Consider the following 55909-nt stretch of genomic DNA (forward strand, 5'->3'; position numbering starts at 1 on the left):
GGCCCCCGCCCCGTTGACGCCCAACCCCCCCCCCGGGGGGGGGGGGGCCCCGGCGGGCCCGCCCCCCCCCCCCGGGCCCCGGGGGGGGCCCCCCCGGGGCCCCCCCCCCCCGGCGCGAGGGGGGTGTGTCGGGGGCGTCGGTACCGGCGCGAGGGGGGGCGTCGGGGGCGTCGGTACGTGCGTGAGAGGGCGCATCGGGGTCATCGGTGCGGGCCGGGAGAACCTGGTCGGTCGGTCGGTACGGGCCGGGACACACGGAAGGCGGCCGGGGCTGGTGAGCCCCGGCCGCCTTCTCGCGTCCGTGCGTCCGTGTGTCAGGCGGACGCCGCCTGGACGGCCGCCTCGCCGGCCGGCGCCGTCTCCCGGGCGGCGTTCTTGCGGACCAGCAGCAGGGTGACCACCGCGCCGATCAGGGAGGCGCAGCCGCAGATCACCACGCCGACGGCCATGCCGTGGCCGAGGGCGGCCTGCGCGGCCGCCCGGGCGCTGTCGCTGCCGGCGTTGACGACGGCGAGCGGTCCGGCCGCCGCCTCCATGCCGGCGTCGGCGCCGCTGAGCTTGCCGACCAGCGCGGCGGACGCGGCGCTCATCGCGATGGTGCTGATGACCGCCGGGCCGAGGCCCTGGCCGAACTCGCGGACCAGGCTGGTCGCGCCGGACGCCATGCCGGTCATGTGCAGCGGTACGGCGTTCACGGCCGCGGAGGTCAGCGAGGACACCACGCAGATGAAGCCGACGCCGAGCAGCAGCACCGGGCCGATGAAGGCCGCGAGGGAGGTGGTGGTGACGGGCAGCGCCGCGATCCAGAACTGTCCGGCCGCCATGGGGAGCAGACCGCCGGTGAGCAGCCAGCGGGCGTCCACCCGGGTCAGCATCTTGCTGAGCACGGGGGCCAGCAGCAGCGGGATCAGCTGGAGGATCACGAAGGGCATGCCGGCCTTCAGCGCGCTGAGGTGCATCACGGCGCCCAGGCGGATCGAGACGCAGTACGCGGTGCCGATGAAGCCGAACATGCCGACCAGGGCGACGACCGCGGCCGCGGCGAACGACGGGATCCTGAGCAGGTCGAGGTTGAACATCGGGGAGGCGGACCGCTTCTCCGCGAGGAAGAAGGCGACCAGTGACACGGCGGCCAGTGCGAGGGAGCCGACGATGGCGGGGTTCGTCCAGCCGCGCTCGCCGCCCTCGATGATGCCCCACAGCAGGGCGGTGAGGCCGACCGCGATGGTGATCTGGCCGGGCCAGTCGAGGGAGCGGCCCTCGGGGGCCTTGGAGTCGGTGACGAGGATCCAGGAGGAGACGCCGACGGCGAGGCCGAGGACGATCGGGGGCACGAACGCCCAGTGGAAGTCGACGTAGGTGGCGAGCACACCGGAGGAGAGCGGGCCCACGGCGGAGGCGATGGAGATGCTCAGCGCCCAGGTGGACACGGCCTTGGCGCGGTCCTTCTCGCCGGGGGTGGCGGCCGCGATCACGGCGAGGGAGCTCGGGAAGAGCGCGGCGGCGCCGATGCCCGCCAGGGCCTGGCCGATCCACAGCATCTCGATGTTCTGGGCGGTGGCGTTGAGCAGCTCACCGGCGGCCAGCACGAAACCGCCGAAGACGAGCAGCCGCTTGCGCCCGAAGAGATCGCCCACCACACCGAAATTCAGTTCAAGAATCGCGGTGGGGAGAATGAAGGCGGAGGTCACCCAGGCCACCTGGGAACCGGACGCGCCGAAAGCGGCCTGGATTTCTCCGTTGATGGGCGTGGGTACCGTGATACACATCTGCGCCGCGGCGACCGCGAGGCAGCACGCTATGAGCGTTCCCAGGTCGAGTCTCTTCAAGGAAATCGATTCCGTCATCGTGCGGGCCCTCACTCTGCTTTCCGGTCGGCGTGCTGTGCGACGTTCTTCTCTATGAGTTCGATGAGATTTCCCTCGGGGTCGCTGACCCAGGCCATGCGCACACCGGGCTCGGGGGAGGGTCCGGGTGGCACGACCTCGCCCGCCCCGTGGGCCAGGAGGGCCGCGTGGACGGGGTCGAGTTCGGGGGTGGTGACCGCGAAGTGCCCGTACCCCTCGGTGAGGGCGGCGGTCAGCGGGTCCGGGGCCCGCAGGCCGGGGACGGATCCGGGGCGGGCGAGCAGCTCGATCCGCCAGCCGTGCGGGTGCTCCAGGACGACGCCTTCGAGTCCGGGGCCTTCGAGGTGGAACGCGAAGACGTTCTTCAGGCCGAAGGCGGTGGTGTACCAGGCGGTCTGGGCGGCGAGGTCGCGGACGGTGACGCCCACGTGGTCGAGTCGGGTGGTCACGGCGGGTCAGCCCGCCATCGCGCTGTCGCCGCCGTCGACCATGAGGTTGGCGCCGTTGACGAAGGCGGCCTCGTCCGAGCAGAGGAAGGCCGCGGCCCGCGCGATGTCCTCCGGCTGCCCGACCCGCCCGACCGGGATCCGCGCCTCCAGCTGGGCCTTCGGCCCGTCGGGGTCGTCCAGGAAGGGCGCGGTGGCGGAGGTGCGGGTCATGCCGGGGGCGATGGTGTTGACCCGGATGTGGTGCGGCGCTCCGGCCGCGCAGAGGTGCTTGCTCATCGCCAGCACCCCGCCCTTGGCGGCACCGTGCGGCACCATCGGCATGAACGGCGCGCCGCGGACGGCGGCCACGGAGGCGACGTTGAGGACGGCGCCGCCGCCGCGGGCGATCAGGTGCGGCCAGGCGGCCTGTGTGCAGAAGTACGGGATGTCCAGTTCGTTCTTGATCGTGAAGTACCAGTCCTCGGCGGGCATGGTCTCGAACGGCCCGTTCCGCAGCGCGGAGGCGTTGTTGTAGAGGATGTCGATCCCGCCGAAGGCAGCGACGCCCGCCTCGATCCACTCCCGGGCCCCTTCCGGGGTGGAGAGGTCGACGGGGGCGAGGGACCGCATGACGCCCCCGGCCTTTTCCACGAGTTCGACGGTTTCCGCCGCGTTGTCCTCGTCGATGTCACAGCCGAATACCTGGGCGCCCTCCGCTGCGAATACCTGGGCGGCGGCCCTTCCGATTCCGGCTCCCGTGCCGCTGATGAAGGCGATTTTCCCGGCCAGTCGACCCATGATTGCTGCTGTCCCTTGTTCCGTACCGCCGGAGTGCGGTGGTGGCAGCGTAGGTAGGGCCTTTGGCCAGAACAAGAAAGGCGTCGGGAGAGGGCCATCGGGCGTTCGTATGGCTGGTATGCGGCGCGGGGCTCCGGCTTGCGTTCCGGGCGGGGGCCGGGCCGGGCGGGTCAGGCGGGCGGACGGTCCTCGCCCGGCCGGCGCACCGTTTCGAGCAGGTCGTCGCGGCCGGCGACCGCCTCCAGGGAGAGGGTGCGGTAGCCGGCCCGGTCGAAGAGGACGGTGATGCGGTCCTGGTCCTCGCTCAGCACCGTTCCCTCGCCCCACTGCTCGTGCCGGACCTCGGTGCCGACCGGATAGGCGGCCGCCGCGGGGTGGGCGGGCCGTTCCTCGCGAGCGGCTTCGGCGGCGGCCGCGTCGTCACGGTCGGGGCCGTCGCAGATGTCGCAGGCGTCGCACGGCGGCCGGTGCTCCTCGCCGAAGTAGCCGAGCAGGAGGTGCCGTCGGCACCCGGTCGTCTCGGCGTACGCCCGGGCCATCTCGACCCGTGTGCGCTCGGTCCGGCGGTGCGCGTCGGCGCCCCGCGCGGCCCGCTCGACCGCCCGGCCGGGGGACACCCCCGGGGCGGGCCGCACCTCGCCCTCCTCCCCCGCGGCGACGGCACCGGCCTCCTCCAGCAGGTTCACGGCGGCGGTGACCCGGTTCCTGGACAGGCCGGTGTCCTGGCGCAGCTCGTCCAGGCCGGCGGGTTCCCCGCGGTGGTCGTGGACGGCGTCGGTGACGTCGGACAAGGTGTGGCGGCTCGGGGTGCGGCCGGCGAAGTAGGTGCGCATCCCCGTGTCCTGCGGCCGGTAGTGCAGGACGGCGAGGGCCGGCCGGCCGTCCCTGCCGCAGCGGCCGATCTCCTGGTAGTAGGCGTCCAGGGAGCCCGGCAGCGACGCGTGCAGCACGAACCGCACGTCCTCCTTGTCGATGCCCATGCCGAACGCCGACGTCGCCACCACCACGTCCGCCGCGCCCGAGAGGAAGGCGTCGTGGATCCGGGCGCGCTCGGCGGCGCGCACCCCGGCGTGGTAGGCCTCGGCGGCCAGGCCCAGCGCGGACAGCTCCCCGGCGTAGAACTCGCTGTCCTTGCGCGTCGCCGCGTAGACGATGCCCGGCTTGGGCTCCGCCGCGGCCCGCTCGACCACGGTGCGGCGCCGGTCGTCCTCGTCCTGGAACCGGCGGACCTCCAGCCTGATGTTCGGCCGGTCGAAGCCGGTCACCATCACCCGCGGCCGGCGCATGCCCAGCCGCTCGGCGATCTCCTTGCGCACCGGAGGGGCGGCGGTCGCGGTCAGGGCCAGGACCGGCGGTCCGCCCACGCGGCGCACCGCCTGGGCGAGGCGGAGGTAGTCGGGGCGGAAGTCGTGGCCCCAGGAGGACACGCACTGGGCCTCGTCCACCACGAACAGGGCGGGACGTGCCTCGGCCAGCCGCTCCACCACCTCTTCCTTGGCCAGCTGCTCCGGCGAGAGGTACAGCAGGCGGGCGTCGCCCCGGCGCACCGCCTCCCAGGCGGCCTCGGTCCCTGCCGCGCCGAGGTCGGAGTTGACCGCTACGGCACCGGGGGCGCGGTCGCCGTCCGGCAGGCCGGCGATCTGGTCCCGCTGGAGGGCCAGCAGCGGCGACACGACCACGACCGGCCCGGGCAGCAGCACGGCCGGGACCTGGTAGACGGCGGACTTGCCGGCCCCGGTCGGCATGACGACCAGGGCGTCCTCGCCCCGGAGCACCCATTCCATGGCGGTGAGCTGCTCGGGCAGGAGGGTGTCCCAGCCGAAGACGTCGGCGCCGATCGCGCGCAGGCGGCGGGCGGGGTCGTCGTCCCGTTCCGACCGCGGCCTCTTCCGTTCCATGGCCCGCTCCCCTCACTCCTCGGTGCGGAGGTCACTCCTCGGTGCGGATGTCACCCTCGGTGCGGATGGTGCCTCTCGATGCGGATAGCACTGCTCGGTGCGATGGCGCTTCTCGATGCGGATGGTGCTTCTCGATGCTCGATGCGGATGGCGCTTCTCGGTGCGGTGCGGATGCGCAGGGCCTCCGGGTGCCCCGCGGAGCCCCGCCTCAGCCGTCGCCCGCGCCGGCGGCTGCGGCGGGGTTCCGGCGCTCTGCACGGCCGGCGGTCCCGCGACGGCCGGGGCCCGCGGGCGGTCCGTCACGCCGGGTCGTCGGACGCCGTGGGCCGTCCGCCCTCGGCGCGGGCCTCGCCTGCGGTCCGTGCCGCGCTCGCGGTCCGCGGCCCGCCGTCGACCGGCGGCTCGCTGTCGACGGGCGGCTCGCGGTCGGCGCCGCGACGCAGCCGGGCGCCCTGGCGCAGCAGTTCCTCCTGCACCAGGTCGGCGGGTACCGCGCGCGGGACCCGGCCGAGCCGTACGGCGAGGGCCGCGCACACCCCCGCGGCCTGGCCGGTGGCCATCGCGATGGGCATCACGCGGTAGGAGGAGTGCGCCACGTGCGAGCCGGAGATGCAGCGCCCGGCCACGAGCATCCGCTCGGTGCCGGCGGGGAGCAGGCAGCGCAGGGGGATGTCGTAGAAGCGGCCCTGCGGTACGCGTCTGAGGACGGTGCCCCGGCCGCGCGGGTTGTGGATGTCGACGGGGTAGGCGCCGTGCGCGACGACGTCCGGGAAGGAGCGGGCGCCGAGGATGTCGTGGCCCGTCAGGTGGTAGTCGCCGAGGATGCGGCGCGTCTCGCGCACCCCGATCTGGGTGCCGCTCTGCGCGACGTACGACTCCTCGAAGCCGGGGACGCGGGTGCGCAGGAAGCGGTCGATCTGCTCCAGCTGGCGGCGGGCGGCGCACTCGGCGCGGGTGAGGTCCCACACGTCGATGCCGAGGGCGTTGGTGACCCGGGTGCTGTTGACGCTGAGCTCGCGGGGGTGCGGGGTGCCGAAGAACAGGACGTCCTCGCGCGCGAGACGCAGTTCGCCCGCCGCGGTGGCCTCCTCGACCAGGTCCCACAGTCCGTGGACGCCGCGCCACTGGTCGGGGTGCTCACGCACGTACTCGGCGAAGCGGGGGGCGGCGAAGTCGGCGACGCGGAACATCAGCGTCATCGGCTGCACCCGCCCGTCCTCGGGCCGGCCCACCTCGAACGGCGCTCCGGCGGCGGCCGCCACGTCGCCGTCGCCGGTGCCGTCGACGACGACGCCCGCGTCGATCACCACGGGGCCGGACTTCGTCTCGAAGACGACGCGCCAGCCGTCGTCCAGGGGCAGCGCGGCGGACGCGAAGGCGTGCAGCAGCAGGCGGACGCCCGCTCCGTCGAGCAGGTCGAGGAGGACGAGCTTGAAGATCTCCGGGTCGAAGGGAACGGTGTAGCCGGTGTCCAGCGACGGCTGGATGCAGCCGCCGCGCGCGCCGAGCCGGTCCAGCAGCCGCCACAGGAACCCGGCCACGACCGGTTCTCCCTCGCCGTGGTCGGAGGGCAGCAGCCGGTTGTCCAGGCCGTCGTCGTCGAACACGGCCTGCTTCTTCTCGTTGTGGAACGACATCAGCGGCATGACGAGGGCGGCGGTGGCGTTGCCGCCGAGGAAGCCGTACCGCTCCACCAGGACGACGTCGGCCCCGGCGTCGGCGGCCGCGTGCGCCGCGGCGGTGCCGGCCGGCCCGCCGCCGACGACCAGGACGTCCACCCGGCCCCCGTGGCGCGCGGGGCGCGGGGGCAGGGTGACGGTGCGGGGCTCTCGGGGCGGTTCCAGGAGGGGCATGGTTTCTTCCCGTCTTCCCGTCTTCCCGTCTTACCGTCTTCCCGTCGGCCGGCCGCCGGTGGCCGGTGGCCGGTGGCCGGCCGACGGGGCCAGTGGCCGGTCGCCGGGGTGTGCGGGCGGGGCGGTCAGGCGGGGGCGGCGCTCGCCGCCGCCCCCAGCGGTGCGCCCGCACCGGCTTCGAGGTGTTCGTGGCGGACCGCGGGCCCGCCGGCCTGGATGCCGTCGAGGACCGTGCCGCAGCGGACGCAGGTCTCCCGCGCCAGGTCCCGCAGCCGCCGGACGCGGTCGTCGAGGTCGGCGTGCCGCTGGGGGAACTCGTCCCAGAGCCGGTCCACCTCCGCCAGCAGCAGTCCCGCCTGTTCGCGGTCCACACCGACCAGGGCGGGGGCGCCCATACGGCGGGCGAAGTCGAAGACCTTCCCGGAGTACGGCAGCGGCAGCAGGGGCAGGCCGGACATCGCCGCGAAGATCAGGAAGTGCAGACGCATGCCGACCACCAGGTCCAGGTGGCTCATGAAGCCGAGGACCTGTCCGGGGCTGTAGGAGTTGTTCAGGATGCGCCCCTGGTGCGGTGCGGTCATCCGGGACAGCACGCCGTGGGCGTGGCGGACGTCCTGGCGCTCCATCGGGACGAAGACCACGTGGGCGTCGAGCCGCCGGACGAGGAAGTCGGCGACGTCGGCGAGGAGCGCGTGGTAGTCGCCCTCGTCGAGCTTCTCCGCCGCCCGGCCCGGCTCGCGCACGGACATCCCCACCAGTCTGACGCCGGCCGGGACGCCCTCCTGGCGCATCATCTGCTCGGTGAACGGCTCCGGCGGCAGCAGCAGCGCCGGATCGGCCGTGACGGTGAGGTCCCGGTCGACGCCGACCTCCTCCAGGACGAGTCTGGACTCCTCGTCGCGCACCACCAGCTCGTCCAGGGCGGGCAGCACCGCGCGCACCGCCGCCCGGTCGTCCGCGTCGCGCAGCGGGCCCGCGCCGATGGCGTAGGCGAACGTCGGCACGCCCCGGGCCTGGGCGGCGCCCACGAGCCTCAGGTACCGGCGCGCCTCACCGTCGTACAGGATGCCGCCGCCGCCGAGGACCAGCAGGTCCAGGCCCGCCAGGACGTCGAGCACGGGTTTCTGCGGGACGCCCTCCCAGCCGACGACCTCGTCGGCCTCGGGCTGGTGCAGCCGCGTGTGCTCGACGTCGCGGCTGAGCACCACCAGCCGGGCGTGCGGCCGGTGCGCGCGCAGGCAGCTCAGGACGCAGGTCAGGATGGCTTCGTCGCCGGTGTTGTATCCGCCGTAGGAGCCGAGCACGCCGATGCGCGGACCCGGCCGGCGGGGCGGTGCGGGCGGGGTGATGGTCATCCGGCCTCCTCGGGGCACGCGGGAGCGGGTCTGTCTTCGGGATGTCGGGGGAGGCGTCGGCGTTCCGTCGGCACCGAGTTGCCCTCCCGATCCGGGGGGAAACACGGCCGCCGACGTCGTGGGGATCCGGGGCGGCCGGGTCGATATGCCCAGTGTGCGGTCGTACGCGGCCGCACGCGCGGCGCCGGGCGGGCGGACCCCGGAACCGGCACGTCAGGCACCGGGCGCCGGCCGCGCCAGCCGCGTCACCGCGTCACCGCGTCACCGCATCACCGCATCACCGCATCACCGCGTCACCGCGTCACCGCGTCACCGCGTCACCGCGTCACCGGGGACGGTCCGCGCTCGTCCCGCCCGGCGGGACCGGGTCCTCCTCCAGGGCGATCCGGGCGGTGACGCGCTTGCCCACCGGCTCCCGCCGCGCGTCGAACTCCCTGGCGACGGCCAGCACGATCTCCAGCCCGTGCCGGCCCACCCGGCCCGGGTCGGCGGTCCGGGCCACCGGCAGCACCGGATCGGTGTCCCACACGTTCACCTCCACCACCCCCTCGCCGACCCGCACCTCCAGCAGCACCGGGCCGGGCGCGTACTTGCGCGCGTTGGTCACCAGCTCGCTGACCACCAGTCGCGTGAGGTCCACCGTGCGGGCCGTCACCGGCACGCCGTGGACCGCCCGCGCCCGGGTGAGGAAGTCCGCCGCGATGTCACGGCCCGCGGCGATGCACGCACCGCCGTCCTCCAGCGCGGCCGTGATGTGCAGGGAGTCGTCTCCCGGTGCTGTCGGGCCCTCACCGAGGGCTCCCGGTCCCGTCCGAACCACCTTCGCTGCCCCGTTCACAGGCGGCGTGTACCCACGCCCACCTCGTACAGGCCCGCTCCGCCCCGAACGGCGGCGTCCGGGCATCCCCCGTGGCATTCCGGGGCAGGCTCTCGGGAGGACGCTGGCCCGAAGTTCACTGAGCGTGAGAAGGAAGAGTGGCAGACATCGGCGAAGTGGCAGAACCGCAACGGCTGACGGTCTCCCGCGCCATCGTCGACGAGGTCGTGGTCGTCACGGTGACGGGCGAGGTCGACCACGACACCGCCGGCCCCCTCCGCCGGGCGCTGATCCCCGCCGACGGAGCCGTGGGGCCGCGGACCGTGGTGGACCTGGGCGGCGTGACGTTCCTGGACTCCAGCGGCATCAACGTCCTCATCGCCGCCCACCAGGCCCACGGTGCGCCGGGCTGGCTGCGCCTGGCGGACGTCCGGCAGCCCGTCCTGCGCACCCTCCAGCTCGTCGGCATCGACACCCTCATCGCCTGCTACCCCACACCGCGCCACGCCTTGAACGCCTGACCGGCCTCACGTCGCCGCCGGGCCGTTCACGGGCGGCCGGACCGGGCACGCGGTCCCCAGTGACATCCGGCCGCACGGGAGGGAGCCCGCCCGCGATGGGAACCGCCGTCCACGTTCCGCAGACCAGGGACATGATCGGGGAGGAGCTGTCCGGGGACGAGGCGCTGGCCGCGCTGCGCCACTACGGGGGCGTGCGCCTGCTGGTGGACTCCTTCACCCGGTTCCGCTACGCCGACGGCTTCACCAACGCGCGGGCGCTCGCCTTCCAGATCGTGCTCGGCCTGGTGCCCTTCACCCTGGCCCTGGTCGGGCTGGCGGCGTCCGTGCACACCGACGCGGTGGGCCGCGTCGTCGAGCGCACCCTCGCGGACATCGTGCCCGGGGCCGGCGCCGACCTGCTCGACGACGCGTTCGCCGGGACGCGGCGCAGCGCCCGGGGCGATGTGTGGGGCGCCCTGGCGCTCTGGCTCGGCCTGGGCTTCGCCGTGCTGAACCTGGCGTCGGCGATGGGCCAGATCGAGCGGGGCGCCAACCGCATCTACGGCATCGAGCGCGACCGTCCCTTCGCCCGCAAGTACGGCCGGGCCGTGCTGCTGTCGCTGGCGGCGGGGCTGCCCATGGTGCTGGGGTTCGTGGTGCTCGTGGCCGGGGAGGCGGTCGGCGACGCCGTCACCGCGACCGTGGGATCCGGTGGCGGCGGGCACGGCTGGTGGCAGACGCTGGAGGTCGTGGTGGGCGCGGCGCTGGCCTGGATCGCCTCCGCCGTGATCTTCCGGTGGTCGCCGCGCCGCAGGCAGCCGGGCTACACCTGGCTCGCCGTCGGCAGCGCGGTCCACCTGGTCCTGTGGGTCGCGGCCACCTGGCTGCTGTCGCTCTACGTCGGCCGCAGCGCCGCGTTCGGCGCGGTCTACGGGCCGCTGACCGCGTTCGTCGCGCTGCTGCTGTGGGCCAACGTCACCGGCGTCGCCCTGTTCCTCGGCATCGCGTTCGCCGCCCAGCTCGAAGCGGCCCGCGCCGGGATCGCCTCCGCCGCCGGCCCCGATCCGCAGGCCGGCACCCCGCAGGACGGTCCCGGGCGCCCATGACGTCCGGGCCGGCCGGCGTCAGGCGTCCGTGACCGTCGTGGTGACGGGGGTGCCGGTCTCCACCGTGCGGCTGACCGTGCAGAGCCTGTCGTGGGACGCCTTGACCGCCCGCGGGAGGATCGTGCGGGCCCGGTCACCGGGTGCGCCGTCCGGGAAGGCGACGGAGAAGGTGACCTCGAGGTCGGTCAGCCGGTTGCCGAGCCCGTCGGTGACCTTGTGTCCGGTCACGGTGACGGTGAAGCCGGTGGGCTCGCTGTGGCGGCTGGTGGAGACGTCGACGTCGACGGCCGAGCAGCCGCCGATCGCGGCCAGCAGCAGCTCGACCGGGGTGAACTCGCTCCCGCCGTCCGGGCCCGCGCCGGCGGCGAGAGTGATCACGCCGCCGCGGGCGTTGGTGGCGGTGAAGCGGCCGGTGGCGGTCCGCTCGACGGTGACGGAGCGCAGGGAGTCTTCGGTCATGCCGAGGACAGTAGTGTCACGGGGTCCGTCCGGCGGCGCAGGGCCCCCGCCGGGGTGGCCGCACCCGACTCCGGGGATCGGCCGCGGCCACCCGGCGCCGCGGCACGGGGCGCGTCCCCCGCTCCGGCGCGGCGTCCGACCGCCCCTCGTCCGGGACGGCGTACTGCGCCGTAGGGGTGGCCAGCCGGCTGCCGGTGCGGAGGGGGCCGGGGCGTCCGGGACGGCACACTGCGCCGTACGGGTGGCCGGCCGGCCGGCGGTACGGAGGGGCCGGGGTGCCCGGGGTGCCGCTCCCGCCGGCCGGTGCCAGTGCCGGCGCGGCGGGGCGGACCGGCGGCGGGGCGGCGTGCGGTGTCAGACGGCCGGGGGGCCGAGCCTGACCGGGAGTTCGAAGAGGTCGTTCTGGGTCACGACCGGCTTGTTGCGCAGCGCCGACGGCGGCACCGCCAGGTCGAGTCCGGGGAACCGGGCGTAGAGCGCCGGCAGCGCCACGCCGGCCTCCAGGCGGGACAGGGCCGCGCCGGGGCACACATGCGGGCCGTGGCCGAAGGCGATGTGGCGGGTGCGGGTCTCGCGGGTGATGTCGAAGTCACCGGCCGTCGGGCCGTGCGCCCGCTCGTCACGGCCCAGGGCGGCGTACGACACGATGAGCGCGTCGCCCGCCGGGATCACCCGGTCGCCGACCGGCACGTCCTCGGTGGCGAACCGGATCAGCACATGGGAGGTGGGCGTCGACCAGCGCAGGGTCTCCTCGACCACCGCCGACCAGTCGGCCTGGCCGGACAGCACCAGCGCCCTCTGGTCGGGGTGGGTGGAGAGGTTCACCACGGCGTTCACGATGAGGGAGATGGTGGTCTCGTGCCCGGCGGCCACCATGAGCTGGAGGGTGGAGACGATCTCCTCGTCGGTGAGGCGGTCGCCGTCCTCGGACGCCAGGACGAGCGCGCTGGTCAGGTCGTCGCCGGGCTCGGCGCGCTTCGCGGCGACCGTCTCCGCCATGATCCCGGACAGCTCGACCAGGGTCGCGACGACCTCCTCGCCCGGGGTCAGGGTGGAGAAGAACTTGTCGAACAGCACCTTCAGCCGCGGCAGCAGGCTCTCCTCGATGCCCATGAGGTCGGCGACGACGTACATGGGCAGGGGGTAGGCGAACTCCGCCTTGAGGTCGACGACGCCGTCGTCGTCGGCGGGCAGGCGCTCTAACAGGCTCTCGGTGAGCTCGGTGATGCGGGCGCGCATCTCCTCCACCCGGCGGGGGGTGAGGGCCTGGGCGACCAGGGTGCGCATCCTGCGGTGGTCGGCGCCGTCCGCGGTCAGCATGGACCGGCCGGGGTTGGCCAGGCCGATGAGGGGCCAGTCCGGCGGTATCTCACCGCGCTGCCAGGCGCCCCACACGTTGATGTCCTTGACCAGCCGCGGGTCCGTCAGCAGCGCCTTGGCCTCGGCGTGGTGGGTGACGGCCCACACGGGGACGCCGCCGGGCAGTTCGACCGCCGCCAGCGGTCCGGCCGCGCGGAGCTTGGCGCTCTCGCCGTCCAGGTCGCTGACGAAGGGGTCGAGGGGGATCCGCAGTTCTTCGGTGCCTAACGTCATGGTCAGTTGCCTCCCAGGGCAGGGGTGGGTGTGAACCGCACGGGCAGCTCCGTGAGCCCGCGCAGCCAGGGCGAGGGACGGCGGGTGAGGGATGCGGCCGGTACGGCCAGGTCGATGTCGGGCAGCCGGTCCAGCACGACCTCGATGCCCGTCCGGGCGATCACCTCGGCGATCTCCTGGGCCGGGAACGGGCAGCGGTGCTCGCCGTGGCCGAAGGAGAAGTGGGCGTTGTTGCCGCCGGTGAGCGCCGAGCCGTGGGGGCGTACCTGCGGGTCGGAGTTGGCGGCCTGGAGACCGAGCAGCACCAGGTCGCCGGCCCGGATGTGGTGGCCGCCGAGGTGGGTGTCGCGCGACGCCCAGCGGCCCGCGACGTTCTGGCTGGGCGCGTCCTCCCAGAGCACCTCGTTCATCGCCTCGGCGACGCTGCTGCGGCCGCCGAACAGGGAGGCGGCGAACCGGTCGTCGGTGAGCATCAGGCGCAGGGAGTTGCCGATCCAGTCGGCGGTGGGCTGATGGCCGGCCGCCAACATCACCATGAGGTCCTGCATGACCTCCTCCTCGGTGAAGCCGCCCGGGTCGGCCAGCATCCGGGAGACGACGTCGTCGGCGGGCATGGCCCGGCGGGCGGCGACCAGTTCCGCCATGGAGGTGGCCAGGTGGCTCTGGCCGGCGAGGGCGCGTTCCCGGCCGTCGATCATGTCGTTGAGGGCGGTGACCAGGCCCGGTCCCTCCTCGTCGGAGAAGCCGAACAGCCGCGCCAGCACCCGTACGGGCAGCAGCATGGCGTACTGGCCGATCAGGTCGGCCTCTCCCGCGGCGCAGACCGCGTCGATCAGCTCGTCGGCGAACCTCTCCGAGTGGCGCCGCAGGTCGGACGGGTCGCCCTCCTCCAGGGCGTTGCTGATCATCGCGGCGCGTTCGCGGTGCCGTTCGCCGACCGTGTAGAGGATCGACGGCTGCTTGCGGCCGATCATCGGCAGCAGGGGCCAGTCGCCGGGGATGACATCCCACTGGTTCCACAGCTCGGAGTCGCGGCTGAAGAGGACCGGGTCGCCCGTCACCTGGTGCAGCTCGCGGTAGCCGAGCACGAGCCAGGCCGGGACGCCCCCGTCCAGCAGGACCGGGGTGACGGCACCGTGGTCGCGGCGCATCTCCCGGTACAGCTGGGCGGGGTCGGTCTGGAAGCGGGGGCCGCCCAGTGGAACGGCGTCGGTGGTCACGCGAACTCCCGTGGTGACGCGGCGGCTCGGGCCGCCTGCCCGGTGTACCGGTTCTTGATGTGCTGGACGAGGGTGATGAGGACCTGCTTGCTCGACTCCCGGGAGCGGGCGTCGCAGTCGACCAGCGGCACGTCCGGATCCAGGTCGAGGGCCTCACGGACGTCCTCGTGGGCGTGGCCGGGACCGCCGAAGTCGTTGCAGGCCACGATGAAGGGCGTGCCGTGCTTCTCCAGCCGGTCGATCGCGTACCAGGAGTCGTCGATGCGGCGGGTGTCGACCAGGACGACCGCGCCGAGGGTGCCGGAGAACAGCCGGTCCCACAGGAACCAGAACCGCTCCTGGCCGGGGGCGCCGAACAGGTACAGCACGTTGCGCGCGTCGAGGGTGATCCGGCCGAAGTCGAAGGCCACCGTGGTCGCGGTCTTCCCGCGTACCCGGCTGATGTCGTCGACGGCCTCTCCGGCCTGCGTCATCGTCTCCTCCGTGTTGAGGGGACGGATCTCGCTGACCGAGCGGACCATGGTCGTCTTCCCGACGCCGAAACCGCCCACGACCACGATCTTCAGACCGTTGTCGGCGGTGGCGCCCAGGGGAGTGCGCGCGTCAGAGGTTGCGGAGGCCAACGAGCACCTGCTCCAGGATGTCGAGGTCGGGAAGGGCTGAGGTCTGCGGGTGGCGGGCGCTGACCCGGCCCGAGGCGAGGAGGTCGGACAGCAGGATCTTCGTGATGCTCACGGGGAGTCCCAGTTCGGCGGCGACCTCGACCACGGCGGTGGGGGCCTGCGCCATGGTGAGGATCGCCGCGTGCTCCGACTGCATGCCCGGGGTGGGGTCGCACTCGGCCACCACCAGCGTCACCAGGTCGAAGGGGCTGTCGGGCCCGGAGCGGCTGCGTCCCCCGGTGAGGGTGTACAGCCGGTCCGGGGCGTCGTCCCTGCCGGGGCGCTTCATGCGGACCGGGGCTGGGCCGTGAGGTGCTCGCCGAGTTGTTCCACCAGCTCGCTCATGTTGTGTCCGACCAGTCCGGGGTCGGCCTCCTCGCTGGTGACCACGGCCAGGTGGGCGCCCTGGCCGGCCTCCACGATGAACAGGGTCCCGCCGTAGAACTCGGTCATCGACGAGCGCACGCCTCCGCTGCCGTCGCCGAACTCGATCGAGGCCCCGTGCGACAGCGACTGGATGCCGGCGGCGATGGCGGCGAGCTGGTCGGCCTGGTCGACCGTCAGCTCCGGGGTGCGGCACAGTTTCAGGCCGTCGCGGGAGAGCACGAGGGCGTGCCGTGCGCCGGGGGTGCGCTCCAGGAGTCCTTCGATGAGCCAGGTGAGCTTCTCGTCGGCGGTGGTCGTGCCGGTCATGAGGTGGTGTCGCCTTCCGGGTGCGAGGGGGTGGGGGTGTCGGGGGCCGTCGTGGCGCGCGGGGACGGGGCGTCCGGGGAGTGCGCGGCCGGCGGGGAGGAGTGCGGGTCGTCGAGGTCCGGCGGCAGCGGGTGCCCGCCGGTCCGCTCCTCCGCGTCGGACGCGCGGACCGCCCGGCGGAAGCTGCCGAAGCGGGCGGCGCGGGTCCGGATGTCCTCGGGGCTGTCCTGGCGGCGTTCGGCGCTCTGGGCGGCGGCCCGCGCGGTCTCGGCGGCGGCCAGGGTGCGTCCGCGGCGGCGCTTGGGGAGCCCGGCGGTCTCCTGCGGGCCGGTGGCGTCCGTCTCCTCGGGGGCCTCGGGGGCCTCGGCGGCGACGGGCTCGGCGGGGGCGGTGGGGTCCGGCTGCGGGGTGTCGGCGGGGGCGGTGTGCCGGGGCGCTGCGGCGGCGGGCGGCCGTGCCTCGACGGGGGCCGCGGTGAGGATGTCCTGGGGGACCAGCATGAGAACGCCGGTGCCGCCCCGCGCGGACGGCCGGAACGACACCTTCAGCCCGTACTTGCGCGACAGGCGCCCGACGACGGCGAGGCCGAGGCGGGTGCCGTTGAGGCCCTTGAGATCGGTCACCTCGCCGGAGACGGCCTGCTCGGCGCGGCGCAGCTGCACGTCGCTCATGACGAGCCCGCTGTCCTCCACGGAGACGATGACGCCCGCCGGCACCTCCTCGACGTAGACGTGCACCTCGGCGTTGGGCGGCGAGAAGTTGGCGGCGTTGTCGAGGATCTCCGACAGGGCGTGCATGACGCCCTCGGCCGCGTGGCCGGCCACGGCGGCGTCGCTGGCGGAGTGCAGCCGGATGCGCTGGTAGCCGCTGATCCGGCCCATCGCGCCGCGCAGGATGGACTCCATCGAGATGGGGCGTGCCCACCGGCGTCCCGAGCGCGCGCCGGTGAGCACGGCTATGGAGTCGGCGAGACGGCCGGCCTGGGCCGTGCGGTGGTCCAGGTGGAGGAGGTCGGCGAGCACGTCCTCGTCGCTGTGCCGTTCCTCCATGGCCCGCAGGTCGGCGAGGGTTCCGGTGGCCAGCGCCTGCATGCGGCCGGCCGCGTTGGCGGTGGCGGAGAGCGCGAGGTCGCGTTCGGCGACGGCGCGGTCGAGCTGCGCGGTGAGCTTGCGGACCTCGGCGGCGAGCCGTGCGCGCTCGGCGTCGCCCTCCTGGGCGACGCGGGCCCGTTCACGGGTGAACTCCTCGGCGAGGCGGGCTCGCTCGTGGGCGGCGGCGTCGTTGTAGCGCTGGTGTTCCTGACGCCACTGCGCGGCCTGGAGGTCACGTGCCTGGGTGGCCCGCTCGGCGTCGGCGGTCGCCGTGCGCAGCGCGGTGCGGGCGGTCCGTGCCGCGCGCCGCGCCTGCACGGCGGCCGTGACGGCCACGCACAGCAGGACCGCGGCGGCGACGCCGCACGATCCGACCAGGCCCCGCGCGGCGGCGGGTGCGGTGGAGACCGCCCACCAGACGGCGAGGGCCGACAGGGCGGCGGTGAGCAGGGCAGGGGGAAGAAGGGTTCGGATGCTGGATCGGTCGCCGGAGGCGGGCGCGGTCATCACTCGGGTCCTTGGGCGGCCGCTTGGGGAGGCGGCCCTTTTGTGTCGTCCTGGCGAAAAATGTGAACAGACTTCTGTAGGCAGCGATCAACTGGGCGTCACTATACGAGAGACTGCGATCAACTCCACAGGAGTTGACCAGCCCGTTTTCGAACCGTGTTTTGGCGAGCGCACTTCGGGGCAGCCCGGGACGCACGGGACGGGCTGCACATCCGCACGTGACGGGACGTTCTGTGCGCGCACTGTGGGGTGGCCATGTCCCTTTCTCCTCAGGGGAGTTCGCCCTGCGGAGGGGGACTTCACGGGGTGAGCGGCTGGCTTTTCGCCGAGCGGCCGGGGCGCGCGAAGGGGACCGCGCCGGGCATGCGGCATCGGCGTCCGGTCCTCTGCCGAGGTCCGGACGCCGATGCGCGGTGGTGACGGGGTGGCCGGGGTCAGCCGGTGATCACCTCGTTCTCGGCGAGGCTGCTGGTCCGGGTGGTGACCGTGGAGCGCAGCGACTTCGCCGCGGTGGAGACCCCGGTGGCGTCGGCACCCGACTTCTTCGCCCACGCGGCGAGCGAGTCGAGGGCGTCCAGCGCGTAGCCCGAGGCGTAGAACTGCTGGTACAGCTCACGGTAGGCGGCGTGGTAGACGCTGTCGAAGGCGTCGGTCTCCAGGAAGCGCTCCTTCAGGATGTTGCCGCCCATGCCGCCACCTCCCCCGCCGCCGGGTCCCGCGCCGTCCTGGCCGTTCGGCGCGTCGCCCTGGCCGTTCCCCGCCGGCCATCCCCCGCCGTCGGGCATGCCCGACGGCATACCGGACGGCATGCCCGGGGGCGCGGTGCCGGTGGCGGGCGCGTTCCCGCCCGTACCTCCGGCCGTCTCCCCGCCGGTGTCGGCGGCCGTTCCTCCGGCCGCGGCGCCTCCCGGCATCATGCCGCCACCGCCGCCTCCCATGCTGGTGTTGTCGTCGGGTCCGGTGGTGGCCGTCCCGCTGAAGGTGAGGTTGAAGTCCCAGCCCAGCACCGAGAACTTCTTCGTGTCGAGGTCGTACCAGAGCACGTAGTTGCTGCCCGGTCCGGCCATGTCGTCGGAGTTCAGGATGAGGTTCTGCGTGGCCACGTACTCGGCGAAGGAGTCCACGTCGACGTACTGGTCGAGGTCCTCGGCGAACTCCTCGTCCGAGGCCTGGTTCACCCACTTCAGCAGGCGCATCACCGGCGAGAGGTCCTGGCTGCCCTTGAGGTTGAGCTGCTTGAAGGACGTCTCGTAGTCGGTGGGGTCGTCGCCCACGTAGTCGAAGCTGCCGCCCGCGCGCGCCTTGTAGGCGACGCCGGTGGCGGGGATCTCCGTGTCGACGTAGTCCTTGCTCGGGTTCTCGACCATGAGCCGCGTCGCGGTCGGCCGGTTGTTGACCGTCAGGGCGGTGAAGGCGAAACTCTCCGCCGTCTGCCCGGACTTCTCCATCAGGGACAGCGACAGGGCCTCGTTCAACGGCAGGGCGTCGTCGACGCCGGGCCGCAGGGACAGCTCCCGGTGGCCCTGGTAGGCGCGGCCCTCGACGTACTCGTCGATGCTGATGAGCCAGGGCAGTTCCTCGGGCCGGTCGGCGGACAGGTCGTACTGCGCCATGCCGCCCATTCCCGCCCGGCCCTGCTGCTGCCCCTGCCCGGTCTCCTGCCCGCCTTGCTGGGTGTCCTGCTGGTCCTCACCGGTGTTCTGCTCGTTCTCGCCGGTGCTCTGCTGGTCCTCACCGGTGGCCTGCTGGTCCTGGCCGGTGCCCTGCTGCTGACCGCCCGCCGCCGGCGCGCCGCCCTGCATGCCACCCTGCATACCGCCCTGCATGCCCCCGCCGGGGCCCTGCCCGCCGCCCTGAGTGGTCTGACGCAGGCTCTGGAGCGTGGAGTTGCCCTTGAGGCGGATGCCGACGTCGTTGAGGTACACGCCGTCGATGGTGAGGTCGGCCTCGATGTACTCCTTCTCGCCCTCGTCCTGGTACTTCGCCATCATGTCGTCGAAGTCGGTCTCGTCGTACGTGAGGCTGATGGTGTGGGTGCGCGAGTCGTCGAACAGGTCGACCGGCCCGGTGACGTTCTCCGTGATCTCGTCGGCGTCCGCGCGGGAGGCGCTGGTGACGAACGGGGAGACGCGGGCGTCCCCGAAGAAGACCAGCAGCACGACCATGCCCGCGGCCAGCAGCGCGCTCGGTTTCCAGTGGTGCCGCAGCCGCAGCGGGATGCGGTGCACCAGCCGCCTGCGGGGCGTCGCCATCAGAGGTCCGTCTGGTCGTAACCGGTGAGGACGGTCACCCGCTGGCCCATGGTCCGCTCCTGGAGGGCCGCGACCAGTTCACCGGGCTCGTGGCCCTTCTTGATGCGCACCGTGTAGAACGCCTCGGTCAGCGTCCCGCCGCGGATCGACTCCGTGCTCACCAGCTCGAACTCGTCGGTGTAGCGCAGCAGGACGTCCTGGATGGCGTGGGTGTGGTCCTCGCCGGCCGGGAGCTGGACCTTGACCACCTGGCGCTGGACGTTGAGGGCGAACCAGTTGAACTTGCTCATCGCCAGGATGATCAGGGCGATGACGACACCGCCGACGGCGGCGAGGGTGTAGAAGCGGGCGCCGCAGGCCATGCCGATGGCCATCACGAGGAAGATGAAGCCGACGTCCCGCGTCTCCTTGACGGCGTTGCGGAAGCGGACCACCGACAAGGCGCCGACCAGGGAGAACGCGCGGGCCAGGTTGGAGCCGACCACGAGCATGATCAGGGCGACGATCATGCCGACGATGACGAGGGTCTGGACGTAGGACTGGCTGTAGCTGACGTTCTTGTGCGTGGCGCGGTAGACGTACCCGATCATCGTGGAGAGCACGAAGGACAGGGCCATGGCCAGCACGATGTCGGTGACGCTGAACGTGCCGCTCAGGTCCTGGAGATTGAGGTTCACGGGTGCAGTACCTCCGTGGTGGGGGTCGTGGGGTGTACGGGGGACAGGGGGGAACGGGGGGACACGACGGGTGCGGTGAACACCGGGACCGACCGGGCGGCGGCCTCGGGGGGCGCCGGCGGCAGGTCCTCCTCCCGGACGTGGAAGACGGACCGGGGCGCGAGGCCGAACGCCTCGATGCTCTGGACGTACTTGGAGACCCGGATCAGGCTGAGGTTGCGCCGGGCCGCCAGGTCGGTGATCCAGTACGGGGCGCGCTCATTGACCTTGATCTCCATCACCGACATGTGGGGCGGGAGGATGAACCGGTTCTCGGGGCGCTCCGTGCCGAAGTGGAAGTCACGGTCACGGCCGCGGATGCGCCGGTCGAAGGTGACGCGCAGTCCGGTGTCCTGGTCGCGGCCGACGAGGGCCTCGCGCTGGTAGCCGGTGATCGCGGTGGGCTGGAGGTTGAGCCGGACGACGAGTTCGAGGACCTCGTGGACGAACGCCTTCTCCTTGGCGGAGTGCTCTATCTCCTCCCGCCCGTCGCACAGCCGGCGGGCGACGGCGTACGGCAGCGTGATCCGGCGCTTCTGGGTCACCCGGTTGACCCGCTGCTTGATCTCCACGCAGACCGGGGAGTCGTCGGTGACGCCGTCGAGGTCGCCGTAGTGCCTGATGCGCAGCTTGCGGCGGAACTTGAGGCCCTCGATCTTCTCCCAGTAGAAGCGCAGCTGAGGCGTGTCGTAGTAGAGGCTCCAGACGCCGTAGCCGCCGACGGGGCTGTGCAGGTCCCGGTCCATCCGCTCACCGAGTTCGTCACGGATCTGGGCCGCCTGTTCCACCGGGACGAGGTACTTGAGCTCGTAGCGGTTGAACGCGTGGAGTCTGCTGGCGACGCGCAGGGGCTCGTCGTGGGGGGTCGGGTCCGCGGATCCCGCGGTCGCCGTGGGCGCCGCCGTGTCGCCGTCGTCGGGGCGGTGACGGCGGCGGCCTGTCAGCCAGCCAGTCATGGGTGCCTTTCGGTTGGGGGTGTCGGCCTCCCCCCGTAAGGAACCGGTAATAGATGAGAGAGTCGTGATAGACCTCTCTGAACAGCCTTAGTACATGGGGTTAATTCCAAGTGAATACGGCTGCGGCGGCCCGTCGGGCGGGGCGCGTGCGGACGTCACGCGCGTAACGGACACGCACGCCGCGACGCGCCGTACGGGCAACTCGCCCCGGCCCCACGGCGACTCGTCTTCACGAATCGGCGACACACATGGTGCACACATCTTGACCTCGGTCGATCCACAGGCTTAGCGTTCCCGCACTTACCAGGGATTGAATCGATTCAATCACGGTGACGCTCACCTCTCACCCTTCACCTAGGGATGCACACATGCACGAACCCGACCCCCAGCGCCGCGGGCTGACGCGCCGCTCGGTCCTCACCGTGACCGCAGGACTCACCGCCGGAGCCGCGCTCACCTTCGGGGCCGTCTCCCCCGCGCAGGCGGTTCCCGCGACCGGCACGGCCGGTCAGGCCCCGGGCGCCGACTGGTTCGCCAGGCCCCCGGCCTCCGTGCGCCCCAAGTTCCGCTGGTGGTGGCCGGACGGCCTGGTCGACCCGGACGAGATCGCCCGCGAGATCGACCAGATCGCCGACGCCGGCTTCGGCGGCATGGAGATCGCCGCCGTGCACCACAGCATCAAGGACAAGTCGGTGCTGGACACCGAGCACCACGGCTGGGGCAGCCGGCCCTGGCGGGAGGGCGTGGAGACGGCGCTGCGGCGCGCCGCGCGACGCGGCGTCACCATCGACCTGACCCTCGGCCCCGCCTGGCCCGCCGCCGTCCCGGGCCTGGGCCCGGACGACGACGCCGCGGCGCAGGAACTCGCCTACGGCCGTGTCTCGCTGACCGCGGGGAGCACCTACCAGGGCCCCGTTCCCCCGCCCGTCCACGCCCCGGCCTCCGGCGTCACCCGGCAGTCGCTGATCGCGGTGCAGGCCGCCCGTGTCGACACCGCGAACTCCACCCGCAAGGAGACCGGCCTCGACCTGGCCAGCGTGCGCGACCTGACCGCCACGGTCACCGACGGCACGCTGACCTGGACGGCACCGGCCGACGGCGACTGGGTGCTGATCTCCTACTGGCAGCGCGGCTCCGCCCAGCAGCCCGAGTCGGGCCCGCACTCCTCGCCCGCCGCGTACGTCGTCGACCACTTCAGCGCCGCCGGCACCGCCGCGGTGACCGGCTTCTGGGACGACCGGATCCTGACGTCCACGCTCCGGCAGCTGCTGAAGGCCGCGGGCGGCGCGTTCTTCGAGGACTCGGTGGAGCTGGAGACGGACGGTCTCGTCTGGACCTCACGGCTCCCCGAGGCCTTCGAGAAGCACACCGGCCGCCCCCTCCTGCCGTACCTGCCCGCCCTGGTCCTCGACAACAGCAACCAGGTCTTCGCCTTCGAGGCCCAGCTCACCCGGCAGATCCGGCACGACTTCTGGGAGGCCGTCTCCGAGCTGTTCAACCGTCATCACCTGGGCGCCCTGCGCGACTGGGCGCACGCGCTGCACATGGAGCTGCGCTCGCAGCCGTACGGCCTCCAGACGGACGCGATCGCCTCGGCCACCCTGCTCGACATCGCCGAGGGCGAGTCGCTCGGCTTCAAGAACCTCGACGACTACCGCTGCCTGGCGGGCGGCCGGGACATGGCCGGGCACACGGTGCTGTCCTGCGAGGCGGGCGCCTACAACGGCTCCGCCTACAGCACCACCTGGGACCGCTTCCTGCGCACCATGGGCGGCGCCTACGCGGCCGGCGTCAACCAGACCGTGCTGCACGGCTTCTCCTACGCCACCGCGCCGAACGTGAGCTGGCCGGGCTTCGCCGCCTTCAGCCCGTACAACGGCGCTCCCGGCTACGGCGAGTCGTGGGGTCCCCGGCAGCCCACCTGGGAGCACGTCGAGGACGTGTCCGGCTACCTCTCCCGACTCCACCAGGTGCTCCAGGCCGGGAAGGCCCGCGCGGACGTCGCCGTGTTCCGTCAGACGGGCTACACCGCCACCGGCATCGGCGCGTCCTGGTTCACCTCGACCGGTGTACCGCTCGGCTGGACGCACCAGTTCCTCAGCGGGCCCGTCCTCGCCCTGCCCGGCGCGACCGTCGACGACGGCCGCCTCGCGCCCGACGGCCCCGCCTACAAGGCCCTGTTCGTGGAGGGCGACTTCTTCTACTCCTCCACCCCCACGCTCGCGCTCGCCGACGCGAAGGCCGTTCTGGCGCTGGCCCGGGACGGGCTTCCGGTGGTCCTGCTCGGCGCCTTCGACCAGCCGCTCACGCCGGGGGTTCCCGACGAGGGCGAGACGGCCCGCCTGACCGAGGTCCTCACCGGGCTGCTCGCCCTGCCCAACGTCGTGCGGATCACGGACAAGACCGCGGTCGGTGACGCACTGGCCCGGCTGGGCGTGACGCCGGACGTGCGGCACTCCGTCTCCTCGACGCTCCTGAACGCCCATCGTGTCACCGACGACGCCGACTTCTACTACTTCTGCAACGGCAAGCACGCGGAGACCGTGAAGCCCGCGGTGGCGGCGATCGACCACGAGGTCACCGTGCGGCGCACGTTCCGCGGCTCCGGGCGCGGCACCGCGGTGCCGTATCTGCTCGACCCCTGGTCGGGCACGGTCACCCGGGCCGGCCGCTACACGCGGGACGGGGACGAGTTCACGCTCCGTGTCGCCCTCCAGCCGGGCCAGAGCACGATCGTCGTGCTGGGACGTCCGGGTCTGTTCGGGGACCGGGACGGCAACCGCCCCTACGCGACGGCCACCGACGCCGGCGGCGTGCTGTTCACGGCCCGTGGCCTGTCCGTCCGGGCGACCGCGGCCGGGCGGTACACCACGTACCTGTCCACGGGCCGCACCGTGACCACGACGTTCGACACGGTGCCGGAGCCGGTCGTGCCGGCGAGCTGGCGGCTGGAGGTGGAGGACTGGGGCCCCGGTTCCTCCGCGACGCGGACCGAGCGCACGTCGCGGTCCCTGACCCTCGACACCCTGCTGCCGTGGTCGAAGGTCCCCGAACTGGCCGACTCCGCGGGCATCGGCCGCTACCGGACGACCGTCACCCTGCCCGCCGGCTGGGACGGCTCCCACGGTGCGACGCTGGAGCTCGGTCAGGTCAGTGACACCTTCCGGGTCACCGTCAACGGCACGCGGCTGCCGGCCGCGGACCGGCTGGATCCGGTGGTCGACCTCGGGTCGGCGCTGCGGGCCGGCGCCAACGAGATCGTGATCGAGGTCGCCACGCCGCTGATCAACCGGCTCCGGGTCGCCCAGCCCGCGGTCTTCGGCGGCGCCGCCCGCCAGGACTACGGCCTCGTCGGCCCGGTACGGCTCGTCCCGCACCGCCAGGCGGCCATCGCCTGACGGCAGGAGGGGGCCCGGTCCACGGACACCGCTCCGCGGCTCCGGGGACGCCGGGCCCCCACGACGCGGGAGCGGGCGCGGGCGCGCGTCCCGACGGATGGTGCCGTCGGGACACGGGGCCGACGTCCGCGCGGGGCCGACGTCCGCGCGGGGCCGACGTCCGCGCGGGGCCGACGTCGGGCAGTCCTGCGACGGGCGGGTCCTACGTCGGGCGGGTCCTACGTCGGGCGGTCCCGCGTCGGGCGGTCCCGCGTCGGGCGGCACCCCGCCGTCGGCTCGGGCCCCGTCCGGCGGCACCGCCGCCGACACCGGGGCCGCATCCGGCGCACCGGCGCACCGGCCACCGGCCACCGCCGGCCACCGGCGCGGATCGCACGGCCGCTCCCCGGCACACGGCAACCGGGGCCGCCGCCACCGACCGACCGCCCGCCGCCCGCCGACCACTACCCGCCGCCAGGTGGCGGACGGCGGACGGCGGGCGCACCGGCTGTCGTGGTCCGAGCCCTCTCGGCTCCGTGCCGGCAAGGGAGTCGACGGGTGCGACGCGCCGGCCGGCAACCCGCCCCCGCCGATAGGTGTACCGGGCCCGCCGGCCGGTGTACCGCCGTAGGCCGGGGCGGCGCGCCCGCTACGGGCGTCGGGCGCGCGCTCGTCGCCGCCCCGTGCCCGCGCTCACCCGGGCCCCTCCCCCGGGCGTCGCGCGACGAAGACGAACTCCCTGCCCGGGCGGTCGGGGGCGTCGCGGACGTCGTCGATCACATAGCCGTGCGCGAGGAGGTCCGCCTCGGCCTCCCGTCGCTCGCGGAAGCGCAACGTCGACCGCGACGTCAGCACCTCCCCGTCCTCGGCGAAGACGTAGGTCGTCCGGAAGGTCACCAGGGGCAGGCTGACGTCGGTCACCTCGTGCCAGCTCTCGACCACGCCGACGCCGGGGACGTCCACCGCGACGTACGAATCCTCACGGTTCCACTCCTCCCAGCCGCGCCGGGCCGGGTCCCGGGTCTCGAACACCAGGCGCCCGCCCGGCCGCAGGGACGCGTGCACCCGCCGCAAGGTCTCCCGCCAGCCGCCCGGAGCCACGATGGCCTGGGCCACGTTCGCCGTCATCGTCGCCAGGTCGGCCCGCAGCGGCGGGAGTGCGGTCGCGTCACCGTGGATCCAGCGCACGCGCTCCCCGCCCGGTCTGCTGCGGGCCACCTCCAGGGACGCCCCGGCGGGGTCGAGTCCGACGACCTCGATGCCGCGATCGGCCAGGAGGAGCGCGAACACGCCCGTCCCGCAGCCGATGTCCAGCACGCGGCGCGCAGCGAACTCCTCCGCCATGCGCAGGTACGCGTCGAGATCGCCGCGGTCGGGGTCGAGCGGGTCGTAGAGCGCGGCGAGCCGTGGATGTCCGAAGCATGCGTCGACCATGGGCCGACGGTAGGCGGCACCGGCTCCGCGGGTCCACCCGGTTTCGCCGTCGCACGGGGGCGTCAGGCCGTTCCGGCGGTGCGGGGCCTCCCCCATCCCGCTTAGTGTCGCCAGATTATGGGCGAGCATCCGCGTCACACCCCTTGTGAGGCGCGAAGTGTCGACAGTACCGTCTCAGTCGAACCTCGCCGACAGGCTCTCCTCATCGGTTCACCCGTCGACCGCACCGTCGCCGACCGCTGCGCCCGGTGCCGGTCGGCCATGCCCGAACGCACTGGAAGACAAGGGAGTTCACAGTGGTACGCACAAGCAGCACCGAGGCCGGCCGTGCGGCCGGGGGGTCCGTGATGGAGCAGGACGTCACCTACCGGGCCCGCAACCGCGCCCTCCTCGTGGCGGTCGCCGGACTCGCGATGACCCCGGCGCTGGTCACCCCGGCCTCGGCGCGGACCTCGGCGTCCTCCGCCAAGAGCGGCAACACCCTCACCGTCGGGTCCGGGGAGACCCTGGAACTCACCGGGACCACCACGGTGAGCAGGCTCACCATCGCGGAGGGCGGAGTCATCGCCGCCCCGGAGGGCTACCGCCTCACCCTCACCGTGAACGGCGTAGAGACCGGCGGCAAGCTGAGCGAACTCACCGACGGCTACGGCGGACTGGCCACCGCCATCGCCGCCGGCACCTACCGCGGGACCGTGATCCTGACCGTCGCCGTCGCCAACGACGTCACCTACAGCGACATGTCCTTCCCGATCCGCCAGGCCCTCTACGTCGACGCGAACGGTGTCGACGAGAGCAAGTCGGTCCCGTCCGACGTCCGGGGCGGCACCGTCACGGACACCGGCGCGCACGACATCACCCTGCTGTCCAACGGCGAGTCCTTCAACGGCGTGTACGTCACCGGAGGCGGCTCCTACACCCTGACCCGTCCGAAGATCGCCTTCGACGGCAACGGCCGCTGCGACTTCATCGGTTACGGCGCCTCCGTGGTCGGCACCGGCGAGGGCACCAACCTCGTCATCGACGGCGCCACCATCAAGAACGAGGGCCTGGTCCGCACCGCGGTCATCGCCGACGCCACCGCAAACGTCGTCGTCAAGAACTCCACCCTGCACTGCGCCGACGGCAGCCACGTGCCCGACGAGTACCCGGCCACCGGCACCGGCGACACCCGGTACATGATCACCGTGCCGTGGATGCTCGGCCTGTCGGGCAACGTCCGCACCACCAACCTGCTCGGCGCGAGCACCCGGGCGACCTACGTCAACTCCACCATCTCCTCGGAGAAGTGGGGCGCCCTCTCGGTCGACGGCGGCAGCAACTGCACGCTCACCGCGATCAACAGCCACATCGCCAACACCGGCGGCCAGGGCTACGGCTCCTACGCCATCGGCAGCGTCACCGAGCACTTCCTGGGCTGCACCTTCGACGTCGGCGACTACGCCCTCATCCACTGGGGCGCCTCGGCCCACTACGGCGACAGCACCAGGGAAGCCGTCGCGGAGCTCAACGAGTCGCTGGAGATCGGCCTCACCGCGAGCGAGCTGCGCAAGCTGCCGGTGCGCTCGACCGTCATCGACGCCGGCCGGTTCATGGTCCTGTGGTACGCGGCCGGATCGGTCGCCATCGACGGCGGCACCCAGGTGAACACCGGCAAGACCACCTTCATGTGCAAGGCGGTCGCGGGCAAGGTCACCGTCGACGGCTCCCAGGGCGCCGCCCTCAACCCGGGCAACGGCGTCATCTTCCAGCTGATGGACACCGACCGGCCCAGCAGCGTCTCGGTCACGGGCAAGCCCTGGAAGACCGAGATGCTCGGCACCTACACCGAGCCCACCGGCTCCGCCGTCAAGTCGTCGACCTGGGTCACCACCAGCGCCCAGACCACCGACGCCGCCGCCTCCTTCACCGACATCGACCTCACCGGCGACTTCTACAACGCCGTCCGCGGGGGCGGCAACGCCAATCTCCAGGGCCAGAACCTGGTGCTGGACTTCACCCGCTCCACCGTCGAGGGCGTCATCTCCGCCACCACCACCCAGCACCGGGTCTCCACCATCACCATCGCGGAGTACCGGGAGATCAGCGAGGTCACCAACACCCCGAGCCCGGTCGTCAACAACGGCGTCGTGGTGACCCTGGGCAGCGGCTCGCGGTGGACGGTCACGGGCACCTCGTACCTGAGCGCCCTGACCCTGGCCGCGGACGCCTCCGTCAAGGCCCCGCGCGGCAGGACGGTCACCCTCACCGTCGACGGGACGCCCACCGCCCTCGAAGCGGGCCGCTCCTACACGGGGGCGCTCACGCTGACCGTCGCGTGATCCTCACGTGAACCGGCCCCCGGGATGTCACCTCATCCCGGGGGCCGGAGCGTTCGCGCGCTCAGGGCTTTCGAGCGCGTCGGCGGATCACCGCCGACGGATCACCGCCGACGGGTCACTGCCGACGGGTCACTGCCGACGGTCACCGCCGTCGGGCGCCGTGCCGCCGGAGGAACGCGATCAGCAGGCGGTTCCACGCGGCGGGCTGCTCCCAGTGCGGGTTGTGCCCCGCCTCCGCCACGACATGGGTCCGCTCCGCCCTGAGGTGCTGGGCGTTGAGCCGCATGATCGAGGGCGGGCTGTAGAGGTCTCCGTCGCCGGTGACGAGCTGCACCGGAAGCGTCAGTGTCTCCAGTGCCGCCCAGGTGACGGTGTGCGCCAGGGACTGCGGGAAGGCGTCCGCGGTGCGCGCCCGGGCGTTGACGGCCAGCCAGGCCGCCACCCCGTCCGGATCGCCGCCCCGGTAGGAGGGACCCAGTTCCTTCACGGCCACGGGCAGGTCGCCGAACGGGTCGGGCTGGAGTGCCTCGGTCAGTTCGAGGTAGGCGGCGTCCTGGACGCCCATGATGCTGCCGGACACGGTCAGGCTGAGCAGCCGGTCCTCGTACCCCAGCGCGTAGTCCAGCGCCACCGGGCCGCCGGCGGCCGAGCCGGAGAGGTGGAAGCGGTCCAGCCCGAGGTGGTCGGCGAGCGTGTCGAGGTCCCCGGAGGCGGTGTCGGCCTCCGCCCTGGTGCCCGCCACGGAGCGGTACGCGCCCCGCCGCGAGTAGCCGATGACGCGGTATCCGGCCGCCGCCAGCACGGGCTGCTGGTACGGCCAGCTCTCGCCGCTTCCCGAGCCGGGGTGCAGCAGCACGACCGGCTCGCCGTCACCGCCGGTGTCCCAGCACCACAGGCTGCCGCCGCCGGCCACGGGCACCTGGTACTCGGTCACCGGGCGCTGCTCGGGCAGCGGCACGGGCTCCCAGGGAAGCCCGGTGCCGGCCGTGTCGGCCGCGTCGGTGGGCGCGGCGACGGCGGTGCCCGCCGCGGCGCCGGTCGCCGTCAGCGCGGCCAGGGCGGCGCCGCCGACCACGGCGCGTCGGCTGAGCGCCGACGGCGTCCCGTGGTCGTCGCGCATTCTCTTCGCTCTCTTCATTCTTTTTCCTCCCATACCTCGGGGTGGGCGGAGCGCGGGGGGCGGTCCGCCGGGCTTTTCCCGCCGGGTGTCGACAGGGGGTGGGCGAACACCGCGGGATGCCCCTCGGGCATGCGGTAGTGTCGACACCGTTGGGTCACCTATGACACCCGGACCTGGCACTCGGACCGAACAGGGGGACGCGGCGCATGCCGGAACAGGACACGCACGTGGTGCTGGAGCGGCTGCTGCGGCTGCGGGACCGCCGCGAGCCGCTGGTGGCGCAGATCGCCGAGTGGGTCGGCGCCGGCATCATCGAGGGCCGGCTGGAGCCGGGGCAGGACCTCAACAGCGTCGAGCTCTCCCGCCGGTTCGACACCAGCCGCACCCCCGTGCGCGAGGCCCTGATGCTCCTGGAGCAGGAGGGCCTGGTCGAGATGAAGGCGCGGCGCCGCCCCCGGGTCGCCGCCCCCTCCCTCACGGACATCCGCGACATCTACCAGGTGCGCCGGCACCTGCTGGCGATGCTGGCGGGCCTGCTGGTCGAGCGGGCCACCGACGAGGAGCTGGCCGAGCTGCGCGGCCGGGTCGAGACGATGCGGCAGCTCGCGGACGCCGGTGACGTGGACGCGTACTTCTGGAGCCATGTCCAGCTCCAGGAGCGGATGACGGAGATCGTCCAGAACGCCACGCTCAAGCAGATCCTGGACTCCCTCGCCCTGCGGACCCTGATGCTGCGCCACCTGAGCCTGACCCGTCCCGGCCGGCTGGCCTACAGCGTGGACGACCAGGAGCGGCTGATCCAGGCCTGCGAGGAACGCGACGGGGAGCTCGCCTCCGCGCTGATCGCCGGTGCGACCGTGCGCGCCCTGCGTTCCGCGGAGGAGCAGATCGAGCAGGATGCCGCGGGCAGCCGCAAACCCGCGCGCAGGCGGCGGCCCACCGCCTGAACGGGCCCTGCCGCCCGCCTACTTGGCCAGCACTCCGCCGTCCACGGGGAAGTTGCCGCCCGTCACCCACGTCGACTCGTCGGAGACGAGGTAGACCGCGCACCAGGCGATGTCCTCGGGCCGGCCGACCCGTCCCAGCGGGATGCGGGCGAGCAGCGCCTCGCGGGCGGCGCCCTCGTGGGCGCCCGCCGACTCCGTGGCGGGGGTGCGGACCATCCCGGGCGAGATGGTGTTCGCCCGGATCCCCAGCGGCCCGCCCTCCACCGCGAGCTGACGGGTCAGCCCGAGCACGGCGGCCTTGCCCGCGCAGTGCGCGACCATGCCGAAGGTGCCGCTGCCGCGGAAGGCGTTGACCGAGGCGAAGTTGACGACCGAGCCGCCGCCGGAGGCCCGCAGGTGCGGCCAGGCGGCCTGCACGGGCAGGAAGACGACGTCCACCTCGCCCCGCATGGTCGGGGTCCACTGCACGTCGAAGTCCATCTCCTCGGCCGTGGCCATGTGCGGGGCGATGGCTCCCGCGGTGACGAGGGCGTCGATCCGGCCGTGCCGTGCGAACGCCTCGTCGGCGAAGCGCCGGGCGTCGGCGGGGTCGGTCATGTCCAGCGGCGCGAGCACGTCGACGGCGAGACCGCGGTCGGCGGCGAGCTTGCGGGTGTGCTCGGCGGCGGCCGGATCGATGTCACAGCCGACGACGGTCGCGCCCTGCTCGGCGAAGAGCAGCGCGCAGCCCTGGCCGATGCCGGCGCCTGCGCCGGTGACGAGGGCGACCTTGCCGGAGAGCCGGCCGGTGCCGGGCGCCGGGGCGGGCTGGGTTTCGGTCGTCACGGTGTCCTCCTGGGAGCGCTTGGTTCGGTGTGCTGGGTGCCGGGCACCGCCCGATGCGATCGGACCATGCCCCACCTTCCTAGTGTCGACACTATTGCTAGGTCAAGCTCTATGCAGCCTTAAAAAGGCTAAACTGTCGACAGATTGTCGGAGGATGAGGCATGCTCTCGCGGTGAACACGCCGCACGTCCGCCCCGGGAGGGAACCGTATGAAGCACAACCGCAGGTACCGCGTCGCCGTGGCCGCGACCGCCGGGATGACCCTGGCGGTGGCCTCCACCGGCGTCGCCGCCGCGCACACCGGCCGTTCCGCCCACGCCTCCCACTGCACGGGCACGGTGGCGTACACACAGCTCGGTACCTCCGCGACGACCTCCACCAACCCCCGGCACGTGGTCTTCGCCGACCTCGACGGTGATGGCCGCCAGGACGTCGTGGCCTCCAACCTCGAAGGCGACTCGGTGACGGTGCTGCTCGGCCGGGGCGGCGGCACGTTCGCCCCGGGCAGCACCTACGCGGTCGGCTCCCACCCGTACCAGACGGTCATCGCCGACTTCGACGGCGACCACCGTCCCGACCTGGCCGCCACCGACTTCGGCGGCGCCCAGGTCAGCATCCTGCTGAACGACGGCGACGGCACCTTCGCCGCGGCCACGTCCCTGGACGTCGGCAGGGCACCGCGGGCGCTGGCCACCGGCGACCTCGACGGCGACGGCCACGCCGATCTCGTCGTGGGCGAACAGGGACCGAACGCGGTGCGCGTGCTGCTGGGCAAGGGCGACGGCACCTTCGACGACGAGGGCGACGTGGCGACCGTCAGCTCGCCGCACGGGGTCGTCGTCGCCGACTTCGACGGCGACGGCGCGGCGGACGTCGCCACCGCGAGCGCCGGCAGCTCCGGGGTGAGCGTGCTGCTCGGCGACGGCAGCGGAGGACTCGGTACCCGGGTCGACCTCCCGGCCGCCGCCCGCCTCTACTCCCTGGCCGAGGGCGACTTCAACGGCGACGGCGCCGTCGACCTGGCCACCGTCAGCAACGACACCGACACCCTGGACGTGCTGCTCGGCAACGGCGACGGCACCTTCCAGGACGCCACCGCCCACACCACGCCCGCCCTGCCCGTCGCGGTCGGCTCCGCGGACCTCGACCGCGACGGCATCACGGACATCATGGTGTCCTCGCTGAAGGGGAACTCCGTCACCCTCTTCCGGGGCTCGGCCGACGGCACCGTCGGCGAGTCGGCCGAGCTCGCGGCGCCGGGCGCGTACGACGCCGCCGCGGCCGACCTGGACGGCAACCGCGTACCGGACATCGTGGTGGCGAACAGCACCGCCGGCCAGGTGGACGTGTTCAGGGGCCACTGCGGCGCATAGGTCCTGTCGGGCCCGGGGCCGGTGCGGTCACCGGCCCCCGGCCGACGCCGGCAGCTCCACGTCGAGGGCGACCAGGAAGCGGGACACCATGCTGTACGCGGCCACCGTGGCGGTCAGTTCGACGAGTTCCGGGGTGGTGAAGTCATCGCGTACCGCGTCGAAGACGGCGGTGGGGACGTGGACGTCCCGGGTCATGGCGTCGGTGTACGCGATGACCCGGCGCTGCCGTTCGTCGAGGGCCGGGTGGCTGCCCGCGTCCGTGCCGCGGAGCGCGTCGAACTGCCGGTCGCCGAGCCCGGCGGCGCGGGCGTCCGCCTCGTGGGCGGCCCACTCGTAGTCGGCCCGGTTGAGCACGGCGATCCTGAGGATCACCAGCTCGCGGATGTCGGCGGGCAGCTCGATGCGCTGCCGGATGGCGCCGAGCAGGCTGTTCCAGCCGGCCGCGAGCTGCGGGCTGTGCAGCAGCATCCGGTCCAGGGGGCGCAGGTCGCCCCCGCGCCGTTCGCGGATGCGGGCCGCGATGTCCCCGGCGCCGTCGGTACCCGGGAGTCGTGCCACGGGTCCTTCCTTTCTTGGGGTCATGGGGTGCGGCACGTCACGAGGGACGGACGGGGCCGCGCAGGACGTCCTGGCGCACGGTGTCGCCGAAGACCATGGCGGGTGTGTCGCCGGGTCCGGTGAACTCCGGCCAGGGCGGCAGTCCCCCGCCGTTGGGATCGCCCGAGGCGACGAAACGCGCCCAGGTGTCGGCCATGACGGCCGCCAGCCGCCGGTCGGTGTCCTGCCAGGGCCAGCCGGGGCGCCGCGTCAGGTTGTCCAGTACGTAGGGGAGTTCGGCGGTGTGGTACACGCCGAGGTCGGGCAGGCCGGGCGGCAGCGGGGGCCGCCGGGTGAAGCGGTACATCCAGGTGGGCGAGCCGGACGTGGCGCGGTGGGTGCGGGCCCAGTGCCATACGGGGCCCACGAACCGGGCGTCGCCGACGGCCTCGGCGTCCTGGTCGGGGGAGGCGTAGACGGTGCCCTCGTCCCGGTTGGTGCCGACCAGCAGCGGAACGCCGTGCTGGCGGCCGGCGGTGAACACGTCGTCGGTCGGCTCGGTCAGGATCCGGCCGTCGACGACCGGGCCGAAGTGACCGCGCACGATCAGCTCGACACCCGAGGTGCGGCGCAGCGCGCCGATGTCCCGGCCGCCGAATCCGTCCGCGTAGGCCAGGCCCTGCTTCTGGGCGTCGGCCTGGGCGGGCAGCGGCCCCTCGGCCCGGCCCACGCCCGAGGCGCTCTGTCCGATGGCGGCCCGGAAGAGCGGCCGGGCCTGCCGCGCGGCCATCAGGTGGCAGATGTGCGCGGCGCCCGCGGAGTTGCCCGCGAGGGTGACCCGGTCGGGGTCGCCGCCGAAGGCCGCGATGTTCTCGCGCACCCAGGCCAGGGCGGCGACGATGTCGAGCAGCCCGTAGTTGCCGGACGCGCCCGACTCGTCCTCGGCGGCCAGTCCGGGGTGGGCGAGGAAGCCGAGGGCGCCGAGGCGGTGGTTGAGGGTGACGACGACCAGGCCGCGGCCGGCCAGGGCACGGCCGTCGTGGATGTCCTGGGAGCCGTGTCCGTAGCGGTTGCCGCCGCCGTGGATCCAGACCATCACCGGCAGCCCGGTGCCCGGTGCGGGGTCGGGTGTCCACACGTTGAGGTAGAGGCAGTCCTCGCTCATCACCAGGGCCCGCCGGTCGGCGAAGTTGGTCCGGTACATGACCGAGTCGGCCGGCGGCTGCGGTTGCAGGGGCGCGGGCCCGAAGTCGTACGCGCGCCGTTCCCCCTCCCAGGGTGCGGCGGGCCGGGGTGGCCGCCAGCGCAGGTCGCCGACCGGGGGTGCGGCGAAGGGGACGCCACGGAACACGGCGACCGGTCCGTCCCACTCCCCCACCAGCCGTCCGGTGGCGGTGCGGGCCCGCGGGGCGGCCGCGCCGCCGCCGCGCACCCGGACCCGCGTCCCGCCCGCGTCCCCGCTTCCGTCCGCTGCCGGGGCCCTCACGCCGGTGCCTTGTGCAGTGTGCCGTCCTTCATGATCGCCGTCAGCCGGTCGCGGTCCTGGAGGATGCGGATGTCGTCCAGCGGATCACCGTCGACGAGGACCAGGTCGGCGAGGTATCCCTCCCTGACCAGGCCGAGTTCGTCGCCCATGCCCATCACCTGGCCGCCGTACAGCGTGGCGGCGCGCAGGGCCTCGGCGGGGGTGAAGCCGAACCAGTCGACGAAGAGTTCCAGGTCGCGGGCGTTGCGGCCGACCGGGTTCCAGGCGAAGCCGTAGTCCCCGCCGGGGACGACGCGGATGCCGCGCCGGACGAGTTCGGGGACGACCTGCTTCACCGACTTCTCGGTGGCCTCGACCTCCATGCCGGGCTCGGGCTCGCTGTCGGCCTCGTGCAGGTTGGCGAAGACGATGCCGGGGGTCGGGGCGACGAACAGCCGGTCGCGGGCCTCTTCCAGCAGGTCGAGGGCCTCCTCGTCGGCGAAGGTGCAGTGGTAGACGGCGCGGATGCCGTGCCGTACCGCCATCTTGATCGACTCGGCGGCGTGGGCGTGGGCGGTCAGCGCGACGCCGCGCTCGCGGGCGACGGCGGCGGCCGCCGCGACCTCCTCGTCGGTGAACTGCACGATCCGTGAGGTGCCCTGCACGACCGCGCTCTCGCCGGACAGGGACAGCTTGACGATGTCGACGCCCAGGTCGGCCATCTCCCCGACGAACCGGCTCACCGACTCCGGGTCGGAGGCCCGGCCGTCGACGCCGGGGAAGGTGTAGACCCCCTGCTCGCGCATGCCCGCGGTGCCCTCCCAGGAGGCGGCCTTGAAGCGCGGGCCGGGCATCCAGCCCTCCGCGAAGGCCTTGCGGGCGGCCGTCTCGGTGCGGGGCAGCCGGTTGCCGCCGGAGTAGGCGCTGGTGAAGCCGTGGTCGAGCAGGACACGGCCGGCGTGGGCCACCAGCAGGGCCTTCTCCTCGTCGGGCTCGTCCCGGCGGCGCGAGCGGTGCTCGACGGTGGAGCCGAAGCCGAGGTGGGTGTGGGAGTCGACCAGACCGGGGATGAGGGTGCCGCCACCGCCGTCCACGATCCGGGCGCCGGCCCGGCGGGCGGCGGGGATCCGAGGGGCGACGGTGGTGATGCGTTGGCCCTCGACGAGGACCTCGGCGGGGAAGGGGTCGCGTCCCGTGCCGTCGAAGACCCGGACTCCGGTGAAGAGGGTGGTGTCGTTCATGGTGCGCTCCTGAAGGTGTGCCGCATCTCGCCGAGGCCCGCGATCCGGCTGACCAGGGTGTCACCGGGACCTAGGAAGCGTTGGGGGGTGCGGCGGTTGCCGACGCCCGCGGGGGTGCCGGTGAAGATCAGGTCGCCGGGGCGCAGCGGACAGATCGCGCTGAGGTGGGCGACCAGCCTCGGCACCGGGAAGATCATGTTCGAGGTGCGGTCGTGCTGGACCACCTCCCCGTTGAGCTCGCAGGTGAGCTCCAGGTCGTCGCGGTCGGCCAGTTCGTCGACGCTCACCAGGGCGGGTCCCACCGGGCCGAAGCCCGGGAAGGACTTGCCCAGGGAGAACTGGGCGGGACGCCCGGCGAGCTGGACGATCCGCTCGGACAGGTCCTGGCCGACGGTGACCGCCGCGACCGGGTCCCAGCCGTTCTCCTCCGGGACCCGGTGGGCGTCGCGGCCGATGACGGCGACCATCTCCAGTTCCCAGTCGACGTGTCCGGGCGGCAGGTCGACGGTGGCGTACGGGCCGGTGAGGCAGGTGGGGAACTTGGTGAAGACCAGCGGCTCGGCCGGTTCCTCGTAGCCCGCCTCGGCGGTGTGGGGGCGGTAGTTGAGGGCGACCGCGAAGATCTGGCGCGGCTCGGGCACGGGTGCGCGCAGGTCGGACTCCTCGTACGGCACGGCCGTCGCCGGGTCGATCCCGGCGGACCAGCGCCGCAGGGCGTCCCACTGGGCGAAGAGCGCGGCGGGGTCGGCGTCGAAGCCGCCGGCGGCCACGTCGACGGCGCCGTCGCCGGTGAGCAGGGCCAGGCGGCCCGCGAGGTTGGCGATCCTCATGCCGTCACACCCAGTGTTCGGCGGGCGGTTCGGGCGTGCCGTGCGCGTCCTGCCAGGAGACGACGCGGTTGCGCAGCACGCCGAGTCCCTCGATCTCGGCCTCGACGACGTCGCCGGGCTTGAGGTAGTTCGCGAAGGGGTCCTCGGTGCTCGCCGCGACGCCGGCGACGGTGCCGGTGGTGATGATGTCGCCCGCGCTGTAGGTCTGCGGGGAGTGGTAGGCGACGAGCTGCGGGATCGACACGGACATGCGGGAGGTGTTCGACTTCTGCCGGACGTCGCCGTTGACCCGCAGTTCCATGTCCAGGTCGTGCGGGTCGCCGATCTCGTCGGCGGTGACGATGTACGGGCCGATCGGGCAGAAGGTGTCGATGGCCTTGGAGAAGGAGAAGACGCCGGACTCCATCTCGCGGCGCTGGATGTCGCGCGCGGTGATGTCGTTGAAGACCAGGTAGCCGGCGATGTGGTCGGCGGCCTGCTCGGCGGAGAAGAACCGGCCGGGCCTGCCGATGACGACGGCGAGTTCGAGCTCGTAGTCCATCTCCCGGGTGAGGTTCGCCGGGTAGACGATGGGGTCGTCGGGGCCGATGATCGCGTCGACGTTCTGGAAGAACACGATGCCCTTGTTGACCGGGTGCGACCAGTCGACGCGTTCCAGGTCCTCGTGGTGCTCGCGGAAGTTGCCGGCCGTGTGGAAGAACTTCTTGGGCACGATCGGCGCGCGCAGCCGGACGTCGGCCAGGGCGAACGTCCGCCCGGTCTCGCGGACCCGGCCGTCGCGCTCGAAGAACGCTCGGGTCGACGGCACGTCCAGTTCGACCACCGTGGCACCGTCCAGACGGCCCACGAGTCCTTCGTCGAACGTCACCAGTTTCATCAGACCTCCTCGTAACTGTCGACACTCACCCTGCATCTTCCCGTTATGGACGTCAAGAGGGCCGCAAAGTGTGGACACCTTGCGCGGTTGTCGATTACGGTCCCCGGCATGAAGACGATCTGGAACTTCACCGGCGCCCGCGCGCTCGTGGCCGGGGCCGGCGGGATCGGAAGCGCCGTGACCGAGGCCCTGGCGGACGCGGGGGCGGACGTGGTCGTGCTCGACCGCGACCCCGCGGGACTGGCCGGGCTCGCCCGCACCGGCTCGGACGAGGCGGGCGGCACGGTCCGCGGCCTGAGCGTGGACCTCACCTCGGCCGGCGCCTGCCGTGACGCCGTCGCGGACGCCGTGGGGTACCTCGGCGGGCTCGACGTCTTCGTGCACGCCGTCGGCGCCAACGACCGCCGGCCCGTGCTGGAGACGCCGGACGAGGTGTGGGAGCGGATCGTCGCGATCAACCTCAGCAGCGCGTTCTGGCTGGGCCGGGCGGTGGGTGACGTCATGGTGCCCGGCGGCTACGGCCGCGTCGTCTACCTCTCCTCCGTCTCCGGCCTGCTCGCCCACCGCGACCACGCGCCGTACGCCGCCACCAAGGGCGGCGTCAACCAGCTGATGCGGGTCATGGCCCGCGAGTGGGCGCCGCACGGCGTCACCGTCAACGCGGTCGCCCCCGGTTACACGGAGACCGACCTCACCCGCGCGTACCTCGCCAAGCCCGGTATGCGGGCCTCGATGGAGGCGCTGGTGCCGGCCGGGCGTCTCGGCCGGCCCGGCGACCTGGTGGGCCCCGCCCTGTTCCTCGCCTCCCCGGAGGCCGCCTTCGTCACCGGCCAGGTGCTGTACGCCGACGGCGGCCGGACCCTCGTCTGACCCTGAGGACCCTCCCCTCCCCCCTTCGAAGGAGTCGCCATGCCCCACCCCCAGCGTTTCACCGGAAAGACCGTGCTGGTCACCGGCGCCGGCACCGGTTTCGGCGCCGAGATCGCGGTCCGGGCCGCCCAGGAGGGCGCCGATGTCGCCGTCCACTACCGCAGTTCGCGCGCGGGCGCCGAGGCCACCGCCGAGCGGGTGGCCGCGCTGGGCCGCAAGGCCCTGGTCGTGCAGGCCGACATCGCCGAGCACGACCAGATCCGGCGGATGGCCGACGAGGTCTTCAGCGCGTTCGGCCGGCTCGACGTGGCGGTCAACAACGTCGGTGACGTGGCCCGGGAGCAGATGTCCTGGCGGGACCTGACCGAGGAGTCCGTCGACCACGTGCTCGCCGTCGACGTGAAGGGCACGCTGCTGTGCACGCACGAGTTCGGCGCGCGGATGCTGGAGCAGGAGGGGGGCGGGGCGATCGTCAACATCGGCTCCACGGTGGTGGCGCGCGGCAGCGCGCGGGCGCCGCAGTACGCGGCGGCGAAGTACGGGATCATCGGGCTGACCAAGTCGTACGCCCACGCCTTCGCCCCGGCCGTCCGGGTCAACGTCTTCGCCCCCGGGTTCATCGGGACGACGGCGACCCTGGGCCGCGAGGACTGGAAGGGCGGGCGCGGGGAGCAGTTGCGCAAGGCCACTCCGATGGGGCGCATCCCGGGACCGGAGGAACTGGCCGGGGCGGCGCTGTTCCTGGCCACCGAGGACGCGCACCACATCACGGGCGGGTTCCTCGTCGCCGACGGCGGCTACAACATGATCGGCGCCTGAGCGTCCGGGCCCGCGACGCCCCCGCACCGGTTCCCGGGCGGGGGCGTCCTCGCGCGTGCCCGCGTACGCCGTGCCCCGCGGGGTGACGGCACGCGCCGGAGGGCGGCCCCGCCAGGTGGTCGGGGCCGCCCTCCGGCGCGTGCCGTCGGTCAGGTGCGGTCGAGCAGTTCGATGAGGTTGCCGTAGGGGTCGGTGACGAAGGCCATGAGGGCGCCCGGGCGCGGGGCGGGACGCGGGGTCATGGCGATCCCCGCGCCGGCCGCGACGAGCCGGGTGAACTCCGCGGCCACGTCCTCGACGCACAGGCACATGTGCCCGAAGCCGTGCGTGGCCGCCGCCTCCAGCGGGCCGCCCGGCACCGGCCCCGGCCGGGCCGAGGGCCGGTGCAGCAGTTCGACGCGGTAACCGCTGGGGTGCAGGAGCATCACCCCGCGCAGGTCCGTGCCCGGCACGGCGAACACCGGGGCGGCCGTGAGGCCGAGGGCGGCGCGGTACCAGGAGGCGGCGGCCTCCAGGTCGGGCACCGAGATGCCCACGTGGTCGAAGCGCGTCACCGGTCAGCGCACCGCCCGCCCCGTCTTCTCCCGGCCCGCGTCCGGGCCGAGGGCGGCCGGTGCGTCGTCCTTTCCGGACGCCCGGTCGTGCCGTACCGGCGGTCCCGCGGGCGCCTGGGCCTCGCGGATCCGGGTGAGCACCCGGGTCCGCAGGTCGGTGAAGCGGGGGTCGGCACGGGTGGTGATCTGGTCCCGGTCGGTGCCGAGGCCGACGTCGAGGCTGTCGACGACCGTGGTCGGCCGGCCGCCGAGGACGACCACCCGGTCGCCCAGGTAGACGGCCTCGTCGATGTCGTGGGTGACGACGATCACGGTGATGCCGAGGTCGGCGCGGAGCGAGAGGGTGAGGTCCTCCAGGTCGAAGCGGGACTGGGCGTCGACCGACCCGAAGGGCTCGTCCATCAGCAGCACGGGCGCCTCGTAGGCGAGGCCGCGGGCGATGGCCACCCGCTGCTGCATACCGCCCGACAGCTGCCAGGGGTACTTGTCGCCGACGCCCGCCAGGCCGACGGCGTCCAGGCACTCCTCGGCCCGCCGGTTGCGCACGGCGCGCTTGACCCCCGTGCCCTCCAGGGGGAAGGCCACGTTGTCCCGGACCCGCATCCACGGCAGCAGCGATCCGCGGTAGTCCTGGAAGACGACCGCGATGTCGGCGTGCGGCCGGGTGAGCGGTTCGCCGCCGTAGCGGATCGTGCCGGAGGTGGGCCGGATCAGGCCGGACAGACAGCGCAGCAGGGTGGTCTTGCCCGCGCCGGACGGGCCGACGACACAGACCAGCTCGCCGGGGTCGACCCGCAGCGACAGGCCTTCGATCACCCGGTGCTCGTCCGCGCCGTGGCCGAACGTCTTGCCGACGTCCTCGACGACCAGGCTGGATCCGCCCGCCCTCATGTGTCGCTGCATGACGATGTGACCTCGTTCCGGGACGTGGTCCGCCGGGCGCGCGGCGGACGCTGGTGGTACCAGCCGAGCAGCAGGTGCTCGGCCGCGAGGAGGAGCACGCTCAGGCCGTAGCCGAGGATGCCGATCAGCACGGTGCCGGCCCAGGTCTCGGGGACGGCGAAGCTCGAACCGCTCTGGAGGATGAAGTTGCCGAGGCCCACCGGGGACCCATAGATCTCGCTGACCACCATGAGGACCACGGCGATCGACAGGGCGACGCGGACGCCGGCGAAGATCTGCGGCAGCGCGCCGGGCAGCACCACCTTCAGCAGCCGCAGCCGCCACGGGACGCGGTAGCTGCGCGCGGTCTCGTGCACGGCCGGGTTGATGCCGTGCACCCCGCTGACGGTGTTGAGCAGGATCGGCCAGAGCGAGCCGAGGGCGATCAGGAAGACCTTCGGGCCCGAGCCGATGCCGAGGGTCAGGATGATGACGGGGACGAACGCCACCGTCGGGGTGGCCCGCGCGAAGTCCAGCAGGGGGCCGGTCGCCTGCCGCAGCGGCTCGACCTCGCCGATGACGAGTCCGGCGCCCACGCCGACGACCGTGGCGACGGCCAGGCCGAGGGCGATGTTGCGCAGGGAGAACAGCAGGTCGCCGACGAGCGAGCCGTGCACCAGCTCCCGCCACAGGGTGGCGAGCACCTCGGTGGCCGGCGGGAAGTAGAAGCTGGTGTTGCCGGCCGTGGCGAGCAGCAGGACGGCGACGCACAGGACGGGCAGCCAGAGCTGCTTGAGCAGGGTCGCCGCGAGGGCGCGCGAGGAACGCGTGGACATGAAGCCTCCCCGCCTCAGTCGGTGTGCGCCGGGGGGCGCCAGCGCAGCAGGCGCCGTTCGGCGGACTGGGACAGCAGGGTGATCGACCAGCCGATCGCGCCCGCGGTGATGATGTACGCGTACGCCCGCGCCGCCGCGCCGCCCTGCTGCGCCTGGACGACCTCGTGGCCGATCCCCGGCAGCGTGGTGAGCACCTCGACGCCGATCGCCACGAGCACGGAGGTGGTCGCCGCCAGCCGCAGCCCGGTCATCACCGACGGGGTGGCGCTGGGCAGGATCACCTTGCGGAACCGCAGGTGCCGGGGGACGCGGTAGGCGTCCATCGTCTCCGCGATCATGGGGGTCACGGACCGGGCGCCGTACTGGGCCTGGAGGAACACGGGGAAGACGCAGGCGAGGAGGACGACCGTGGTCTTCATCGCCGGTGTCGACCCCAGCACCAGCAGGAACACCGGCAGCAGGGCGATCACCGGGAAGGACCGCAGGACGTCCACGAGCAGCCGCGACGACTGCTCGGCGGCCGCGTAGGTCCCCGTGACCAGGCCCAGCGGGACGCCGATCACGGCGGCGGCGGCGAAGCCCGTCACCGCGCCGTTCAGGGTGTCGCCCACCGCCTGCCAGTAGGCGGGGCTGCCGAGCAGTTCGGGGAACTGCCCGAACACCGCGGCCGGGCCGGGCAGCGCCGTGGCGCTCACCAGGCCGGCCGCCGCGAGCGCCGCCCAGAGGACCAGGACGGCCAGGAACGCGGAGAGCTGGAGCATCGGGAGCACCCGGCGCCCCGGACCGCCGGCGCCGGCGCGCCGCGCGGGGCGCTCCCGGTCCGGGGCCGGGCGCCGGCCCGTCGTGGTTGTGGCCATGGTGGTGTACCTCTGCCGTCGTCAGCCGCCGGACGTGACCGTCGGGGCCTTGTCCCAGTAGATGGCGTCGTCCTTGGGGGCGCTGCTGAGCAGTCCGTAGTCGTGCATCTTGGTGATGACGGTGCGCATCACGGTGGTGTCGATGTTCTTGTCGTAGTAGGCGATCTCGGAGTTCTCGATGTAGTCGGCGGACAGCTGGGTGTACTGCTTGTCGATCGCCTTGACCGCGTCGGGGTGCGCGTTGGCGTAGGTGATCGCCTTGGCTATGGCGGCGGTGAACTTCTGCGCCGTGGCTGTGTTCTCGGACAGGTACTCCTGGGTGGCGAAGAGCACGCCCTGGGTGATGCCGGGGAGGTCGTTCATCCCGTTGCCGATCGTGCGCAGGCCCGCCTGCTTGCCGGCCGCGTAGAAGGCGCCGAAGGAGTAGACGGCGTCGGTCTTGCCGGTGGTGGCGGCGTCGGTGAGGGAGGTGGTCGGCAGGGAGACGAACTTGACCTTGTCCGGGTCGCCGCCGTCCTTCTCGACGAGGTACTCGACGATGAACTGGATGGTGCCGCCGAGGGCGGACAGGCCCACGGTCTTGCCCTCCAGGTCGGCGAAGCCGGTGATGGAGCTGTCCTCCTTCACCAGCAGTCCGTCGGTGGGGTCGGTCTTCGTGGTGGCGGAGACCAGGCCGGTGGCGATGCGGATGGGCATGTTCTTAGCGGCCCCCTTGAGGAAGCCGGAGCTGTCGGTCATCGCGAACTGGGCCTCGCCGTTGAGGACGGACGGGGCGTTCTGCGAGGTGTCCTGGGCGCCCGCCTTGATGGTGACGTCGAGGCCCGCGTCCTCGAAGTAGCCCTGCTCCTCGGCGATGTACAGCGGCTCGAACAGGGCGCCGTTGGAGCGGAGCACGGTGATCTTCGCGGGGCCGTCGCCGCTGTCGGCGGACGTGGCGGTGTCCGCCGCGCCGCAGGCGGCGACCGGGGCGGTGACGGCGAGGGCCACGACGCCGACGGCGAGGCGGCGGAACGGGCTTCTCGGGCTTGTCGTGCTCTTCGGCATGAGGGGTGTGCTCCTTTGCACGGTGGTGGCGGCTCGCGCGGTGGTGGCGGTTCCGCACGGAGGCGGCGGCCGCGTTACGGAAGTGGCGGCTTCGCTGCGGCGGTGGTGCCGCGGTGGGGGCCCTGCGGCCCTACGGGCGGGCGGCGGCCGCGTAGGCGGTGGTGGACTCGGCCGGGGTCATGTAGGTGCGGAAGATCCCGTCGGGGTCGTACACGCCGCGGATCTTCTCCAGCCGTTCGGCGTTCTCGGCGCTGAGGCCGAGGTCGGGGCGGTCGGCGAGGTTGTTGTCGGAGAACTGGAGTCCCTTGGACAGGTGCTGGACGGCGGCCAGGGAACCGTGCACCCAGTTCTCGTGCCGCAGGTCGTCGGCCGGGTCGCTCCAGCCGGCGTTGGGCGAGAGGTAGGCCTTGGCCTGCGCGGACCAGCAGGCGTCGGGACGCGGCGGGTAGTGCCCCCACAACATCCACAGCACGAAGGCGGTCCCGTCGGGGGTGCCGTCCAGCACCGGCCGGGCGGCGCGGAGGATCTCGTCGGCGGAGCCGTCGGCCCAGACGCCGTCCACGGCCCAGCGCAGCCCCTCGGGGTTGAGCCGGTCGGCGATGTCGTACAGCTCCTCGATGGTGGTGGGCTCGTTCGTCACGGCCTTCAGGGCCCGGTCGCGGAAGGGCGCGTCCTCCAGGGGTGCCAGTGCCTCCGGGCCGTGTTCGGGGGTGCAGAAGGCGGTGGCGGTGAGGGAGACGGCGGGGGCGCCGAGGCCGGGGGTGAAGCCGGCCTTGGCGGAGAACTCCACGGTGGTGGGCAGCCGCTCCAGGAGGTCGTAGGACCAGGCGAGCACCTCGTCGCGGAGGGCGAGGGGGTAGCTGTGCACGGTCCGCCTGATCTCGGTCGGGCGGTCGTGCACGGCGAGGTGGAAGCGGGTGACGACGCCGAAGAACCCGGGACCGCTGCCCCGGGCCGCCCACAGCAGATCGGGGTGGGTCTCGTCGGTGGCGTGGACCAGGGTGCCGTCGGCGAGGACCACGTCGATCGCGCGGATGCTCAGACAGGCCGGCCCGAGGTGCCGGGAGTTCCAGCCGTAGCCGCCGCCGAGGATGAAGCCTCCGATGCCCACGGTGGGGGCGTGGCCGGTCGGGAAGAACAGGCCGTGCGGGGCGAGGGCCCGCTGGATCGCGGGTCCCTTGGCGGACGGCTGGACGGCGGCGGTGCGGGTGCGCGGGTCGACGGTGATGTCCTGGAGGCGCGAGAGGTCGACCAGCAGACCGCCGTCGCGCACGCCGTTGCCGACCCAGCTGTGCCCTCCGGAGCGGACGGAGACCCGCAGGCCCTCGGCCCTGGCGAGCCGTACGGCCGCGACGACGTCCTGCTCGTCCTCGGCGACGACGATGACGTCGGGGAACCGGTCCGGTTTGCGCTCGTTCCACACGGCGTCGAGGCGGGCCCTCTCATAGCTCGCATCGCCACGCCGGATGACAGGTCCGCGCGGGGAGTGGGCAGGATGGGGATCGGGCGTCCTGGACAAGTGCGGCTCCTTGGGTGGTGCAGACATTCGGAACGGTACTGTCGACACAAATTGAGGGTCAAGGGGCTGTACGCCGCCCATTTGGCCTTTCTGTCGACACTAGGCCGGTGTGTTGAGGCGCCGGTGTACGGCGAGGGCCGTGGTGGACTCCTCGGGGGACAGATAGGCGCGGAACAGCCCCTGCGGGTCGTACCGGCGCCGCAGCTCCTCCAGCCGCGCCGCCCGGTCCGGCTCCAGCCCGTGGTCGGGCCGGTCGGCGGGGTTGGCGTCGGCGAACTGAGTGCCCTGGGCGACCGGGGCCATCGCCCGCAGCGCGTCGTGCGCCCAGGTCTCGTGGCGCAGGTCGTCGGCGGGGTCGTCCCACACCGCGTTCGGCGAGAAGTACAGCCGGTCCTGGGTGGACCAGCAGGCGTTCTCCCGGGTGGCCTGGCCGCCCCACAGCATCCAGAGCAGGAAGCTGTCCGGGCCCGGCAGGGAGTCCAGCACGTCGCGGCCGGCGTCCAGCACACGGTCCACCGGCGCGCCCGTCCACACCCCGTCCACGGCGTAGCGCCGGCCCCGCGGGGTCAGGGCGTCGGAGAGGGCGTACAGGTCGTCCAGGGTCGAGGGCGCCCGCTGGGTCCCGCGCAGGGCGTGGTGGAGGAACGGCGCCTTCTCCAGGGGCTCCAGCATCTCCGGCCCGTGCCCGGGGGTGCAGAAGGCGGCGGCAGTGATCATCGTGGTGGGGCGCGGCACGCCCGGGGTGAAGGCGACCTTCGCCGACAGCTCCAGGGAGTCCGCGAGCGCCGGGACGGTCTCGTAGGTCCAGGCCAGCACCTCGTCGCGCAGTTCGTACGGGAAGACGTACGCGCTGCGCAGGATGCGGTCGTACGCCGGGTACACCCGCAGGTGGAAGCGGGTCACCACGGCGAAGAAGCCGGGCCCGGAACCGCGCACCGCCCACATGAGGTCGGGATGGGTCTCGTCGGTGGCGTGCACCAGGGTGCCGTCGGCCAGGACGGCGTCGACCGCCTCCACGCTGAAGCAGGCCGGCCCGAGGTGCCGGGAGTTCCAGCCGTAGCCGCCGCCGATCAGGAATCCGCCCACGCCGACGGACGGGCAGTGGCCGCTGGGGAAGACCAGGCCCTCGGCGTCGAGCAGCGCGTTGAGGCGGGACCCCTGGACGGCGGGCCGGACGGTGGCGCGGCGGCGGGGGGCGTCCACGACGACCTCGTCGAGGGCGGAGAGGTCGATCAGCAGACCGCCGTCGCGCACGCCGTTGCCGATCCAGCTGTGCCCTCCGGAGCGGACGGAGACCCGCAGCCCGCGGCCGGCGGCCCAGCGCACGCCCTCCTGGACGTCCCGGTCGGAGGCGGCGAGGAGGATGGCGTCGGGGTGACGGTCGGGCTTGCGCTCGTTCCAGACGGCGCCGAGCCGGGCGTCCTCGTAGCCGGGGGCGCCCCGGGTGAGGAAGGTGCCGTCGAAGAGGGTCATGTCCGCTCCTCGGGACGTGCGGGGGATTCGAAGGACTCGGAGGGTCCGGGAAGTACGGGCGGGAAGTCGAAGAGGTCGGCCGGGTTGTCGACCATGAGGCGGCGCAGCAGGACGGGGTCGGGGGCGAGGTCGGCCAGCAGGTCCACCAGGAGTCCGTCGTCGGGGGCGGCGCCGTCGATGTTCACGTGCGGGTAGTCGGTGCCCCACACGACCCGCTCGGGCGCGTGCGCCACGAACGACGCGGCCAGCGCCACGGCGTCCGCGTAGGGCGGCCCCTGCCGGGAGACCCGGTCCACGCCGCTCACCTTGAGCCAGACGTCACCGGTGTCGAGGAGGGAGCGCAGGCTGCGCAGGGCGGGGCTGCGCGGCCCTTCCGCGAGGTCGACCCGGGCGAGATGGTCGACGATCACGCGGCCGGGCAGGGAGCGGATCAGGGACTCGTGGGCGACGACCTCGGCGCCGGTGAGGTGGAGTTCGACGGCCCAGCCGAGGCCGTCGACGCGCTCCAGCACCGAGTCGATCTCCTGGCGGGTGGGCGCGGTGCGCAGGTGCGGCAGGAAGTTGAGGCGGAAGCCGCGGACTCCGGCGCGGTGCAGCCGTTCGATCTCCGCCCGGGTGGTCCGCTCGCCGATCAGGGCGACCCCGCGCAGCCGGCCCCGGCCGGCCGTCAGGGCGTCCAGGAGTGTCCGGTGGTCGGAGCCGTTGCAGGACGACTGGACGACCACCGCCCGGGTCAGGCCGAGGTGGGCGTGGAGGGCGGCGATCTGCTCCTTGGGGGCGTCGACCGGGGTGAAGGTGCGCTCCGGGGCGTACGGGAAGACGGCGGCCGGGCCGAGGATGTGGCAGTGCGCGTCGCAACTGCCGGGCGGCAGCGCCAGCGTGGGTCTGCGGGGCGCCGGGTGCGGAGGCGGGCAGCCCGGCGAGGGGGCCGAGCGGGCCGTGTGGAGGGCGGGTTCAGTCACAGCGCGCCGTCATTCCGCCGTCGACGACGATCTCCGTACCGGTGACGAAGCGGGCCTCCTCGGACGCCAGGAAGAGCGCCGCGTACGCGGTGTCCCGGCCGTCGCCCATGAAGCCGAGCGGGATGCGGGCCTGCCGCTGGGCGAGGAGCCGGTCCACGTCGCCGCCGGCGCGCTGGTGGGCGAGGCGCGCCTCGACCATGGGGGTGTGCAGTTGCCCGGGGACGACGGTGTTCACCCGGATGTTGTCGGGGGCGTACTGGACGGCGGTGACGCGGGACATCTGGATGACCGCGGCCTTGGCCGCCGCGTAGCCCACCTGTGCGGCGCCGGTCCAGCGCAGGCCGGACGCCGAGGCGGTGTTGACGATCGCTCCCCCACCGCCGCGCCGCATGACCGGGACGACGTGCTTGCAGGCCAGGAAGGCGCTGGTGAGGTTGGTGCGCAGCTGGCCGTCCCAGTCCTCCAGGGACAGTTCGGCCGCTCCGCCGGCCCGGGAGCCGCCGACGTTGTTGACGAGGATGTCGATGCGGCCGGCCTGCCGCTCGGTCCGTGCGAAGAAGGCCTCGACGGCGTCCGGTTCGGTGACGTCGAGCAGGTGGGTGTGCGCGGTGCCGCCCTCCTGCCGGATCTGCTCGGCGGTGACCTCCAGGGACTCCTCGTCCCGGTCGGTCAGGTGCACGGTGGCGCCCTCGCGGGCGAAGACGACGGCGGTGGCGCGGCCGTTGCCCCAGCCGGGGCCGACGCTGCCGGCGCCGCTGACGACGGCGATGCGCCCGGCCAGACGGCCGGGGCGTGCGGGGGGCACGTCCTGGGTCACGGGTGTCTCCTTGGTTCGGGCTGGGTCCGGGTGGGGGGTGAGGGGCCGGGCCGAGCGGGGGTGCGGGAGGCGCGCGGTCGACACCCGCGGGGGTCGCACGGCGCGTGAGGCGGGGTGGGGCGTCGGGCGGGGTCGTGCGTCGGGCGTCAGGCGCGGCACTCCGGGCGCGGGGCCCGGACGGGGCCTGGGGACCGTGCGACTGTCGACAGTCTCCCGTAGTGTCGACAGAAAGTAAACACCGAAGCGTGTTCACGCAGCTCAGTTACGACTCTCACTGATCAGATCCGGCATTAGTGTCGACAGCTGACGAGTGAGGGTGTTTGAATGGCACTCCGCCAGACCCGTCGTCGCACGTTCGTTCTCCGGAGGGATCCATGGACAAGCCGGCCGTCTTCACCGACGAGGAGATCGCCCGCTTCCGCGCGGAGCTGGCCGTCCGCCGCGCGCCGGGCGCCTACGAGCCGGGGCGCTGGTCGGTGAGCCCGCTGACCCGCCGCCCGGACGTACGCGGGCCGATGCCGGAGTCGGTGCGGCTGCGCGACGCCACCCTGCGGTCGGTGGAGACCCTGCCGGGCGTCGTCGCCTCCACCGAGGCGAAGGAGGCGTACCTGCGCCGGCTCGTCCGGGCCGGTGTCCGCGAGGTCGTCACCGCCGGCCTCGCCCGACGGGACGACAAGGCGCTGCGCGCCGAGGTCGAGGTCGTCAAGGGCGAGAACCCCGACTGCCGGGCCGTGCTGCCGCTGCCGCGCACCACCGAGGACGTCGACCGGGCCGCCGACGCGGGCTACGACGCCGTGCAGATCTGGGTCCAGGGCCTCGGCGAGGCCTCCCGGATCTACCAGCCGGCGGCATACGCGCAGGCCTGGCGGGGGGAGGACCGGCGCGGCCAGGACACCCCCCGCGACCGCGCGGACGTCCTCGCCCGCGCCGTGCCCCTGATCCGGCACGCCCGTTCCCGCGGGCTGGACGCCGTCGTCCCGATGCTGATGGTCTCCTACCTCACCGACGAGATCCTCGAGGAGTCGGTGACCGCGCTGACCGGCGCGGGCGCCACCGAGCTCACGCTCTTCGACGGGCCGGGCGCCATGAGCCCCGAGGCCTACGCCCATCTGGTCGCCCGCACCGCGGAACTCGCCCCCGGTGTCGACATCGGCCTGCACCCGCACAACACGTTCGGGCTGGCGGTCGCCTGCTCCCTGGCCGCCGTCCGCGCCGGAGCCCATGTCGTCGAACTGTCGGTCAACGGCTACTGCGGCGGCCCCGGCAACGCCGACCTGGCCGCCACCGCGCTCGCCTTCGAGGCCCTGTACGACGTGCGCACCGGCCTCAGGACCGAACGGCTCACCGAACTCGCCCGCGCGGGCGAGCGGTTGACGGGCTACCACCTCGCCTGGAACCACCCCGTGACCGGTACCCACGCGTTCTCCTGGGGCGGCATGGACATCATCACCCAGGAGACCGCGGTCGACCCGCTGCTGCACAACTGCCTGGAGCCCGCCCTCGTCGGCAACGCGCGCACGGTCCCCTTCACCCCCGACAGCGGCCCCTACACGCTCGCGGACAAACTGGCCGCGCTCGGTGTCGACATCACCACCGCCCAGGTGGACGCCGTCCTGCACCGGGCCCGCGACCTCATGGCGCGGGAGGGCCGGCTGCTCACCGACGCGGACCTCACCGCACTGGCCCGCGAGGCGGCGGACCCGACCGGGGAGACCGACCCCGGCGCCACGGACCGGTGAAGCCCCCCGGACCGAGCACCCACCCCACCGACCACCCCGCCGACCCCTGCGCGTACGGAGCGAACCGTGTCCCCGACCCCACCCGGCCGGCTGCCCCTCCTGCACCCCGCCCGCCTCTCCCCCGCCCAACGGGCCCTGTACGAGGAGATCACCGGCGGCCCGCGCGGCGACGGCCCGCAGCCGTTCGCCCTCACCGACCCCGAAGGGCGCCTCAACGGCCCCTTCAACGCGATGCTGTTCAGCCCCGGGCTGGGCCGCGACCTCCAGGCCCTCGGGGCGGCGATCCGCTACCGCGCCGCCCTCCCGCCCAGGGTCCGCGAGACCGCCGTCCTCGTCGTCGCCGCCGTGTGGGACAGCGCCTTCGAGCGCCACGCGCACGAGCCGGCGGGCCGGGCCGCCGGGCTCACCGACACCGAGGTACACGCCCTGCGCGAGGGCCGCGACCCGGGCTTCACCGACCCGTACGAGCGGGCCGCGTGGTCCGCCACCCGGGTCCTCGCCACCCCGTCCGACCCGCTCGACGACGACTGGTACAGGGCCGCGCACGCGGCCCTGGGCGCCGCCGCCCTCTTCGAACTCTCCACGCTCGTCGGCTACTACGCCACCCTCGCCCTGCAACTGCGCCTGTTCCGCGTGCCCGTGCCGGAGCCACCCGGCGACCGGGCCCTGCCGGTGAAGGAGTCCCGTCCGTGAACAAGGTCCGCGCCACGGCCGCCGAGGCGGTCCACGACATCACCGACGGCTCGTCACTGGCCGTCGGCGGCTTCGGCCTGAGCGGGGTGCCGGACGTCCTGATCGCCGCCCTGTACGCCCGGGGCACCACGGGGCTGTCGGTGGTGTCCAACAACTGCGGTGTCGACGGCGCCGGGCTCGGGGTGCTGCTCGACGCCGGCCGGATCGCCCGGGTCACCGGCTCGTACGTGGGCGAGAACAAGGAGTTCGCCCGGCAGTACCTGTCCGGCGAACTGGAGGTCGAACTCGTGCCCCAGGGCACCCTCGCCGAACGGCTGCGCGCCGGGGGCGCCGGCATCCCGGCGTTCTACACCCCGGCCGGTGTCGGCACACAGGTCGCGGACGGCGGTCTGCCCTGGCGGTACGCGCGGGACGGCTCGGTCGCCGTCGTCTCGCCGCGGAAGGAGAGCCGGACGTTCGGCGAGCGGACCCACGTCCTGGAGCACGGCATCACCACCGACTTCGCACTGGTCCGCGCGTGGCGCGGCGACCGTCACGGCAACCTGGTCTTCCGCAGGGCCGCGGCCAACTTCAACCCGCTGGCCGCGATGGCCGGCCGCGTCACCGTCGCGGAGGTCGAGGAACTGGTCGAACCGGGTGCCCTCGCTCCCGAAGAGGTCCATCTGCCGGGCGTGTTCGTGCAGCGCGTCGTCGCCCTCACCCCCGAGCAGGCCGGCCCCAAGAGGATCGAGAAGAGGACGGTGCGCGACTGATGGGCTGGACCCGCGAACAGATGGCGGCCCGGGCCGCCGAGGAGCTGACCGACGGCTCGTACGTCAACCTGGGCATCGGGCTGCCGACGACGATCCCGGACCATCTGCCCCCGGACGTGCGGGTGGTCCTGCACTCGGAGAACGGCATCCTCGGCACCGGCCCCTACCCCGCCGAGCGGGAGGTCGACCCCGATCTGATCAACGCCGGGAAGGAGACGGTGACCGTGCTGCCCGGCGCCTCGTTCTTCGACTCGGCGCTGTCCTTCGCCATGATCAGAGGCGGGCACATCGACACCGCCGTCCTGGGCGCCCTCCAGGTGTCCGCCCGCGGCGACCTGGCCAACTGGAGCGTCCCCGGCAGGATGATCAAGGGCATGGGGGGCGCCATGGACCTGGTGCACGGCGCCCGCCGCGTGATCGTCGTGATGGAGCACACGGCGAAGGACGGCACGCCGAAACTCGTCGACACCTGCACGCTGCCGCTCACCGGCCGCGCCTGCGTGCACCGCGTCATCACCGACCTGGGCGTCTTCGACATCACCCCGGACGGCCTCGCGGTCGTCGAGACCGCCCCGGGGGTGACGGCCGACGGCCTCGCGGCCCGCACGGGCGCGCCGTTGCGGCCGGCGTCCCCGGTGTACTTGTGCCAGGCCAGTCCGATGCCCGCCTCGACGGCGACGCGGGCCTTCACGGACGGCGGCAGCACGCTGTCGCGGTAGGCGGCCGGCTGCTCCTCGAACCACTCCACGGACGGCATCGACACCACCCGGGTGCCGATCCCCTCGGCCTCCAGCAGCTCACGGGCCGCGACGGCGAGCCGCACCTCGGAGCCGGTGGCGATCAGGACGACGTCCGGGGTGGCCGTCGAGGACTCGGCCAGGACGTAACCGCCGCGCGCCGCGTCCGGGTTACGGGCGTAGGTGGGCAGGCCCTGGCGGCTGAGGGCGAGACCGTGCGGGGCGGGCTGGGTGGAGTGGCGCTTACCCAGCCGGCGCCAGGCTCATCGCAGTACCGGGAGGGCCGTTGCCGACCTTCTGTACGGCATCGGCGGCCAGGACACGCGCGGTGTCCACGGCCCGCTGGTCCGACTCGGCCCACGTCAGGGCGGGCAGGGCGGAAGGCATGGGTCTCCTCGGAGGTACGAACGGCGCACAAGGGGGCCCGTGCCGCCCATAAGGGGAGGCGGCACGGGCTGGTCGGGGGAGCACTCGGGTCAGCGCAGGAGCATCGCGCGCGCCGCCTTCTCGGGGACGCCCACGGTGTGGACGGTCTCGTGCAGGGCAGCCACGATGGACAGCACCCCGTAGCCGGGGCCGCCCCGCCCCGCGCGGGGACGGCCCCCGGGATCAGAGGCTGTCGCAGGTCTCCCGTACGTAACCGGAGTCGTCCCGCGGGACCACGTCCCGGTCCCGCAGGACGACGCTGATCTCGTCGCCCCAGCCCGCGCAGGCCCGCTCCATGCCCCGCTCCTCGTACTCGACGTCGACGACGTGCCGGCCGAACGCGTCCGTGTAGGCGTCGCACTCGTCGTATCTGCCGCACTCCTCCGCGACGGCGAAGTCCAGGCCGACCTCCTCGCGGTCGGCGGCCAGGTCCGGCGTGTTCTTCTGGGCGACGGCCAGTCCCTCGGCGTGCGCGTGGCCGGCCAGCAGGGTGAGGAACGCCTTGGCGTCGTCGGCGGTGAGCAGGCCGTCGGGAGCGCGGGTGTAGGTGTCGTAGTTGTCCGGCTCGACGGCGTCGAAGCCCTTGTCCGCGCACGTGTCGATCCAGGCGTTCACCTTGCGGGCCACCCGGTCGCGCTTGGCCGCGGTGCGGATGTCCAGGAGCGCCTCGTCCCAGTCCGGGTCGACGACCACCTCGCCGTCCGCGTCGCGCAGCAGCAGGTCGTCGTCCCACTCCCCTTCCGCGTCCGGCTGGGCCTGGAAGGCGTTGACGTAGCAGATGGAGTACGTCCCCGGCGCGGGGGACGCCGTGTGGTCGCGGACGACGATCGAGGTACCGGCGGGCGGGGGGTAGGCGCCGCCGAGCTGGTAGTCGAAGCCGCCGTGGACGGGCGGGGGCGTCACCTCCGCCGTGGCCGGCTTCCCCTCGGGGTCGCCGGAGTCCCCGGAGTTTTCGGCGGCGGAGCAGGAGGCGAGCACGAGCGAGACGGCGACGGCCGCCACCAGCGCCGTCGTGGACCGGCGCGGACGGGCGTGCGGCAGGTGCAGGGACAAGCGGGCTCCCGACGGAGGGGGCACGTCCCCGCCTCGGACACGCACGGCGCTCCTGGCGACTCGGTCCGGACTCACGCCCCCCGGGGCCTCGTCGGCCCGGGGTCGCATCACCGGCTGGGCATGCCACTGCTGCCGGACCGGCACGGCCCGACGTGCGGGAACGTAATCGATCACGAAACGGCCCGTCAAACGGGGGCACGGCGGCGGGGCCGGGCCCGGGCGCCCGGCGGGGTGGGCCGGGGCCGTCCGGAGGTGATCCGGCGGCGGCACGGCGGCGGCGCGGCGGTGGAGGTGCCGGCTGCCGTGGGGTGCCGCCGGTCGCCAGCCCGGTCGCGGTCGCCTCATCTCGGGCGGGGAGCCGGTTCGCCGCGGGCGGCGGGAGTGTGTGCCGTCACGCCGGGAGTGTGTGCCGTCGCGGCGGCCCTCGCTCGTGCGGCTCTGGCGGTGGGCAGGTAGCGCAGTCGTTCCGGCAGCAGCGGGACGACGGTGCGGACGACGGCGCCGAGGCGTTTCAGCCGGCGTTCGTCCCGTGCCGTCCAGGTCACGCCGAGTCGGTCGCGGGCGGCGGGCGGGAGGAGTCCGGCGGTGACGAAGACGTGCAGACGGGCGAGCGGGCGCCGCAGGACCGGCCAGAGCCGACGCAGCGGCGCACCGGCGCCCGGGGGCGGCGGCACGGGGCGGCGCGGGTCGAGCAGTTCGTCCACCACGGCCGTCCGCTCCAGTTCCCGGTCGACCATCGCGTCGAAGTAGGGCCAGAACTCCTCGGGGGTCCTCGGCATGTCCCGGGGGTGGATGCCGAGGATGCCGCCGAGCTGGAGCAGCTCGTCGTAGAGGCGGCGTTCGTCGTCGGGGGCGAGCGGGCGGGAGAGGTAGCGCGCCGCCCGCAGGAAGACGGGGTAGGCGGTGGCGTGCACCCAGGCGTAGTAGGCGGGGGTGAGCGCGTGGTAGGAGCGGCCCCGGCTGTCGGTGCCGCTGATGGTCTTGTGCAGTCGGCGCAGCCGGCGCCCTTCCTCGATCGCCCGCTCGCCGCCGTACACCCACAACTGGAGTGATTCCAGGGAGCGTTCGGCCCGTCCCCAGGGGTCGGTGCGGAACACCGAGTGGTCGTCGACACCGGCGCCGACCGCCGGGTGGGCGACCTGGAGGACGAGCGCGGCGGGCAGCGAGAACAGCAGGCGCACGTCGCCGGCGATGTCCCAGAGGATGGTGTCCGGGGCGAGCGGGGTGGGCTCGGTGGTGGCCTTCACGTCACCACGCTCCCAGCGGGCGCCGCGCGGCGGGCTCGGTGCCCGGGCGGTGGGTGGCCCAGTAGGCGATGGCGAGGGTGCCCGATATGCGGAGCGGGGGCGGGACGAGCAGCATCAGCAGCCGTACCAGCCGCGCGAAGCGCCGCAGGGCGCGCTCCTGCCGCCGGCTCCAGGTGAGGTGGAGCCGGTCGCGCAGGCGGGGCGGCAGGGCTCCGACGGTGACCAGCAGGGCGTAGTGGGCGGCGAGCTGCGCGACGGGCCGCCAGAGCGGGTTCGGGAGCCAGGCGACGGGCTTGGCGGGGTGGGCGAGTTCGTCGAGGACGTCCTGCACGGACCGGTTGTGCTCCAGCCGGTGGTCGACCATGTCGTCGTAGTAGGCGCTGAAGGCCGCCCAGTCCGGGGGCAGGTGGTGGTCCTTGAGGCCCCAGACCCGTCCGACGTCCCGCATCTCGCGGTAGTACTCCTCCAGGTCCTGGTCCGTCATGCCCTTGCCGAACAGGCGCTGGGCGTCGACCGGCCCCTTGACGAGGGTCGCGTGCACCCAGTGGTAGGCCTCCGGGTTGAGGGCGTGGTAGCGGCGGCCGGCGGAGTCGGTGCCCTTCATCCCGGCGTGGACGTGGATCAGGCGCCGCGCCTCGGCGGTGGCGGCGCGCTGCCCTCCGTAGACGACGGTGCTCAGCGAGAGCAGGGTGCGGATCAGCCGGGGCCAGGGTTCGGCGCGGAAATTGCTGTGGTCCGCGACACCGGCGCCGACGACCGGGTGCGCGACCTGGAGGAGCAGCAGCTGGGGGGCCATGAGGGTGGAGCGGGCGTCACCGAAGTGGCGCCAGGCCATTCCGCCCCGGCGCGGCGCCCTCACCTCGGAGGAGGGGGCGACTCCCTCACCGGGTGCGGGTTCCGGGTCGGCGGACACGTGCGGCAGAGCGGTCATGACGCCTCCGTTTCTCCGTGGTGTCCGGAGTATTGACGCGCCTTGTGAAACAAGTCAATAGTTTTTGTATCTTCGACTCACCGATGGCCCCCGAGAGCTCGCCGTCCTCGCTCCAGCCCTGCGGAAGGGACTCCCCATGAGTGACAGATACGCCTATACCCGGACGAATACCCCGGGTACGGGCCGTACGCACTGGAAGCGCAGCGCCGTCATGTTCGTCCCGTGCACCCTGGCCGTGGGAGCGCTCGGCATCGCCCTCGCCCAGGGCGCGCTCGCCGCCTCCTTCGCGGTCTCCGGCGCCGCCTTCAAGGTCTCGGCGTCCGAGGTCACCGCGGAGGGCGTGTCCTCGTTCCCCTCCTCCATCGGCAGCTCGGCGAGCGGCGCCAAGCCGGTCCTGCTGGCCGCCGTGAAGGGCGGCACGGTCTCCGACGTGTGCGTCTCGCTCAAACAGACACTGCCGCTGGTCGGGGACATCACCATGCTGGTGCACTCGGGAGCGGACAAGCCGCTCGAGGGCAGCGACCTCGTGGTGAACGCGGACGCCCTCACCGGCGGCGGCGGCAAGGTCACCGGCGTCCAGGCCGGCCGGGACGCCTCCAC

51 protein-coding genes and 1 pseudogene (1 of these 52 cut by a window edge) are annotated in these 55909 nt (G+C 73.4%); 13 read left to right on the forward strand and 39 right to left on the reverse strand.

Annotated features, from left to right (window positions below; all coding sequences use genetic code 11):
• Positions 1-314: 314 nt before the first annotated feature.
• The 7 genes from ACFYWQ_RS37335 to ACFYWQ_RS37365 all read right to left on the reverse strand — a co-directional run bounded on the left by ACFYWQ_RS37335 (position 315) and on the right by ACFYWQ_RS37365 (position 9017).
• Positions 315-1847, reverse strand: coding sequence for an MFS transporter (locus tag ACFYWQ_RS37335; protein WP_389523192.1), 1533 nt, complete (start codon positions 1845-1847; stop codon positions 315-317).
• 11 nt (positions 1848-1858) lie between these two features.
• The gene (locus ACFYWQ_RS37340) at positions 1859-2296 is read right to left on the reverse strand and encodes a VOC family protein (RefSeq protein WP_389523195.1); all 438 of its coding nucleotides are present in this window, start codon (positions 2294-2296) and stop codon (positions 1859-1861) included.
• A 6-nt stretch (positions 2297-2302) separates the two neighbouring features.
• A complete protein-coding gene (locus ACFYWQ_RS37345; RefSeq protein ID WP_389523198.1) occupies positions 2303-3073 on the reverse strand; it encodes an SDR family NAD(P)-dependent oxidoreductase in 771 nt (256 codons plus the stop codon).
• A 170-nt stretch (positions 3074-3243) separates the two neighbouring features.
• The gene (locus tag ACFYWQ_RS37350; protein ID WP_389523201.1) at positions 3244-4971 is read right to left on the reverse strand and encodes a RecQ family ATP-dependent DNA helicase; all 1728 of its coding nucleotides are present in this window, start codon (positions 4969-4971) and stop codon (positions 3244-3246) included.
• Between the two features lie 299 nt (positions 4972-5270).
• Positions 5271-6824, reverse strand: a complete 1554-nt coding sequence (locus tag ACFYWQ_RS37355; RefSeq protein WP_389523204.1) for an FAD-dependent oxidoreductase — start codon at positions 6822-6824, stop codon at positions 5271-5273.
• A 125-nt stretch (positions 6825-6949) separates the two neighbouring features.
• Complete coding sequence (locus ACFYWQ_RS37360) at positions 6950-8179, reverse strand: polysaccharide pyruvyl transferase family protein (protein WP_389523206.1); 1230 nt, start codon at positions 8177-8179, stop codon at positions 6950-6952.
• Between the two features lie 325 nt (positions 8180-8504).
• Complete coding sequence (locus ACFYWQ_RS37365; RefSeq protein ID WP_389523209.1) at positions 8505-9017, reverse strand: ATP-binding protein; 513 nt, start codon at positions 9015-9017, stop codon at positions 8505-8507.
• A 137-nt stretch (positions 9018-9154) separates the two neighbouring features.
• On the opposite strand from ACFYWQ_RS37365, the gene ACFYWQ_RS37370 reads away from it, so the two are divergent.
• Together ACFYWQ_RS37370 and ACFYWQ_RS37375 are read left to right on the forward strand one after the other, a co-directional pair.
• Positions 9155-9517: an STAS domain-containing protein gene (locus ACFYWQ_RS37370; RefSeq protein WP_389523212.1), complete on the forward strand. Its 363-nt coding sequence runs from the start codon at positions 9155-9157 to the stop codon at positions 9515-9517.
• Between the two features lie 95 nt (positions 9518-9612).
• Positions 9613-10602, forward strand: coding sequence for a YihY/virulence factor BrkB family protein (locus ACFYWQ_RS37375; RefSeq protein ID WP_389523215.1), 990 nt, complete (start codon positions 9613-9615; stop codon positions 10600-10602).
• 18 nt (positions 10603-10620) lie between these two features.
• Here ACFYWQ_RS37375 and ACFYWQ_RS37380 read toward each other — a convergent pair whose 3' ends face one another.
• The 10 genes from ACFYWQ_RS37380 to ACFYWQ_RS37425 form a co-directional block, all read right to left on the reverse strand.
• A complete protein-coding gene (locus tag ACFYWQ_RS37380) occupies positions 10621-11061 on the reverse strand; it encodes an OsmC family protein (RefSeq protein ID WP_389523218.1) in 441 nt (146 codons plus the stop codon).
• A 354-nt stretch (positions 11062-11415) separates the two neighbouring features.
• Positions 11416-12654 (reverse strand): cytochrome P450, encoded by a 1239-nt coding sequence (locus ACFYWQ_RS37385; RefSeq protein WP_389523221.1) that lies wholly within the window; start codon positions 12652-12654, stop codon positions 11416-11418.
• Between the two features lie 2 nt (positions 12655-12656).
• Positions 12657-13874: a cytochrome P450 gene (locus ACFYWQ_RS37390; protein WP_389523224.1), complete on the reverse strand. Its 1218-nt coding sequence runs from the start codon at positions 13872-13874 to the stop codon at positions 12657-12659.
• A complete protein-coding gene (locus ACFYWQ_RS37395; RefSeq protein WP_389523716.1) occupies positions 13871-14464 on the reverse strand; it encodes an ATP/GTP-binding protein in 594 nt (197 codons plus the stop codon). Before ACFYWQ_RS37395 ends, ACFYWQ_RS37390 begins: the two co-directional genes overlap by 4 nt.
• A 13-nt stretch (positions 14465-14477) precedes the next feature.
• Entirely contained in the window at positions 14478-14825 is a 348-nt protein-coding gene (locus tag ACFYWQ_RS37400) for a DUF742 domain-containing protein (RefSeq protein WP_385063379.1), read from the reverse strand.
• The gene (locus tag ACFYWQ_RS37405) at positions 14822-15229 is read right to left on the reverse strand and encodes a roadblock/LC7 domain-containing protein (protein ID WP_385063380.1); all 408 of its coding nucleotides are present in this window, start codon (positions 15227-15229) and stop codon (positions 14822-14824) included. The genes ACFYWQ_RS37400 and ACFYWQ_RS37405 overlap by 4 nt, the downstream gene beginning before the upstream one ends.
• The gene (locus ACFYWQ_RS37410; protein WP_389523228.1) at positions 15226-16827 is read right to left on the reverse strand and encodes an ATP-binding protein; all 1602 of its coding nucleotides are present in this window, start codon (positions 16825-16827) and stop codon (positions 15226-15228) included. The genes ACFYWQ_RS37405 and ACFYWQ_RS37410 overlap by 4 nt, the downstream gene beginning before the upstream one ends.
• A 434-nt stretch (positions 16828-17261) precedes the next feature.
• Positions 17262-19079: a CotH kinase family protein gene (locus tag ACFYWQ_RS37415; protein ID WP_389523231.1), complete on the reverse strand. Its 1818-nt coding sequence runs from the start codon at positions 19077-19079 to the stop codon at positions 17262-17264.
• Entirely contained in the window at positions 19079-19756 is a 678-nt protein-coding gene (locus tag ACFYWQ_RS37420; RefSeq protein ID WP_385063386.1) for a DUF4956 domain-containing protein, read from the reverse strand. Before ACFYWQ_RS37420 ends, ACFYWQ_RS37415 begins: the two co-directional genes overlap by 1 nt.
• Complete coding sequence (locus ACFYWQ_RS37425; RefSeq protein WP_389523235.1) at positions 19753-20751, reverse strand: polyphosphate polymerase domain-containing protein; 999 nt, start codon at positions 20749-20751, stop codon at positions 19753-19755. Before ACFYWQ_RS37425 ends, ACFYWQ_RS37420 begins: the two co-directional genes overlap by 4 nt.
• 368 nt (positions 20752-21119) lie before the next feature.
• Here ACFYWQ_RS37425 and ACFYWQ_RS37430 point away from each other — a divergent pair, with 368 nt between their 5' ends.
• On the forward strand, positions 21120-24149 hold the full coding sequence (locus ACFYWQ_RS37430) for a glycosyl hydrolase (RefSeq protein WP_389523238.1): 3030 nt from the start codon (positions 21120-21122) through the stop codon (positions 24147-24149).
• Positions 24150-24821: 672 nt separating this feature from the next.
• On the opposite strand, the gene ACFYWQ_RS37435 is transcribed toward ACFYWQ_RS37430, so the two are convergent.
• Entirely contained in the window at positions 24822-25562 is a 741-nt protein-coding gene (locus ACFYWQ_RS37435; RefSeq protein WP_389523241.1) for a class I SAM-dependent methyltransferase, read from the reverse strand.
• A gap of 296 nt (positions 25563-25858) precedes the next feature.
• Here ACFYWQ_RS37435 and ACFYWQ_RS37440 point away from each other — a divergent pair, with 296 nt between their 5' ends.
• Positions 25859-27883, forward strand: a complete 2025-nt coding sequence (locus ACFYWQ_RS37440; protein ID WP_389523244.1) for a hypothetical protein — start codon at positions 25859-25861, stop codon at positions 27881-27883.
• A 142-nt stretch (positions 27884-28025) separates the two neighbouring features.
• Here ACFYWQ_RS37440 and ACFYWQ_RS37445 read toward each other — a convergent pair whose 3' ends face one another.
• Entirely contained in the window at positions 28026-29021 is a 996-nt protein-coding gene (locus tag ACFYWQ_RS37445; RefSeq protein WP_389523247.1) for an alpha/beta fold hydrolase, read from the reverse strand.
• A 188-nt stretch (positions 29022-29209) separates the two neighbouring features.
• Between ACFYWQ_RS37445 and ACFYWQ_RS37450 the strand changes: the two genes are divergently transcribed.
• Positions 29210-29950 carry a GntR family transcriptional regulator gene (locus tag ACFYWQ_RS37450; RefSeq protein WP_389523250.1) on the forward strand — a complete coding sequence of 247 codons (741 nt, stop codon included), beginning with the start codon at positions 29210-29212 and terminating at the stop codon, positions 29948-29950.
• Positions 29951-29968: 18 nt separating this feature from the next.
• Here the strand turns inward: ACFYWQ_RS37450 and ACFYWQ_RS37455 are convergent, their stop codons facing one another.
• Entirely contained in the window at positions 29969-30775 is an 807-nt protein-coding gene (locus ACFYWQ_RS37455) for an SDR family NAD(P)-dependent oxidoreductase (protein ID WP_389523253.1), read from the reverse strand.
• A gap of 209 nt (positions 30776-30984) precedes the next feature.
• Between ACFYWQ_RS37455 and ACFYWQ_RS37460 the strand changes: the two genes are divergently transcribed.
• Entirely contained in the window at positions 30985-32148 is a 1164-nt protein-coding gene (locus ACFYWQ_RS37460; protein WP_389523256.1) for an FG-GAP repeat domain-containing protein, read from the forward strand.
• Positions 32149-32175: 27 nt separating this feature from the next.
• On the opposite strand, the gene ACFYWQ_RS37465 is transcribed toward ACFYWQ_RS37460, so the two are convergent.
• The 5 genes from ACFYWQ_RS37465 to ACFYWQ_RS37485 are packed head-to-tail and all read right to left on the reverse strand — an operon-like array spanning position 32176 to position 37098.
• Complete coding sequence (locus ACFYWQ_RS37465; RefSeq protein ID WP_389523259.1) at positions 32176-32706, reverse strand: carboxymuconolactone decarboxylase family protein; 531 nt, start codon at positions 32704-32706, stop codon at positions 32176-32178.
• A gap of 37 nt (positions 32707-32743) precedes the next feature.
• The gene (locus tag ACFYWQ_RS37470; protein ID WP_389523262.1) at positions 32744-34171 is read right to left on the reverse strand and encodes a carboxylesterase/lipase family protein; all 1428 of its coding nucleotides are present in this window, start codon (positions 34169-34171) and stop codon (positions 32744-32746) included.
• On the reverse strand, positions 34168-35391 hold the full coding sequence (locus ACFYWQ_RS37475; RefSeq protein WP_389523265.1) for an amidohydrolase family protein: 1224 nt from the start codon (positions 35389-35391) through the stop codon (positions 34168-34170). Before ACFYWQ_RS37475 ends, ACFYWQ_RS37470 begins: the two co-directional genes overlap by 4 nt.
• Complete coding sequence (locus tag ACFYWQ_RS37480; protein WP_389523267.1) at positions 35388-36221, reverse strand: fumarylacetoacetate hydrolase family protein; 834 nt, start codon at positions 36219-36221, stop codon at positions 35388-35390. Before ACFYWQ_RS37480 ends, ACFYWQ_RS37475 begins: the two co-directional genes overlap by 4 nt.
• 4 nt (positions 36222-36225) lie before the next feature.
• On the reverse strand, positions 36226-37098 hold the full coding sequence (locus ACFYWQ_RS37485; protein ID WP_389523270.1) for a fumarylacetoacetate hydrolase family protein: 873 nt from the start codon (positions 37096-37098) through the stop codon (positions 36226-36228).
• A gap of 108 nt (positions 37099-37206) precedes the next feature.
• On the opposite strand from ACFYWQ_RS37485, the gene ACFYWQ_RS37490 reads away from it, so the two are divergent.
• Positions 37207-37968, forward strand: a complete 762-nt coding sequence (locus tag ACFYWQ_RS37490) for an SDR family NAD(P)-dependent oxidoreductase (RefSeq protein WP_389523273.1) — start codon at positions 37207-37209, stop codon at positions 37966-37968.
• Positions 37969-38007: 39 nt separating this feature from the next.
• Complete coding sequence (locus ACFYWQ_RS37495; RefSeq protein ID WP_389523275.1) at positions 38008-38787, forward strand: SDR family NAD(P)-dependent oxidoreductase; 780 nt, start codon at positions 38008-38010, stop codon at positions 38785-38787.
• Positions 38788-38936: 149 nt separating this feature from the next.
• On the opposite strand, the gene ACFYWQ_RS37500 is transcribed toward ACFYWQ_RS37495, so the two are convergent.
• From ACFYWQ_RS37500 to ACFYWQ_RS37540, 9 genes are all read right to left on the reverse strand, one after another.
• Complete coding sequence (locus ACFYWQ_RS37500) at positions 38937-39341, reverse strand: VOC family protein (RefSeq protein ID WP_389523278.1); 405 nt, start codon at positions 39339-39341, stop codon at positions 38937-38939.
• Between the two features lie 3 nt (positions 39342-39344).
• On the reverse strand, positions 39345-40244 hold the full coding sequence (locus tag ACFYWQ_RS37505) for an ABC transporter ATP-binding protein (protein WP_389523282.1): 900 nt from the start codon (positions 40242-40244) through the stop codon (positions 39345-39347).
• A complete protein-coding gene (locus ACFYWQ_RS37510; RefSeq protein ID WP_389523285.1) occupies positions 40229-41059 on the reverse strand; it encodes an ABC transporter permease in 831 nt (276 codons plus the stop codon). Before ACFYWQ_RS37510 ends, ACFYWQ_RS37505 begins: the two co-directional genes overlap by 16 nt.
• 14 nt (positions 41060-41073) lie before the next feature.
• Positions 41074-41916: an ABC transporter permease gene (locus ACFYWQ_RS37515; RefSeq protein WP_389523288.1), complete on the reverse strand. Its 843-nt coding sequence runs from the start codon at positions 41914-41916 to the stop codon at positions 41074-41076.
• Positions 41917-41937: 21 nt separating this feature from the next.
• The gene (locus tag ACFYWQ_RS37520; protein WP_389523290.1) at positions 41938-42960 is read right to left on the reverse strand and encodes an ABC transporter substrate-binding protein; all 1023 of its coding nucleotides are present in this window, start codon (positions 42958-42960) and stop codon (positions 41938-41940) included.
• A gap of 130 nt (positions 42961-43090) precedes the next feature.
• Positions 43091-44479: an FAD-binding oxidoreductase gene (locus ACFYWQ_RS37525; protein ID WP_389523292.1), complete on the reverse strand. Its 1389-nt coding sequence runs from the start codon at positions 44477-44479 to the stop codon at positions 43091-43093.
• A 99-nt stretch (positions 44480-44578) separates the two neighbouring features.
• Positions 44579-45952: an FAD-binding oxidoreductase gene (locus tag ACFYWQ_RS37530; RefSeq protein ID WP_389523294.1), complete on the reverse strand. Its 1374-nt coding sequence runs from the start codon at positions 45950-45952 to the stop codon at positions 44579-44581.
• On the reverse strand, positions 45949-46914 hold the full coding sequence (locus tag ACFYWQ_RS37535) for an amidohydrolase family protein (protein WP_389523297.1): 966 nt from the start codon (positions 46912-46914) through the stop codon (positions 45949-45951). The genes ACFYWQ_RS37530 and ACFYWQ_RS37535 overlap by 4 nt, the downstream gene beginning before the upstream one ends.
• Positions 46907-47731 (reverse strand): SDR family NAD(P)-dependent oxidoreductase, encoded by an 825-nt coding sequence (locus ACFYWQ_RS37540; RefSeq protein ID WP_389523299.1) that lies wholly within the window; start codon positions 47729-47731, stop codon positions 46907-46909. Before ACFYWQ_RS37540 ends, ACFYWQ_RS37535 begins: the two co-directional genes overlap by 8 nt.
• A 374-nt stretch (positions 47732-48105) precedes the next feature.
• On the opposite strand from ACFYWQ_RS37540, the gene ACFYWQ_RS37545 reads away from it, so the two are divergent.
• The 4 genes from ACFYWQ_RS37545 (at position 48106) to ACFYWQ_RS37560 (ending at position 51634) form a co-directional block, all read left to right on the forward strand.
• Positions 48106-49470 (forward strand): hypothetical protein, encoded by a 1365-nt coding sequence (locus ACFYWQ_RS37545; protein ID WP_389523301.1) that lies wholly within the window; start codon positions 48106-48108, stop codon positions 49468-49470.
• 66 nt (positions 49471-49536) lie between these two features.
• Positions 49537-50163 (forward strand): carboxymuconolactone decarboxylase family protein, encoded by a 627-nt coding sequence (locus ACFYWQ_RS37550; protein WP_389523304.1) that lies wholly within the window; start codon positions 49537-49539, stop codon positions 50161-50163.
• Positions 50160-50915, forward strand: coding sequence for a CoA transferase subunit A (locus tag ACFYWQ_RS37555; RefSeq protein ID WP_389523306.1), 756 nt, complete (start codon positions 50160-50162; stop codon positions 50913-50915). Before ACFYWQ_RS37550 ends, ACFYWQ_RS37555 begins: the two co-directional genes overlap by 4 nt.
• Entirely contained in the window at positions 50915-51634 is a 720-nt protein-coding gene (locus ACFYWQ_RS37560; protein WP_389523309.1) for a CoA transferase subunit B, read from the forward strand. The genes ACFYWQ_RS37555 and ACFYWQ_RS37560 overlap by 1 nt, the downstream gene beginning before the upstream one ends.
• Here ACFYWQ_RS37560 and ACFYWQ_RS37565 read toward each other — a convergent pair.
• The 5 genes and pseudogenes from ACFYWQ_RS37565 to ACFYWQ_RS37585 form a co-directional block, all read right to left on the reverse strand.
• Positions 51535-51915: pseudogene (locus ACFYWQ_RS37565) on the reverse strand (transketolase C-terminal domain-containing protein); the annotation flags it as partial. The gene ACFYWQ_RS37560 and the pseudogene ACFYWQ_RS37565 overlap by 100 nt on opposite strands.
• The gene (locus ACFYWQ_RS37570; RefSeq protein ID WP_389523312.1) at positions 51896-52039 is read right to left on the reverse strand and encodes a hypothetical protein; all 144 of its coding nucleotides are present in this window, start codon (positions 52037-52039) and stop codon (positions 51896-51898) included. The pseudogene ACFYWQ_RS37565 and the gene ACFYWQ_RS37570, both read right to left, overlap by 20 nt.
• Positions 52040-52261: 222 nt before the next feature.
• Positions 52262-53125, reverse strand: coding sequence for an endo alpha-1,4 polygalactosaminidase (locus ACFYWQ_RS37575; protein ID WP_389523719.1), 864 nt, complete (start codon positions 53123-53125; stop codon positions 52262-52264).
• Positions 53126-53472: 347 nt separating this feature from the next.
• Positions 53473-54378: an oxygenase MpaB family protein gene (locus ACFYWQ_RS37580; RefSeq protein WP_389523313.1), complete on the reverse strand. Its 906-nt coding sequence runs from the start codon at positions 54376-54378 to the stop codon at positions 53473-53475.
• 1 nt (position 54379) lies between these two features.
• Complete coding sequence (locus ACFYWQ_RS37585; RefSeq protein WP_389523316.1) at positions 54380-55309, reverse strand: oxygenase MpaB family protein; 930 nt, start codon at positions 55307-55309, stop codon at positions 54380-54382.
• Positions 55310-55445: 136 nt separating this feature from the next.
• On the opposite strand from ACFYWQ_RS37585, the gene ACFYWQ_RS37590 reads away from it, so the two are divergent.
• Positions 55446-55909, forward strand: partial view of a DUF6230 family protein gene (locus tag ACFYWQ_RS37590; RefSeq protein ID WP_389523319.1) — the 5' portion only. 169 nt of this gene lie beyond the right edge of the window; only the first 464 of its 633 coding nucleotides appear in the window; the start codon lies at positions 55446-55448; its stop codon lies beyond the right edge, outside the window.

It is taken from the genome of Streptomyces sp. NPDC003247, assembly GCF_042888135.1.
Taxonomy (GTDB): Bacteria; Actinomycetota; Actinomycetes; order Streptomycetales; family Streptomycetaceae; genus Streptomyces.

Excerpts from the sequence above, each read along its gene's own strand:
- ACFYWQ_RS37335 (WP_389523192.1), bottom strand. The coding sequence starts at position 1,847 with ATGACGGAATCGATTTCCTTGAAGAGACTCGACCTGGGAACGCTCATA.
- ACFYWQ_RS37345 (WP_389523198.1), bottom strand. The coding sequence starts at position 3,073 with ATGGGTCGACTGGCCGGGAAAATCGCCTTCATCAGCGGCACGGGAGCC.
- ACFYWQ_RS37350 (WP_389523201.1), bottom strand. The coding sequence starts at position 4,971 with ATGGAACGGAAGAGGCCGCGGTCGGAACGGGACGACGACCCCGCCCGC.
- ACFYWQ_RS37355 (WP_389523204.1), bottom strand. The coding sequence starts at position 6,824 with ATGCCCCTCCTGGAACCGCCCCGAGAGCCCCGCACCGTCACCCTGCCC.
- ACFYWQ_RS37360 (WP_389523206.1), bottom strand. The coding sequence starts at position 8,179 with ATGACCATCACCCCGCCCGCACCGCCCCGCCGGCCGGGTCCGCGCATC.
- ACFYWQ_RS37375 (WP_389523215.1), top strand. The coding sequence starts at position 9,613 with ATGGGAACCGCCGTCCACGTTCCGCAGACCAGGGACATGATCGGGGAG.
- ACFYWQ_RS37380 (WP_389523218.1), bottom strand. The coding sequence starts at position 11,061 with ATGACCGAAGACTCCCTGCGCTCCGTCACCGTCGAGCGGACCGCCACC.
- ACFYWQ_RS37385 (WP_389523221.1), bottom strand. The coding sequence starts at position 12,654 with ATGACGTTAGGCACCGAAGAACTGCGGATCCCCCTCGACCCCTTCGTC.
- ACFYWQ_RS37400 (WP_385063379.1), bottom strand. The coding sequence starts at position 14,825 with ATGAAGCGCCCCGGCAGGGACGACGCCCCGGACCGGCTGTACACCCTC.
- ACFYWQ_RS37405 (WP_385063380.1), bottom strand. The coding sequence starts at position 15,229 with ATGACCGGCACGACCACCGCCGACGAGAAGCTCACCTGGCTCATCGAA.
- ACFYWQ_RS37410 (WP_389523228.1), bottom strand. The coding sequence starts at position 16,827 with ATGACCGCGCCCGCCTCCGGCGACCGATCCAGCATCCGAACCCTTCTT.
- ACFYWQ_RS37415 (WP_389523231.1), bottom strand. The coding sequence starts at position 19,079 with ATGGCGACGCCCCGCAGGCGGCTGGTGCACCGCATCCCGCTGCGGCTG.
- ACFYWQ_RS37425 (WP_389523235.1), bottom strand. The coding sequence starts at position 20,751 with ATGACTGGCTGGCTGACAGGCCGCCGCCGTCACCGCCCCGACGACGGC.
- ACFYWQ_RS37430 (WP_389523238.1), top strand. The coding sequence starts at position 21,120 with ATGCACGAACCCGACCCCCAGCGCCGCGGGCTGACGCGCCGCTCGGTC.
- ACFYWQ_RS37435 (WP_389523241.1), bottom strand. The coding sequence starts at position 25,562 with ATGGTCGACGCATGCTTCGGACATCCACGGCTCGCCGCGCTCTACGAC.
- ACFYWQ_RS37445 (WP_389523247.1), bottom strand. The coding sequence starts at position 29,021 with ATGAAGAGAGCGAAGAGAATGCGCGACGACCACGGGACGCCGTCGGCG.
- ACFYWQ_RS37450 (WP_389523250.1), top strand. The coding sequence starts at position 29,210 with ATGCCGGAACAGGACACGCACGTGGTGCTGGAGCGGCTGCTGCGGCTG.
- ACFYWQ_RS37460 (WP_389523256.1), top strand. The coding sequence starts at position 30,985 with ATGAAGCACAACCGCAGGTACCGCGTCGCCGTGGCCGCGACCGCCGGG.
- ACFYWQ_RS37475 (WP_389523265.1), bottom strand. The coding sequence starts at position 35,391 with ATGAACGACACCACCCTCTTCACCGGAGTCCGGGTCTTCGACGGCACG.
- ACFYWQ_RS37480 (WP_389523267.1), bottom strand. The coding sequence starts at position 36,221 with ATGAGGATCGCCAACCTCGCGGGCCGCCTGGCCCTGCTCACCGGCGAC.
- ACFYWQ_RS37485 (WP_389523270.1), bottom strand. The coding sequence starts at position 37,098 with ATGAAACTGGTGACGTTCGACGAAGGACTCGTGGGCCGTCTGGACGGT.
- ACFYWQ_RS37490 (WP_389523273.1), top strand. The coding sequence starts at position 37,207 with ATGAAGACGATCTGGAACTTCACCGGCGCCCGCGCGCTCGTGGCCGGG.
- ACFYWQ_RS37495 (WP_389523275.1), top strand. The coding sequence starts at position 38,008 with ATGCCCCACCCCCAGCGTTTCACCGGAAAGACCGTGCTGGTCACCGGC.
- ACFYWQ_RS37505 (WP_389523282.1), bottom strand. The coding sequence starts at position 40,244 with ATGCAGCGACACATGAGGGCGGGCGGATCCAGCCTGGTCGTCGAGGAC.
- ACFYWQ_RS37510 (WP_389523285.1), bottom strand. The coding sequence starts at position 41,059 with ATGTCCACGCGTTCCTCGCGCGCCCTCGCGGCGACCCTGCTCAAGCAG.
- ACFYWQ_RS37515 (WP_389523288.1), bottom strand. The coding sequence starts at position 41,916 with ATGGCCACAACCACGACGGGCCGGCGCCCGGCCCCGGACCGGGAGCGC.
- ACFYWQ_RS37520 (WP_389523290.1), bottom strand. The coding sequence starts at position 42,960 with ATGCCGAAGAGCACGACAAGCCCGAGAAGCCCGTTCCGCCGCCTCGCC.
- ACFYWQ_RS37530 (WP_389523294.1), bottom strand. The coding sequence starts at position 45,952 with ATGACCCTCTTCGACGGCACCTTCCTCACCCGGGGCGCCCCCGGCTAC.
- ACFYWQ_RS37545 (WP_389523301.1), top strand. The coding sequence starts at position 48,106 with ATGGACAAGCCGGCCGTCTTCACCGACGAGGAGATCGCCCGCTTCCGC.
- ACFYWQ_RS37560 (WP_389523309.1), top strand. The coding sequence starts at position 50,915 with ATGGGCTGGACCCGCGAACAGATGGCGGCCCGGGCCGCCGAGGAGCTG.
- ACFYWQ_RS37570 (WP_389523312.1), bottom strand. The coding sequence starts at position 52,039 with ATGCCTTCCGCCCTGCCCGCCCTGACGTGGGCCGAGTCGGACCAGCGG.
- ACFYWQ_RS37585 (WP_389523316.1), bottom strand. The coding sequence starts at position 55,309 with ATGACCGCTCTGCCGCACGTGTCCGCCGACCCGGAACCCGCACCCGGT.